Consider the following 56908-nt stretch of genomic DNA (forward strand, 5'->3'; position numbering starts at 1 on the left):
ACGCGCTCGGCCGCATCCGCGCACAGCACGCCGACCGCGCCGCTGTGGCTCATCACGACCGTGCGGCCTTCGCGCACCGGAAAGCCGCGCACGAACAACGAGGCCGCGTTCACGAGTTCGTGGACGTCGCGGGCGCGCACGATGCCGTGTCTGTCGAGAAACGCATCGAGCGCGGCGTCGAGACCCGCGAGCGCGCCCGTATGCGACGCCGCAGCAGCCGCGCCCAGCGTGCTGCTGCCGCCCTTGAGCAGCACGACGTGCGCGCCCCGCTGCCGTGCGATGCGCGCGGCTTCGGCGAGCATCGCGGGCTGCGACAACGATTCGACGTACACGAGAATCAGCCGGATCGATTCATCCGATGCCACGCTCATCGCCAGATCGGATACGCCGAGATCAGCGTCGTTGCCCGTGGCCGCGAGATAGCGCACGCCGAGGCCGCGCTCGCGCAACAGCACATAAGGCATCACGCTTGCCGCGCCGCTCTGGCTCACGATGGCGATCGGCCCGTCCTGCGGCTCGACTTCCATGAACATCGTGCTGAAGTTGAGCACCGCGCCGCTCGCGAAATTCGCGATGCCCTGCGCGTTCGGCCCGACGATGCGCATGCCGGCCGCGCGGGCGTAGCGCACGAGTTCGTCTTGCAACGCCCGGCCGTCCTCGCCGGTTTCCGCGAATCCCGACGCCATGACGATCGCGACGCGCACGCCCATGTCCGCGCACGCACGGATCGCGGCGCTGGCGGCATCGCCCGACACCGCGACGATCGCCGCCTCGGGCACTTCCGGCAGATCGGCGAGGCTCGCGAAGCACGGCAGACCCTGCACCTCGGCGCGCTGCGGATTGACCGGCAGGATGCGCCCGCCGAACCCGTAGCGGCGCATGTAATGGATCGGGCGCCCGCCGACCTTGTTCGGATTGTCCGACGCACCGATGACCGCCACCGATGCCGGATTCCACAACGCCGCCGCCGGCGCGTGAAGGATGTCGTTTCGTCTCGTAAGCATGTCGTTTTCGTCGATCAGGATTGCATGATCGACAGGCTACGTGCGCCGGACGCCATCAGGAAGTGTTAGATTGGCTATATCAGATATCGACTTTTGTGAAACCATGAATCTCAAGCAGCTCGAGACTTTCCTGGTCGTGGCCGAACTCGGCTCGATCTCGCGGGCGGCGCAGGCGCTGGGCGTCGCGCAGTCGCTCGTCAGCCGCAATCTCACGCAACTGGAGGAAGAATGGGGCGACCGGCTGTTCGAGCGCACGGGCCGCGGCGTGATGCTCACGGAGTTCGGCCGGCGCGTGCAGCCGGAAGTCGCGCTGCTGCTGAATCAGGCGGAGCGTCTGGAAGTGGCGGTCAAGGAATCGGCGGGCGCGCTGTCGGGCACGGTGCATATCGGCCTGCTGCCGTCGCTCGCGCCGCAATTGCTGCCGCTCCTGTTCGCAGACATCAGCGAGAAAGCGCCCGCCGTGAAACTGCATGTCGCGGAAGGATTCAGCGGCACGCTCGACGAGCAGCTCGGCAATGGCCGGTTCGACATGATCGTCGTCAACCGGTATGGCCCGGCGCAAGGGCGGCACGAGGACGTGCTCGGCATCGTCGATACGTTTCTCGTCGGCGATCCGCGGCACGACCTTTTTCGAAATCAGACGATCGCCTTCAGGAAGCTCGCCGGCTTGCGGCTCGTGCTTCCTGCCGCGCCGAACGGTTTGCGCGCGATGCTCGACCACGTCGCGCGCGAGAGCGGCACGTCGCTGAACATCGTGATGGAAGTCGATACGCTCATCGCAATGAAAGAGGTCGCGGCCAGCGGCGGCGCATTCACCATTCTTCCCGAACTGGCGGTGCGTGAAGAGCAGAGAACCGGCCGTCTCGCTGCGGCGCGCATCGAGCGCCCGGCCATCAAGCGGACGATCGCGCTCGGCTTCACCCGGCAGCGCCCGCTTTCGAAAGCAGCGCGCTTCGTCGGCGCGCGCCTGCGCGAACTGGCAACCGGGCTACTGGCGGGGTAATGCGCTCAAGTCGGGAAGGTCCCGGCTCCTGCGCCGCTGCGCCGTTCAGGCATCGAACGCATCGACCGGGCCGATGAAGTCCATCTTCACGAGATCGACGCCATTCGCACGCAGAATCGCGTAAGCCATTGAAACGTGGAAGTAGATGTTCGGAATCACGATTTGCAGCAGATAGTTTTCTCCGGTCAGCTTGCCGGGCACCCACGATACCTTCACGACCTGATTCGCCGCGTCCGCGTAACGCCCGATCGCCACGCTTTCGACGAAGGCGATCGTCTTGCGGATTCGCGCACGCGCTTCTTCGAGCGTTCGTTCGTCATCTTCATGTCGCGGAGGCTGTTGTCCCGACAGCCACGCTGCTCCACCCTTGAGATAATCGCAGGCGCTTTGTATCTGATAGAGCAACGGGGCCATGTCGGGGGCGAGCCGCGTCGACAGCAGAATGGCGGCATCGAACTTCTTCGCGCTCGCGAAGCGTTCGGCCTTGTCGAGATACGTTTCCATCGTTCTGACTGCTTCCACGCATTGCGCGATAGCCTGTGCGTACATTGTCGATCTCCAGAGAAACATGCGTTCGGCTTCAAGCCTTCGCAAGCCACTTCCCCTACAATACTGCGACCTTATTCCACGTGAGCGAATGCGGTGGACCGACTAGAAGCCATGGAAATGCTGGTGACCGCGGTGGACGGGGGAAGCCTGTCGGCGGCGGCTCGCGAACTGAAGATTCCTGTCAGCACGCTCACCCGCAAGGTCGCCGATCTCGAAGAGATGCTCGGAAGCCGGTTGCTCATCCGCACCACGCGCAAGCTCACGTTGACCGATGCGGGCATGGCATATGTCGCGGCGGCGCGGCGCATCCTCGAACTCGTGCGCGAACAGGAACACGAAGCCACGGGCGAATTTGCGACCGCAAGAGGCGAACTGGTCGTCACGGCGCCCGTGCAGCTCGGCCGCCTGCATGTGCTACCGGTCATCAACCAGTTCCTCGCGCAGTACCCGGACATCACCGTTCGACTCCTTCTCTCCGACCGGAACATCGACCTCATCGATTCTCACGCCGATCTCGCCGTGCGTATCGGCGAATTGCCGGACAGCAATATGATCGCCACGCGCGTCGGCGCATTGCGGCCGATCGTGTGCGCGAGTCCCGCCTTTCTCGCAACACACACGCCGCCGCGCGAGCCCGACGAACTCGTGAAGTATTCGTGCATCGTCTTCAATAGCCCGTACCTGTCGCCGTGGCGCTTCCGGCTGCCCGCAACGCATAAGGTCTACGTGCTGGAAGTGAAGCCCCGCCTCGAAGTCACGTCACCCGATGCCGCCGTCAGCGCCGCAGCGGCCGACACGGGCATCACCTACGTGTTCGAACACGACGCCGATGAAGCGCTCCGCAGCGGACAGATCGAAGTACTGCTATCGCAGTTCGAAATCGATCCCGTGCCCGTCCATCTGGTTCACGTGTCCAGGAACCTCATGGCCATCAAACTGCGGCATTTCATCGACTTTGCCGTGCCCCGGCTCAGGGAATCCCTGTCGCGATTCGGCAAGCAGAAGCGGCGCTGAGTTTCAGGCGCGAACCGTCACGATTCCTCGCCCCGCTCGCCAAGCACCCGATCATTGCGATTCTCGATGACATCCCGCGTCTTCTTCGTCGCGCCGGGACCGGCGGCGAAGCGAACGTCCCGATAGCTCAGCGCCTCTCTGCCCGGTCCGCGAACCTCCACGGTCTCGACGCGCTTTCCGCTCGAATGTTCCACCAGTTCGATAGGCGGCTTGCCGTTCGGCCTGAGCCATTTATCGCCCCATTGCATGAGCGCGACCAGCACCGGATATAAGTCCGATCCTTTCGACGTCAGCCGGTAGCCGAACGTATTCGCGCGTTCCGCGATCGGGAAGCGTTCGAGAATCCCCAGCTCGATCAAGCGTTCGAGCCGCGCCGTCAGAACATTGCGCGCGATGCCGAGCCCGCTCTGGAACTCGTCGAAGCGGCTGCTGCCCTGCGTGCACTCGCGCACGATCAGCAGCGTCCACCACTCGCCGACCTCGTCGAGGGCGCGGGCGATCGAGCAATCCATTTCGTCGAAGCGTTTTCTATACATGATGGCGCCCATCCTAACCCAAGTTTCATGACGCAACTTAACCATTCCGCGGGGAACAGCTTCCCGGTTTCGGCCAGTACCGTGCCGCAACGGTCTTGCCTATAGTTGCGTCACGAAACTTATCCGGCAGTCATCGACGGGAAGTTGCCCGATGCCGCTGCCTCCTTCAGATCGCTATCGCTGTCGCTCTGGATACGCCTCGACATCCCCTAGCCATCAAACACACTTAGGATTGCCATGGATAATCAAATTGATCAGGCCGAGATGGGAGTCGATGCTCCGGACGTCGCGGCGAACTCCGGTCCGGTTCGATGGATCGGTAAAGGCGTGGCCGGCCTGATGATCGTCGCCGTGGCTGCGACGGCGTTCCATCTGCACGGGTCCGGCGCCGCGCCGGCTGCCGCGCCACCGCCGCCGTCGGTGACGATAAGCGCGCCGTTGCAGCGCGATATCGAAGGCCGGCTCGGGTTTCTCGGCCAGTTTTCAGCCGTGAATCGCGTCGAACTGCGTGCGCAGGTGGGCGGCACGCTGACGCAGATCTACTTCAAGGACGGCGACATCGTTCATCAGGGCGATCCGCTCTTCGAGATCGACCCGGAACCGTATCGGATCAAGCTGAGCGGAGCGACGGCCGAACTCGAATCCGCCAATGCGCGGCTCGCGCTCGCGACGCGCCAGCTCGCCCGCGCGCAGGAACTGCAACGCGCGGAAGCGGGAACCGTCGAGAACGTCGATCAGCGCGTGGCCGAACAGCGCGCGGCGCAGGCGGCGGTGGACAACGCGAACGCGCTGGTGCGCGACGCACGCTTCGATCTGGATCGGTGCAGGATCGCGGCGCCGTTCACCGGGCGTATCGGCACGCATCTCGTGTCGAAGGGCAATCTGGTGTCCGGCAGCCGCGCCGGCAGCGGGCCGACGACACTGCTCGCCACCATCGTTTCACTCGATCCGATCTACCTGGATTTCGACATCAGCGAAAACGACTACGCCGCGTTCCAGCGTTCGCGCGGCAGCCGGCAAGGACCGCTGGCCGATGCCGTGAACATTTCGCCCACCGGCGACAGCGGCTTCGCGCGCGTCGGCACGCTCGATTTCATCGACAACACGCTCGACCGTTCGAGCGGGACGATCCATGCGCGCGCGACGATCTCGAATCGCGATCTGTCGTTGACGCCCGGTGGCTTCGCTCGCGTTCGCCTCGCCACGACCGCGCCGCAACCGGCGCTGCTCGTGCCCGATGCCGCCGTGCTCGACGATCAGACGGACCACATCGTGTATGTCGTCGATGCGGACGACGTTGCCAAGCCGAGAAAAGTACAGATCGGCGATCTTCGCGGCGGGCTACGGGTGATCCGCTCCGGGCTTGCGCCGACCGACCGCGTCGTGATCGACGGCATTCCGTCCGTTCATCCCGGTTCGAAGATTTCGCCACGCGCGGGAAACATCGAGTTCTCGGCGGAGCAAGTGGCCGAAGGAGCCAAATCATGAAGCTGACTCACTTCTTCATCGAGCATCCGCGCTTTGCCGCGGTGCTCAACATATTCGTCCTGCTCATCGGTCTCGCGACCATGATCAAGCTGCCGGTGGCTCAGTATCCGAACATCGTCCCGACGACGATTCAAATCACGACTTCGTATCCCGGCGCATCGGCGGATACGATCGCGCGCACGGTCGCCACGCCGCTCGAGCAGTCCATCAACGGCGTCGAGAACATGGATTACATCTCGAGCCAGTCGACGAGCAATGGTCAATTGACGATCACGGTGATCTTCAAGGTCGGCACGAATCCGGACACTGCCCTTCTGCTCACGCGCAGCCGTGTTGAAGACACGCTCTCGCGCCTGCCCGCCGACGTGCAATTGCAGGGCGTGCAGGTGAAGAAAACGATTCAGGCGCTGCTGCTCGGCGTTCATGTCTATTCGCCGGACGGTTCGCGAAGTCCCGAGTATCTGTCGAACTATATGCTCAAGGTTCGCGACCAGATTGCGCGCTTGCCCGGCGTGTCGGACTTCCAGTTGTTCGGCGAGCGGCAGTACGCGATGCGCATCTGGATCGATCCCGACAAGGCCGCTTCATATCGCATCAGCGCGGGCGAGATCCTCGCCGCGCTTCGCGCGCAGAACGCGGCCGTATCGGCGGGCGTGCTCAATCAGCCGCCGGTATCGAACAGCGGCACGGGCGCCTATCAGATCAACATCGAGGCGCTGGGCCGTCTCAGCACCGCCGAGCAGTTCGGCGACGTAATCGTGAAGTCGGATGCGCAAGGACGCGTCACGCGGATTCGCGATATCGGCCGCGTCGAACTCGGCTCGGTGGACTACGGCTCGAAGGCGTATGCCGACCGCTATGCGGCCACGCCGTGGTTCGTGATCGCGACGCCGGACGCGAACGTCGTGCAGGTCGAGCATGACGTCTGGGCCAAGATGGCCGAGCTGAAAAAGAGCTTTCCTCCCGGCGTCGACTACATCAGGATCTACGATCCGACCACGTTCGTCTCCCAATCGATCCACGAAGTCGCCAAGACGATCGGCATCGCGATTCTGCTGGTGGTCGGCGTCGTCTATCTGTTCCTGCAGAACTGGCGCGCGACGATCATTCCCGTGGTCACGATCCCGGTGTCGCTGGTCGGGACGTTCGCCATCCTGTCGATGTTCGGCGCGTCGATCAACAATCTCTCCTTGTTCGGACTGGTGCTGGCCGTCGGGATCGTCGTGGACGATGCGATCGTGGTGGTCGAGAACGTGGAGCGCAACATGGCGCTCGGCATGACGCCACGCGAAGCCGCGCATCGGACGATGAACGAAGTCTCGACCGCCATCATCGCCATCGCGCTGACCTTGTGCGCGGTGTTCGGGCCGACCGCGTTGATGTCCGGCATTTCCGGCCTGTTCTTCAAGCAGTTCGCGATCACCATCGCGGCGTCCACCGTCATTTCGTGCTTCGTGTCGCTTACGCTGAGCCCGGCTCTCTGTGCCGTGCTGCTCAAGCCGCACGAGATGGAGAAGTCGCACGGCGGTTCGACCGCGCTGGGCCGCCTGCATCATGCCGTATTCGGCCGCTTCAACGCGTCGTTCGAATGGCTGTCGTCCCGATACGGAAAGATCACGGGCCGCGCGGTGCGCGCGACGACCGTGATGCTGATCGTCTATGCCGGCCTCATCGCGGCGACCGGCCTGCAAATGTCGAGAATGCCTACGGGGTTCATTCCGGAACAGGACATCGGCTATCAGGCGGTGATCGCGTTCCTTCCGCCCGGCTCCAGTCTGGAGCGCACCGACAAGGTGATTCGCGAGATCAACGATATCGTGCTCGACGCACCCGGACTCAAGGGCGTCACACACACGTCGCCCGTGTCCGGCTTCGACGTTACGACCGGCACCATCGCGCCGAATGTGGGAACGCTCTTCTACGGCTTGCCTTCGCTGTACGGCAAGCATGTGCCCGGAGTCAGCGCGGCCTCGATGCTGGTCGAACTCCGCAAGCGCGTCGCCGGGGTCAAGGACGCGGTCGTCGTGGTGGTGAATCCGCCGCCGGTGCAAGGGCTCGGCGCGGCGGGCGGCTTCAAGCTGATGCTCGAAGATCGCGGCGGACTCGGCCCGCAGGCGCTCGCCGACGCGGCGCACGCGCTCGTGGCTGCGGCCAACAAGGACAAGACCTTCGGCGGCGTGTTCACGCTCTATAACGCCGGCGCGCCGTCGGTCTATGCGGACGTCGACCGCCTCAAGGCGGAAAAGATCGGACTCACGCCAACGGACGTGTTTTCGACGATGGAGCTGTACCTCGGCTCGCAGTACGTGAACGACTTCAACTTCATGGGACGCACGTATCAGGTGCGCGTTCAGGGCGATGAAGCCTTCCGCCGCACGCCGGAAGACATCGGACGGCTCAAGGTGCGCAACGCGTCGGGCGACATGGTGCCGATCAGCAGCGTGGCGACGTTCCGCAACGACACGCAGCCGTATCGCGTGCCGCGCTACAACCTGTATCCCGCGGCGGAAATCATGGGCGCGGCAGGCCCGGGCTCCTCGTCGGGCGATGCGATCGAACGCATGGAACAGCTCGCCCAGCAGGTGTTGCCGAACGGCATCACATACGAATGGACCGACCTGGCTCATCAGCAGAAAGAGCAGACCATGTCGCCGCTCGTGATCTTCGCCGCTTCCGCGCTGTTCGTGTTCCTCGTGCTGGCTGCGCAGTACGAAAGCTGGAAGACGCCGCTCGCGATCGTACTGATCGTGCCGATGTGTCTGCTCGCGGCATCGATCGGGCTGAATGTGCGCGGCATGCCGATCGACATTCTTGCGCAGATCGGTTTCGTGGTGCTCGTGGGACTGGCGGCCAAGAACGCGATTCTGATCGTGGAGTTCGCCAAGCAGCGTCAGGAAGAAGACGGCGTCGGCGCGGAGGACGCCGCCACGCACGCGGCTCACGTCCGGTTGCGGCCGATCCTGATGACGTCGTTCGCCTTTATCGCCGGCGTGGCGCCGCTTGCCATCGCCGACGGCGCGGGCTCGGAGATGCGGCAGTCGCTCGGAACGACGGTCTTCTTCGGCATGCTCGGCGTGACGCTCTTCGGCCTCGCCTTCACACCGGCGTTTTATGCGTTCGTGCGCAAGCTCGGCATTCGCGGCACGCGTGCCTTGCCGCGCAAACTCAATAGCGGAGAAGTGAAATGAACTCGCTCCTGGCCAGGACTTCGAAAGCGATCGCGGGCAGTCTGTTCGTCAGCGCGTTTCTCGCGGCGTGCGCAGTCGGACCGAACTACGTCGAACCCGAAACGCACATGACGCCGTTTCATAACGCGCAGGTCGTCGCCGAGCGGCCAACTACGCTGCCCGCGCCGAGTCTCGACAACTGGTGGACCGGCTTCAACGATCCGGAACTGGTCGAAGTCGTGCAACGCGCGCTCGCTCAGAACCTGAGCATTCAGGCCGCGATAGCGCGCGTCGCCCAGTCGCGAGCGGCGGCGCAGGCGGCCGGTGCGCAGTTGCTTCCGACCGTCGATGCCAACGCGTCGTTCTCGGCGCAGCACCAGAGCGTGCAGAGTCCGCTCGGCACGCTTGCGAGTGCGTTTCCGAACTACAGCCGCGATCAGAAGGAGTATGTCGCGGGCGCGACGGCAAGCTGGGAAATCGATCTGGCGGGCGGCCTGCGACGCGCGCACGCGGCAGCCACGGACGAAGAACAGGCCGCCGAAGCCGCTCAACTCGGCACGCGCGTCTCGGTCGCGGCCGACGCCGCCGACGCCTATCTGCAAATCCGGGGTCTGCAGGCGCGGCTCGCCGTCACGCAGGATCAGGTGGACACGGACGCCCGTCTGCTGGCGCTCGTGAAAGCGCGCAAGCAGGCCGGCGCGTCCGATGAACGCGAGGTGGCTCAGGCCGAAGCGTTGTTGCGTCAGGCGCGCGCGACCGTGCCGAGCCTGCGGATATCGCTCGAAGCGCAGTTGAATCGGCTCGATGTGCTGTTGGGCGCGCAGCCCGGCACCTATGCGGCGGAACTCGGCGCGCACGCCAGCGCCATTCCCGACGCGCCGGCGATCGGCAGCGCCGATACCCCGCTCGATGTCCTGCGGCGCCGCCCCGACATCATCGCGGCAGAGCGGCATCTGGCGGCATCGAACGAAGGGATCGGCGTGGCGCTTGCCGAGTATTACCCGAAGATTTCGCTCGCCGGCGCGCTGGGATTCGACAGCACTTCAGCCAGTCATCTTCTGAGCGCGAAGGCGTTCCAGCCGATCGGCACGGGCGCGCTGCGCTGGCGTCTGTTCGATTTCGGCAAGGTGGACGCCGAAGTGAAAAGCGCGCGCGGCGCATACGCGGAGGCGCTGGCGCAGTATCGCGAGGCGGCGCTCAAGGCGACCGAAGACGTCGAGGACGCGTTCATGACGCTCTCGCAAACGGAGCTTCGCGCACAGGAGATTCAGCAGGAAGTCGATGCCTTGACGCGAACGCGAGACTTATCGGAGAAAGCGTATCGCGCGGGTTCGATCACGCTCACCGATGTGCTCGACGCCGACCGGCAACTGCTCGCATCGCGCGACGATCTCGACGCAACGAAGGCGGACGTTGCACGCGCCGCGGTGAGAACCTTCCGCGCGCTCGGCGGCGGATGGGAAGCGCCGCAGCAACAGATGGCCGCGAAGAACTAGCCCGGCTTTTCGCCCCTTCGCACGGCGTCGGAAAAGACCCAGGCACTTCGCCAATTTACGGTGAACAGCTTCCCATTTCCGATCGGTAGTGCGATCCCGCTGGCTTCCCTATAGTTTCGTCACGCAACGCAATTCGCAATCCTTCAGGAGAGGTTGACATGGATCGTCGCCTATTGACACTTTCGCTCGGCATGTTCGCGCTGGGCACCGACAGCTTCGTTTTCGCGGGCATCCTGCCCGAAATCGCCAAGTCGTTCGATGTGAGCATCGGTGCGGCGGGGCAGTTGATCAGCGTCTATGCAATCAGCTACGCGCTGCTGGGTCCGACCATCGCAGCGCTTGCCGCGAACGTCGGACGCAAGCGTCTGCTGCTCACCGGCATCGGCCTTTTCGTGCTGGCCAATCTCGGCACCATCGTGGCGCCGAACCTCGGCATCGCACTGGCTACGCGCGCCTTTGCGGGCCTCGGCGCGGCGATGTTCTCGCCGGCCGCCAGCGGAACCGGCGCGGCGCTCGTGCCGCCTGAGCGCCGCGGATATGCACTGTCGATCATCGTGGCGGGGCTGACCACCGCCACCGCGCTCGGCTCGCCTATCGGCGCGGTCATCGGCGGCTTCGCGGGCTGGCACTGGACGCTGGTTCTCGTCGCCGCGCTCGGTGCGGCGGCCTTCGCCGGCATCCTCGCGTTTTTGCCCGACGTGCCGCTGCCGCCAGCCGTCTCGCTTCGCGCACGTCTGTCTCCGCTGACCGATTCGCGCGTAGGACTGACGCTCGCGACGACCGTGCTGGCCCAGATCGGCACCTTCATCATCTTCAGCTACTTCTCCGTCGTGTTCGACCGTGCGACCGGCCACAACGTCACGGTGCTCGGCGCACTGCTGGTGCTGTGGGGACTGGCCGGGACGTTCTCGAACCTGCTGACGGGACGCATCCTCGACCGGATCGGTTCGCACAAGGTCGTACGGATCAAGCTGGCCATCGTCGCACTCGTCATCTTCACCATGCCGATCACGAGCGCGCACCTCTGGAGTGCGGCCATCGCGGTGACGATCTGGGGTGCATGTGCATGGGGCGTGCTGGTGCCGCAACAGTTCCGCCTCGCGAGCCTGAACCCGCGGATGACCGCGGTGCTGGTCGGCCTCAACACGTCGGCGACGTATGTGGGCGTGTCCATCGCGGGCACGCTGGGCGCTGCCGCGATTCCGATCGTCGGCGGTCACAACCTGGGCTACCTGTCCGCCATTCCCGTCGTGATCGCGATTTTCGTCTCCGAGCTTGCGACGCGTCGCATCGCATCGTTCGCGGGAGCCAAAGCCGCGGTAGCGGCCTGAGCCTGGCGAACGCCATACTTCCCATTCATTTGAGACTCAAGGAAACAGTCATGTCCAACACAAACACATTCCGGCAGTTACACGAGCAGTCGATACCGCTCCTTCTGCCGAACGCGTGGGATGCCGGCAGCGCCCGCCTCATCGAAGCACAGGGTGCTTCGGCCATCGCCACGACGAGCGCGGGCTTTGCGTGGGCGCTGGGTTATCCCGATGGACGCATGCTTCCGTTCGATGAAGTCGTCGCCTCGGTGCGGCGCATCGTCCGCGTTCTGAAGGTGCCCTTGTCGGTCGATGTCGAAAACGGCTACGCGGACACGCCCCAAGCCGTCGCGGATCATGTCATGCAACTAGCCGATCTCGGCATTGCCGGCATCAACATCGAAGACGGCCCGGACGCTGCGCCGCTTCTGGCCGCGAAGATCGAGGCGATCAAGCGTGCCGTCGCGAAGGCGGGCGTGGACCTCTTCGTCAACGCGCGCAGCGACGTCTTTCTTGCCAGTCTCGTCGAGCAAGCGAAACAGCCGCAAGAGGCGATTGCTCGCGGCAATCTCTATGCATCGGCCGGCGCGGATGGTCTCTTCCTTCCGGCGCTCGTGCGGCCGTCGGACATCGAGACGATCGTCGGCGCGATCCGCTTGCCTCTGAACGTGATGGCGCTTCCCGGCCTGCCCGATGCGGCCACGCTCGGACAACTCGGCGTGCGTCGGCTCAGCGCGGGCAGCGGCATCGCGCAAGTCGTGCTCGGCAGAACGAAGGCGATGGCAGCCGACTTTCTGGCGCACGGCCGTTCCGAAGCCCTCGACGATAAACCCTTGCCGTACGCCGAAATTCAGCAGCTTTTCGCCTGACTCACCAAACCGTTTGAACTCTCTATCCATCGACACGTAATGGAGGTTGTCATGACGCTTCAAGGAAAACGCGCTCTGGTCACCGGAGCAAGCCGCGGTATCGGCGCTTCGATCGCGAAGGCTCTGGCGCTTGCCGGCGCGGATGTCGCGATCACGTATGAAAAGTCGTCGGAGCAGGCGGCGCATGTCGTGAAGGCGATCGAAGCGGAGGGCCGTCGCGGTATCGCGATCCAGGCCGATAGCGCGGACGCATCCGCGATTGAGGCGTCCGTGCAGAAGACGGTCGAAGCGCTCGGTGGCCTCGATATTCTCATCAACAACGCCGGCATACTTCGGATGGGCGATGTCAAAGACATTTCCATCGAAGACATCGACGCAACGCTCGACGTGAATGTGCGCGGACCGATCCTCGCCGCTAAAGCCGCGATTCCTCATCTCGGGGCCGGTGGACGCATCATCTCGATCGGCAGCTATTTTGCCGATCGTGTGCCCGCGTCGATGCTCGGCGTCTACTCCGCGTCCAAGTCCGCGCTCGTTGCGTTCACGCAGGGCCTCGCGAGAGAACTCGGCCCGCAAGGGATCACGGCGAACCTGGTGCAGCCCGGCTCGATCAATACGGACATGAATCCCGTCGATGGTCCTTTCGGGCCGACGTTGAAATCGCTGACGGCCACCGGTGAGTACGGAAAAGGCGAGGACATCGCGCAAGCCGTGGTTTTCCTTGCGAGCGCCAATGCGAGCTACATCACCGGCGCAACTTTGACCGTCGATGGCGGCGCCAACGCGTAGGCTCGATGTCCGGGCGTTCGAACACGCCCCACCGTGCTATTTCATCCGAATCCGTCCCGCCGGGGAATAACCGGCGCATGCGCACGATCTTGTAGATGAAGCCACACGGAAAGGGGAATCGAAATGGACATCATCGACATGGCGCGCGCATCGGGGCTGACGATCATTCTCGATGGCAGAATCGGCCACGAGGAATATCGGAGCGTATGCGGGTCGGTATCGGCGCTGGAGCGATTCGCCGAAACGCTGCAACAGTGCGCGGCGCATCAGTATTGCGGCGCTGCGCATCGAAGCTCCGCCGATACGTCATTCAGACGCGCGCGTTGATGCTTCAGATGCAAGCTGTTCTGCGTCGCCTGCAGTTCGGAACGGGCATGGTGCTGCTGACTTATCTCTCGATGCACCTCGTCAATCACGCGCTCGGGCTCTGGTCAATGGAGCTCGCCGGACGGGGGCTCGAAGTCGCGCTGCGGCTCTGGCGCAGCGCACCCGGAACGATCGCACTGTACGGTGCCGCCTTCGCGCATTTCGCGTTGGCATTGCACACGATATACGGCCGCCGCAACTGGACGCTGCCCGCTGCGGAATGGATCCGACTTCTGGCGGGCCTCAGCTTGCCGCTGTTGCTTATCCGTCATGCGGTTACCACGCGGCTCGCGTCGGCGCTCTATGGCTTCGAGCCGAACTACGAGCGGGTGGTCGTCATGCTGCTCACGAGCGGCACGCAAGGTCTGCAACTCGCGCTGCTCGCCCCCGGCTGGTTGCACGGATGCCTCGGATTATGGTTCCGGTTGCGCCATCATCCTCTGGCATCACGCATGAAGCTCGCGCTGTTTGCGTTCGCGGCGCTGTTGCCGTTGCTATCGGCGGGAGGCTTTATCCGGATGACGCTCATCGCGGAAACGAAGAACGCGCTTCGCCCGGCCCCCGACCCGACGTTGCTCGTCCATCAACTTGCGCTGGACGCGTGGCGTCACGATCTCGTCGTCCTGTACCTGACGTTGACCACCAGCGCGTTCGTCGCGGGTCAGTTGCGCAACCGAATCGAGCGTCGGGGATTACAGAAGCAGCATTGAAGCGTCAACGCGGCATCGCGAACAGATCGCTCAGATCGATGCCGTTTTTGGCTTCGTTCAACTGTTCATCCGGCACCGGTCCTTGTCTGTCGAGATCGACGAGCGCCTGATTCAGCTTCACGTAGGGCCGCATGCGTTCTTCGTACGCGGCGAACGCCCGAGCAGAATCCGCGCGATTGCGCTTCAATTCATGCGCGAGCACGAATGCGCCGACGAGCGCGAGGCTCGTGCCCTGCCCCGAAAACGGCGATGCGCAATGCGCCGCATCGCCGATCAGCACGACGCGCCCCTTCGACCACGACGGCATGTGGATTTGCGCGAGATCGTTGAAATAGAAATCGTCGGTGCCCCGCATCGCTTCGATGAAGCGCGGGAAATCGCCGCCGAGATGTGCGCATCGATCGGCGACGAGCTGCTTTTGCGCGCTTACGTCGTTGCGCGCGACCGGCGCTTCCGGCGCGCCGAATCCAACGCCGATGCGCAGTTGCGTCTGATCGAGGCTCGGGTAGATCACGTAGCCGAATTCATCCACGCGATGCCCGATCTGCCAGTCGCGCAGATCGATGAGATTCGGGGTCGAGAAAAGCGCGAGAATCACGCCGAGCGGAAACACGACCGCTTCTTCGCAATCGAAATGCAGCTTGCGTATGTTCGAGTAGATGCCGTCGGCGCCGACCAGCAGATCGAAGCGGCGCCGCTCGCCATCGGCAAACGACACATCGACGCCGCCGCTCGTTTCGTCGATGGTCCGTACGCTGTCGCCGTACCGGAACTCGACGCGTTCGTTCAGCGAGCCCATGATCAGCTCGCACAAATCGTCCCGAAAAATTTCGATGTCGTCGCTGTCGAGCCGTCCCGCGCTGTAGGTGCGTTCTTCGGTGCGGTCGATTTCGTTGCCATCGGCGTCGAGCATCGACATGCCCTTCAGACGCGTTCGCAACGCCTGGGCACGATCGAGCAGATGCATCGCGCGGGTCACGTCAAGCGCGACGCCGCGGATGTCGACCGCCTGACCACCGCGCCGGAACGCGGACGAGCGTTCGACGAGCGTGACGTCGAATCCGGCGGCATCGAGCCAGTGAGCAAGCGCAAGACCGGCCACGCCGGCGCCCGAAATCAGGACCTTTTCGTTCATTGAATGCCTCGATGGGTTGCTATCCGATCAATGCGGTCGGCGATCTCGTCACACTTCGTTTCCACCGCAGGGACTATGAGTGCTTTTTCCGGGTGCTGTCAACATGGACGGACGGCCGCGAAGGCGTAGGTATCCTGACGTTCGAGCGGGTGGAAGATTGGCGGCTGCAATGATCATTTCCTCATTGCCTGATCATGCCGTTCGATCCGACGACACTTCGCCGCGTCTACGTTGCAGGAACCGGCGCACGGCCGGATCGCGCTCGAGTCCGATCGCGAGATCGTACGCGGCGAGCGCTTCGGCCGACGCGCCGGCACGCGCGAGCAGATCGGCGCGTGCGGCCCAGTACGGCTGATAGTCGGCGAGTCGCGGATCGTCCGCATAGGGCGCGAGCGCATCGAGCGCCGCCTGCGGACCGTCGCGTTCCGCCACCGCGAGCGCGCGGTTCACCGCGACCACCGGCGACGCCGCGATCGCGAACAGCGCATCGTAGAGTTGCACGATCTCGTCCCAGTTCGGGCGATGCGTCCGGCAGCGATGCACGTGCGCCGATTGCAGCGCGGCTTCGAGCTGAAAACGTCCGATTGCGTCGAATGTGTTCGCGCGCCGCAGCAGCGCGTCGGCGGCATCGATCATCGGCGCGTTCCATGTCGACGGGTCCTGCGCCGATAGCGGCACATAGTCGCCGGCCGCATCGCGTCGCGCGTCGCAACGCGACTGCGCATACAGCATCAGCGCAAGCAGACCGAGCGTCTCCGGTTCATCGGGCAACAGTTCGACGAGCAGATGCGCAAGAAAAAGCGCCTCGCCGGTGAGATCGCGCCGCCCGCTGTCGCAGCCGGCCGGGTCGGTCCAGCCTTCCGCATACGCCGCGTAGACGGCCTCCAGCACCGCGGCGAGCCGATCGGGCAACTCCTCGCGCTCGGGCACGCTGAACGGAATGCCCGCCTCGCGGATCTTGTGCTTCGCGCGCACGAGGCGCTTGCTCATCGCGGCGGGCGACATCAGGAACGCCGAGGCGATCGTCTTCGCTTCGAGCCCCAGCACCACCTGCAACATCAGCGGCGTGCGAATCGCGGCTTCGAGCGCCGGATGCGTGCACGCGAACAGCAGCGCAAGCCGCCGGTCGGGGAGCGCGCCTCTTTCACGCTCGTCGATCTCGTCGGCGAGGATGGTGAGCTGGTTCGTCACTTCGTCGCCGACACGGCGATGACGCGCCCCGTCGATCGCCCGCCGGCGCGCGACCGTCATCAGCCATGCTTCGGGATTCGCGGGGCAACCGCGCTCGGGCCAGTCGGCGAGCGCGGCCGCGAACGCATCGGCGAGCGCGTCCTCGGCTGCGGCGACATCGCGTGTGCGCATCGCCAGCAGCGCGACGAGCTTGCCGTAACTGCGGCGCGCGACGGCCTCGGCAATCGCGCGCGTGGAGGCGCCAGCGTCAGCGTCAGCGTCAGCGCCGCCCAACGGCTGGCTCATGCCGCGGATGGCGCATCGTAAGGGGCCGTCCACACCGGGCGCACTTCCATCAGGCCGTGCGCCGCGCCGGGACAGCGCGACGCCCACGCAATCGCCGCATCGAGATTGGGCACGTCGATCAGGTAGTAGCCGGCGAGCTGCTCCTTGGAATCTGAATACGGTCCGTCGAGCACCTGCGGCTTGCCGTCGATGAGCCGTACCGTCGTGGCCGTGCTCGTGTGCTGCAAACGGTTGGCGCCCGCCAGCACTTCCGCCTTCTTCAACGATTCGGTGTACGCCTGATACGCGGCGACGCCCTGCTGCCGCTCATCGTCGGTCATCTGATTCCAGCGGTCTTCTTGCGAGTAGATCATCAACAGGTATTGCATTTGAGCCTCCGTCACGGGGTTGAGGCGGGCGCATCGAATCTGCGCTGCCATCACGATGACGCGCGAACCGCGTATCGATGGACACGCGGCCGCAAAAAAGAGGAACTATTTCTCGCCCGCTTCCGTACCGGCCGTCGACGTCCGCGCGAACACCCGGAGCGCGTGCCGCGCGCTGAGCGCGAGCAATATGCACGACAGCGCGTTGAACAGGAACAGCCCTCTCGGCCCGATGAGCGTCATCAGCGCGGAAGCCAGCGTGGGCCCCGTCATGCCTCCGAGTGAAAAAAGCACCAGCAACATCGCGGACACGCCGACACGCAAGTGCGACTCCGTGCGGTCCTGCACGTGCGACACGATAAGCCCGTACTGCGTGAACGTCACAGCGACATAAGCCAGTGTCGCGCACCATGTGACGATGCGAAAATCGAAGCAGAACAGGACGACGCTGAGTATCGCCGAGACCGACGCAGTCCATAGCACGAGACGCCGCCGGTCGATGCGGTCCGAGAGCCGCCCCATCGGATACTGAGGCAGCAGTGCGCCGATCAGCGCGACGCCCATGAATGTCGCGAGCTCTTCCGTCGTGAAGCCGGAGCGCTGAAGATAGACGGGCATCAGCGCATAGAAGTTGCTGTAGATGAACCCGGCGAGAATGCAGCCCGGAACGCCGAGCGGTGCGAGCGCCATCATTTCGCGAAGGCTTTCGCCCCAGGTTCGGGCAGGCACACGGTCGAGATTCGCGTCGTCGACCTTTGCGGGCCAGCCTTCCATCAGCGTGACCGGCAGTACCGCCGCGGCAAAAAGCGCCGCGCTGATCGAGAACTGCTGCGCGCCCGTCCCCGCTCCGACATTCAGCAGAAACTGGCCGCTGCCTACCGCGAGGTAGTTGATGCCCGCGTACAAACCGAATACCTGACCGCGCTTCTCGTTCTCAACCGTGCCGTTGAGCCAGCTTTCGACGGAGGTATAAAGCCCCATGAACGCGACGCCCGTAAGCAGGCGCACGCCGCCCAGCATCCAGGGCGACTGCGCCGCGCCGAAAGCGAGCGCGAGAATGGACGCTGCCGCCGAGAACGCAACGAATGTCCGATGCTGACCAATGCGGTCGATAAGACGCCGATTGACCATTGCGCCCAGAATGAAGCCCGCGTAATAGCTCGACTGGATCAGACCGGTGACGAACGTCGAATAGCCCGACTGGAGAATGCGCAAGGGAATCAGCGTCTGGAACAGGCCATTGCCCGCGACGAGCAGCGCGAGGCCGAACAACAAACCGGCCAGCGCGCGCACCGTGCCTTGCGCGCCGACGCGCGCGTGATGGCCGGGGTTGGCCGCCGCCGAATCCGGCCACGGCGGTGTTTTGCGCCCGAGGAGCGCCGCTTCGTTCAGCGGCCCGGTGCGACCGACCGCCGATGCGTCGTACTCCTCGCCCGCCTCGCTTCCGTGCGGCCCGTCCGCGCCGGTTTCGCCCCCGCGCGCAAGATGGTTCGCACTGGCGTTCGCTTTCTCTTGTTCGAGATGTGACATGACACCCTTGGGTTCGCTGAAGCCCCTACATGATGACAGAAGCGCCCGGTCCGACTGTCTTCGCGCTAAGGCGTCGTGACTTTGCGGGAGCCGTCGGCTTCGGCGAAACAATACGCGGCAGCGGCCCCTGTCAGCGCGATGCCGCGCAATTCCTCCGGCGATGCCAGATGCGCGGCGACGATCTCGCGGTTATCGAGCCGCAACTCGGGCAAGGCGTCGAGTCTCAGTTCGAAGAAATGCACGGTATCTCTTCGCCCGTCCCAGATACCGGTGGCGCTGCCCGCAGGGACCAGAGCATGGGACGCGAGCCCGATCTCCTCGTCGATTTCGCGCAGCGCCGCCGCATAGGGCGTCTCACCGGGATCGACACTGCCGCCCGGCAAATTCCACTCCGGGCGATACGACGGCTTCACGAGCAGGAGCGCCCGCCCGACGTAGATTGCGACGAGCGCGCCTTCGTGATGAGGCCGTCGAAGGCTCCACCACGCGCGCGCGAGGGGGAATGCGACCCGCAGCATCACGCGCCAGACAGAATCGACTAGCGTGGCCGGTCGTGCTTGCTCGGCGCTAGGCATGAGCGCTCTCCTTCACTTTCATCGTGTTTCCGTGTGGATATCCAGATCACGAATCATACCGATGCAAAGTTCAGACAGGACTTCATGCCTCAGTTGCTCTTCGAGTCGTCGTGCAGCGAATGCAGGTTCCAGACCTTTCCGACGAGCCACTGGAATAACGAGTGGCCTTTCTCCTGCTCGGCGGGCATCGGCGTCGTGAGCTTGCCGAGCTTGTCCTGCCGATACGCCAGCAGCTCGCACATCTGCTTCGCAACCTCGCCGTGGTCCTTGAGAAAGGACGTCATGTCGTCCTTGCCTAGCTGGAAAAGAACCGACGGCGTAAGCGTCGTGATGGCGACCTGCATCGCAAGCCCGGCGAGCAGGCCTGCTTCGCCGAACGCCTCTCCCGGCCCGATGCGAGAAATTTCGCGACTGCTCGTCCCGTCCATGATGGAGACCGACAGTACGCCCGAGTGCACGATCGAGAGGCTGTCGGGCACCGTATCGGGCGCCAGGACCTGATGATTCGCCTGATATTCGTGGCGGGAGAGGCGTTTGGCCAACCGCGAAACATCGTCGCCGGACAAGCTGTCGAACAGACTCACGCGCTTCAGCAGCGCCTCTCTTTCGTCGTAAGAAGCGGTGGTCGCCGCCGGCACGCCGAGAACGCGCAACACGACGCACGCGGCCGCAAGGTGCCGATAGCAGAGGTCGAAGAGTTCGTTGGATACCGCAAGCTTCTTGTTCATGTCGTCGACGAAGGCCACCACCTCGTACTGCACGGAGTTCGTGGTGGTGCGCTTCATCCGGGCGAACGGAGCCGGCGACGCGAGGATGACGTTGCAGCCGGTGAGTGCGCGTTCCAGGGCATCGAGGACGGTCTTCGGGCGCGCCTCGGGTTCGATCTCGAGGATGAGCGATAGCCCGTGGACGTCTCCCGGTTTGCTGTTATTGGTGATTTTCGCCTTTGCCGCGACCGCGTTGGGCACGATGAGCGTGTTTCCCTGACCGGTCAGCAGATGCGTCGCGCGCCAGTTCATCTCGACGACCTTGCCCTCGACATCGTCGATCACCACCCAGTCGCCTACCGCGTACGGCTCCGTCGTGTTGATGACGATGCCCGCGAAGACATCGCTCAGCGTGCTCTGAATCGCGAGGCCCAGCACGATGGCGAGCGCCCCCGAGGTCGCGACGAGTCCGCGCACCGGCAGTTCCAGCACGAAGCCGAGGGCGGCGACGGCCGCGGCGAGGAAGACCACTGCGCCGAACACGTCCGAGAACAGGCGCTGCTTGCGCCATGCCCTGGGCAGCAGCAGCGTATCGAGTGAAAGAGAGAGCAGACGCGCGCCCATCAGCCACCAGATGATTTCCAGAATCTGTCCCAGCCAGTGAAGCTCGACCGCGCCGTAGTCTGGAGCCTGAGTGAAAGGACTCAGGCCCGAGGTGAAAAGAATCCAGCTCAGCGCGAAGAAAAGCGCGAGCCTGATGAACAGCCGCGCGAGATCATGCGCAGGCAGGCGGCCGCGCCAGACGACGAGGTCCACCGCGACGATAGCGAAGCCCAGAATCAGCGGGTATTTCACAGGCACCACCCCCAAATCCATGACCTCGAAAGAATACACATCCGCGGGCGGACTTGTGTAGTTGCGGCAGAGCGGCGAGTGCCGTCGCACGTTGTCGCAATTGTGCGACGCACCATGACGATTCGATGACGGCTCGCGCAGCGTGGAGCATGCGTTAGATCAAGGAGCGGCGATGCGTTGAAGCGTAGGATGTTCCGGTAGCGACGTCGCGCAGCCCGTATCTTTCGAACGCAGTACGGATCACTAACGATGTGCCGAAACTACCTGAACGGAAGGAGGAATTCATGACCGCCGTGATGAAAGCCGCTGTCTTCATCGAGCCGGGCCGTATCGAACTCGCCGAAAAGCCCATCCCCGACGTGGGCGCCAACGACGCGCTCGTGCGCATCACCACCACCACGATCTGCGGCACCGACGTGCACATCCTGAAAGGGGAATACCCGGTCGCCAGAGGCTTGACCGTCGGCCACGAGCCCGTCGGCGTGATCGAAAAGCTCGGCAGCGCGGTCGTGGGCTACGAGGAAGGCCAGCGCGTCATCGCCGGCGCGATCTGCCCCAACTTCAACTCCTACGCCGCGCAGGACGGCGTCGCCTCGCAGGACGGCAGCTACCTGATCGCTCGCGGCCAGTGCGGCTGTCACGGCTACAAGGCAACGGCCGGCTGGCGTTTCGGCAACATGATCGACGGCACGCAGGCCGAATACGTGCTCGTGCCCGACGCGCAGGCGAACCTCGCGCCGATCCCCGACGGCCTGACCGACGAGCAGGTGCTCATGTGCCCCGACATCATGTCCACGGGCTTCAAGGGCGCGGAGAACGCCAACATCCGGATAGGCGACACGGTGGCCGTGTTCGCGCAAGGTCCGATCGGACTGTGCGCGACGGCGGGGGCCCGCCTGCTCGGCGCCACGACGATCATCGCGGTGGACGGCAACGATCATCGCCTCGACATGGCGCGCAAAATGGGCGCGGATGTCACGCTCAACTTCAAGAATTGCGATGTCGTGGACGAGATCCTCAAACTCACCGGCGGACGCGGCGTGGATTCGTCGATCGAGGCGCTTGGCACGCAGGGCACGTTCGAATCGGCGCTGCGCATTCTCAAGCCAGGCGGCACGCTGTCGAGTCTCGGCGTGTACTCGTCCGATCTGACGATTCCGCTCGGCGCTTTCGCGGCCGGACTCGGGGACCACAAGATCAACACGGCGCTGTGCCCCGGCGGCAAGGAACGAATGAGGCGTCTGATGAACGTGATCCAGTCCGGGCGCGTCGAGCTTGGCGCGCTGGTGACGCATCATTACAAGCTGGACGATATCGTCGCCGCGTACGACCTGTTTGCGCATCAGCGGGACGGTGTGCTCAAGGTGGCGATCAAGCCGTTCTGAGCGACGGCTCGCTATGCAACGCACGCCTGCCGGCGTGCGCGCGTTATCCCTCCATCGACAGCAACGGCGGAATCTCCTGCACGAGAAAATCCAGCAACGCGCGCACTGAAGGCAACTGATTCTGCCCATACGGCACGAGCGCGGTGAGTTGCGCATCGCCGCAGGTCCATTCGGGCAGCACACGCATGAGGCGTCCCTGGGCGAGCTCCTCCCTGCACACATAGCCGGGCAACGCGACGATGCCCAGTCCCGCCACGGCTGCGTCCTTGAGCGTGAGCATGCAGCTCGTCATCAATACGGGCGACACGCGCACGGTGCGCATCGTCTCGCCGCGGCGCATGGTCCATTCGTGGGGCACGCCGTCGCGCATCATGAAGAGCGAGCGTCGCTCCGCGATGTCCGCGGGTTCTTCGGGCAAGGTCGCACCGTCGAAGAAGTCCGGGCTGCTGAAGAGCATCCACGGCGTCGGCGCGAGCGGACGCTGAATCAGCGTCGAATCCTGCAAGGGCTGGCTGTGCGCGCGAATCGCGATGTCGAAGCCTTCCGCGACGACATCGACTTCGACATCGGACAGACGCTGCATCAGACGCACCTTCGGAAAGCGATCGCAGAAGCGCGGCAACACGTGGCGCAATGCGAACTGCGCGGTCGCGACGGCCGTCGATATCCGCACCAGTCCGCTCGGCGACAACATGCGCTGACGCACGACCGACTCCGCCGCGAGCGCTTCCTGAAGCATCGAGCGCGCGTGAGCATAGAACTCCGCGCCGATCTCCGTCACCGCGAACTGGCGTGAAGTGCGATTGATGAGCCGCACGCCGAGTTGCGCTTCGAGCTGATTCACGCGATAGCTGATCGTCGATTTCGGCAGCGCAAGCGAGCGCGCCGCGGCCGTGATGCTTTTGTGATCGACCACCTGCACGAAGTAGTACATGTCGTTGAGATCCAGCATGTGCGCGTTCCCGAATACGTGTGAGGTGATTGGCGTGGCAAGCGTCAGGCATGTTACACGGGGCGTCATCCAGTGCCTCGGACGCTGCGTTCAAGTCTTGGACATTGGTCGGCTATCCGTCGTCCAATGCGTTGCACGCAGCGTCCACGCGCGACGTCTTGTCTCGGCCAGCCAGACGTCTAAGCTCCGTTCTGACCCAACCACGGAGACGATGATGAAGACCCAGACGAGAACCCGCATGACCCGCGACAACACCGCCGTGCTCCTGATCGATCACCAGGTCGGACTCTTCACCGGCGTGCGCGATATCGGGGTCGGTGAACTGAAGCACAACGTGGTCGGCCTGGCGAAGGCCGCGAAGGCGCTTGGCCTGCCCGTCATCGCGGTGACGACGGCGCGCGACAGCATGTGGGGGCCGACGATCCCCGAACTGCGCGCCGCCCTCGGCGATGCGCAGATTCTCGACCGCTCGACCGTCAACGCATGGGACGAGCCGCGTTTCGTCGACAAGGTGAAGGCGGCGCAACGCGACCATCTGATCATCGCGGGGCTGAGCTTCGAAGTCTGCGCGTCGCTGCCGGCGATCTCGGCGCGCGAGGAAGGCTATCAACCGGTCGTCGCGCTCGATGCCTGCGGCACCTTCAGCGCGTACAAGCACGAAGCGGGACTCGCGCGTCTGACGGCGCTCGGCATCGAAGTCTCGGACTATGCGACGCTGATGGTCGAAATCATGGCCGACAACGCCGATCCGAAAGCGCTGGAAGTCTACGCCGCGCTCGACATGCCGTTCGCCACGCTGATGGGCCAGGTCGCCGAGGGGTTCGCGCGATGAGCGGCGAATACGACATCGTCATCGTCGGCGGCGGTTCGGCGGGCGCGGTGCTCGCGAACCGGCTCAGCAGCGAACCGTCGCGCCGCGTGCTGCTGCTCGAAGCGGGCAATGCGTATCGGCCCAACGCGTTTCCCGCCGTGCTATGGAACGCCGATCATGCCGCCGGCGATGCGCCGCACGACTGGGGCTATCGCGCCGACACGTTCGAAGGCGGCCAGAACATTCCCGCGTGGCGCGCGAAGGCGCTCGGCGGCTGCTCGTCCATCAACGCGGCCGTCGCGATGCGCGCGCGCCCCGAGGACTTCGCCAAGTGGACGGCGCGCGGTCTCGAAGGCTGGCGCTTCGACGACGTGCTCGACTGCTTCAAGGCGATCGAGAACACGCCCGACGGCGACGATCGTTATCGGGGACGTCACGGCCCGCTGCCCGTGCGCCAGCGGCGCCGTCACGAGCTGACGCCGGCCGTCAACGGTTTCGTCGATGGCGCGCTCGAATGCGGCTTCGCGTATGTCGAGGATTTCAACGGCGAGGAACAGGCGGGCGTGTCGCCGTATCCGCTGAACGTGATTTCCGGCCGTCGCATCAATACGGGCATCGCGTTCCTGGATGACGGCGTGCGCGCGCGCCCCAATCTCACGATCGAGGGCGGCGTCGAGATCGATCGCGTATCGATGGAGGGCGGGCGCGCGACCGGTCTCATCGACGTGAACGGCAAGCGCTATCACGCGCGCACCGTGGTCCTCTGCGCGGGGGCGTTCGGCAGCCCCGCCATCCTGATGCGTTCGGGCATCGGACCGGCGGCGCATCTGAACGCGCTCGGCATTCCGCTCGTCGCGGATTTGCCCGTTGGCGAGCGCCTTCAGGAGCATCCGTTCTACTACAACATCTATGCGCTGAAGCCCGGCGCGAACGGCATGTTTCCCGCGGCGGGCGCGATTCTGTGGGCGGCTTCGTCCGAGGCGACGCCCGGCGATCTCGATCTGCATGTCTCCGCGACGCATCTGTTCGATCCGGCGCAATCGCCCACGGGCGGCGCGCTCGTGCTCGCGGCATCGGTGACGCAGCCCGAATCCGTCGGCTATGTGCGCCTGAAGGATCGCGATCCGCGCAGCGCGCCGAAGATCGTCTATAACTTTCTGACGACCGGACGCGACCGCCGCCGCATGATCGAGTGCGTGAAGATCGCGCGCAGTATCGGCCGCTCGAAGGCGTTTTCGGCGATGGTCGCGCAAGAGATGACGCCCGGCGCTTCCGTGTCCGACGCGGATCTCGAATCCGTGATCCTCGGCAATCTCGACGCGTACGCGCATCCGACATCCACCGCGCCGATGGGCGACGATGGCGTGGTCGATAGCAACGGCCGCGTTCACGGCATCGAAGGCCTGATGGTCGTCGATGCGTCCATCATGCCCGGCATCCCAAGCGCGCCGACCAATCTGACGACGATGATGATCGCCGAGCACATCGCGGTACGCGCGTTCGCCGCCGCGTGAGGAACGATGAGGACAGCGCCGGATCGGTACAATTCGCGGATGAATTCCTCTTCGACGGCATCGACGCGAGACATGCTGACTTCTTTCTTCTGGAGCGGCGACGCCATCCGCAGCCGGCGCGTAAGCGACATCGTTTTATCAGACGTGCTCGACGTGCCCGTGCCCTCTGCAAGCCTGCTTGCGGATTGGCAAAGGGAGACATCGTCGCGACTCGTTCTGGAAACCGGGGATGTCGAGGAAATGCCGCTGGCGCGCGCTCGCGCGCGCTGGCCGGACTACAGGCAGTGCGTGAAGGCAGTGTCCGACTGGACAACCGCGCTTGGAATGCCGGGCGTGCTTGCCTCGAGTGACGTGGCGCTGATGGCCTGTCGCGGGGCGAGATATCACCATGACGGTGCGCAATACGGCGGTGCGGCCTTTTGCAATCTCTTCCTGAGCGAGGACAAAGGTCTGGACGTGCATTTTCCTTCTACTGGCCGCCGCATTCCACTCGTCCGCGGAACCGCTGTCATATTCGATACGGCCCAGCCTCATGGTGTCATTCAGCGCCACAGCGACAGTTTCAGTGCGTCCGACTTTGCGCCGGAGCGGGATTTTGTTCAAATATTTCTGACCTGGGAACTCCCCATCGAAGACCCCAGCGTTGCGCGGGCGCTTGAGATGGCCTTCGACGTCGCCTGTTCGACCGAACCGCAACCGGATGAAGAGCAAGTCTGGTTAAACGGCGCACCAGCCGCCGTGTCGCCGGAAACGGGCCGCTGGTACGCGGTCGACGCCGGCTGACATCGACGATAAACCCGTCACTTCGTTGCGGGCGTCACAGTCCACGTATCCGCGACACCGAGCGGTTTCTCGAAGCAAACGGTTTCGCCCGGTTGAAGACTGTCCGGATCGGCCGGTACGCGACGATACCCGCTCGCTTCGCAGGCCCGCGACGCACTCCGTTCAGCCGGCATCGCGGAAAGCCGCAGCATGTGATAGCCAAGCAAGCGCGCCTGCTCTTCGAGATAGCACAGCAAGCTCGCTTCGAGGCCGCGATACCGCGGACGAACATAGAAAAGCCGCACCTCGGCGACGTGGTAGCTATGGCGTCGTATGGCGCCGCATCCCATTGCTTCGCCCATCGCGTTTCTCGCCACCACGAAGCGGGCGCGCATGCCGCGCAGATCGCCTGAAGCGATGCCGTGCTGCGCGTTCTGGCCCGTCATGGCCGCAAGGTAAATCTGCCGTTCGTCGCATAGCATGCGAGCGTCGAGCGCATCCGGGTCTTCGCTGCCGATATAGATGGTCTCGAAGTCGTCCATGCGTGCCTCTGTTTTTAAGGAACAGGAAGATGATTCTTCCTCGACTTGCATAGCAAAGCGCATTCCGCCCGGCGGGGATGTGGACCCATCGTACCGCTATCGATACCCGCCGAGTGGGCACGACGGATTTAGACCGAGCGTGCTCGAGATTTTCATCGCGACATGGGAACCGCCGCGCACTCGCCTCGTCTCAGACGTGAGATACGTCATGGTCCGACGTCGCGTGCGTGTTTTTCGTCGCGCGTGCACGCGGCTGTCATATCGCGATGAGGTAATCGGACTCCACACGAAGACTAAAGAGCGATCGGCAGGCGGCTTCCGTCTGCGCATCGTTTTTACCGAAATTCATTCGACTCTTTAAAGGAGTGGTCAATGTTCCAGTATCCCGGTCAATTCGCTTATCAGATTCCGTCGATCGCGCGTGCGAACCTGCAAGTGCTTCTCAACGTCACCGGGCGCTTCGCGAGCGGTCTGCAGGCGCTCACGGAATTGAATGTGCAGACGGTTCGGAAAGTAGTCGAGGAAAGCAACGCGCTCTTGCGCGCGGGCGATGAAGCAGGCGCCGGCGACGTGCTCGGCTGGCAGTCGGTCATGTTCGCGCAGCTTCCCCAGAAGGCCGCTTCATACAGCCAGCATGCGCTGTCGATCATCACGTCGACGCAAGACGACATGATCGGCGAGGTGCGCAATCAATACGAGCGCAACGGCATCAAGCTCGGCGACATGGCGAACGCCGCAACCGACGACGTCAGAACGGTCGCGCAATCGTCGGGCGAACTCATCACGAATCTGGCCGACACCGCTAGCGACGCCGCGCGCGACACGAGCGCAACCGTTCTGGATGCGAGCGGCGAAATCGCGAAGACCACGCGCGCGTCCGCCAAACGTTCGGTCTGATACGAATTGACGCCTGGGGCCGCACGCGCGGCCTCGGGCCGTCAATGCCTGGGCGCGACCGCCTTGGCGATCTCCATCAAGAGCTGACTCTGCTGATACGGCTTGCGCAGTCTCGGCAGATTCGCTTCCGCGCCTTCCGGCAGTTCGGCATACCCCGTCGCCAGAATGACGGGCAGCATGGGCCTGAGCGTGCGCGCCGCGGTCGCCAGTTCGACGCCGGTCATTCTCGGCATCGAAAAATCAGTGAGCAGGACATCGACTTCGCGGCCGCTTCGCAAAATCTCGAGCGCGGCTTCGCCGGAGTTCGCTTCGATGACCTCTTGTCCGAGATCCTGCAAAAGATACGAAGTGCTGGATGCGATGAGCGGGTCGTCATCGACAACCAGAATGGTCGCGCGTACCGGCGGCGTTTCGGTGGAAATGTTGTCCGCTGGTCTGATCGGCATCTCCGCTTCGACCACGCCGCTCTCGGAAACCGGAAGCCAAAGCGATGCACACGTGCCTTGTCCCACCATGCTTTCGAGACGCAGCGCCCCTTGCAACTGACGCGCGAGACCGTGGATCATCGAGAGGCCCAGCCCCGTGCCCTTGCCCACTTCCTTGGTCGTGAAGAACGGTTCCGTGGCTTTCGCGAGCGTCGCGGCGTCCATGCCCGTACCCGTGTCGCTCACCGTGACCCGGACATAATCGCCCTCGGTCAGTTCACCATCGCCCGATGAATGGGCGAGCGCCACGCTGATGACAATCACGCCGCCGTCGGGCATCGCGTCGCGCGCGTTGACGACGAGGTTCAGAATTGCAAGTTCGACCTGATTGACATCGACCAGCGTGAACGGAATTTCGTCCGCGGTATTGATCGTCAATTCGATCATCGAACTGATCGAGCGTTCAAGCAGATCCGACATGCCGTGCACCAGCGCCGGCATCCTGACGGGTTCGACTTTGAGAACCTGCTGTCGTGCGAACGCGAGCAATCGCTGGGTGAGCGCCGCGCCGCGTTGCGCGCCCTTGAGCGCACCTTCCACCAGACGTCCCGCCTTCTCGCCTGGCGGCACCTCCTTTCGCACGAGCTCCAGGTTCGCCATGATCGCCATCAGGAGATTGTTGAAGTCGTGAGCGATGCCGCCCGTCAACTGGCCGATCATTTCGAGCTTCTGAATTTGCCGAAGCAGATCTTCCGTGTGCTCGCGTTGCCGGATTTCATCGAGGACGGCCTGATGCGCGTGTTCCAGTTGCGCCGTGCGCTCCAGCACCTTTCCTTCGAGTGACTCGTTCAAGCGCCGCAACTGATCCTCGGCGGACTTTCGCGGCGTGATATCCGACGACACACCGACGAGCTGCGTGATCCGGCCGAGGTCGTCGCGCACGACACGCGCCCGGATGTCTACCCAGTGCACGGTGCCGTTCGGCCAGACATTGCGATATTCGATGGCATAGTCGCAGCCCGTTTCGATGCTGCGCATGACCGCCGCCTGCATGCGCTCCCGATCTTCCGGATGAACGCTCGCGCGCAGTTCGTCGTACGTGAAACTGTCGTTCTCTCCGCGCCCGAAGATCGCCTTGCAGGTCGCGGATGCCGTGAGTGTCGGCGTAGCGAGGTCCAGGGTCCAGGAACCGAGTTGCCCGGCGGTCAGCGCGGTACGCAAGCGTGCTTCGCCTTCGTGCAGTTCGCGAATCCGCGCCCGTGCGTCGAACTGGCGATGCCGCCCGCGCACCGCTGTCTCGACCACGCTCACGAAGGTCGTCGGATGAAAAGGCCGTTCGATGAACGTGACATTGCCGAGCGCTTGCGTGAGCCGTTCGGCCATCGGCCTGCGGTCGGCGCCGCCGCTGCGCCGCGTCAGGACGACGAACGGAAAGTCCGACCAGGGCGGCTGGGACGATACCCATCTGGAGAGCGCGACAAGATCGACGCCATTCAGGGCTTCGTCCGCGACGATCGCGCAACAGACATCGTCCGCCAGCTTCGAACCCAGTTGCGGCACGTCCGCGCACGCCGCCGAGTCGATTCCGGCCGCCGCCAGGAGTGTCTGCGCGACGGCGAAGTCGCGCCCCGAAGGCGTGAGCAGGAGCACCGGACATCGATCGAATTCGAACATGCGGCCTTAGCCTTCCTTCGGAGTAAGCAATGGCGCCGAGTTCCCGACGAACGTGGGCACACCGCGTAGCACCCCCTGAAAGTCCTCCAGAGGCGCTCCCAGGACCAGCCCTTTCTTGCCGATGCGAAACTCGCGTATCGATTCTTCGTGCGCGCCCGTGCGCTTCTTGATGACCGAAACGGCGCGCCGTACCCGACCGAGCGCCTCGAAGTAGCGCAGCAGGATGACCGTATCGGCGAGATAGGTCACGTCGACCGGCGCTTTCATGTCCCCAACGAGGCCGTGCTGCGCGACCGTCAGAAACGTGTTCGCGCCCTGCCGGTTCAGATACTGCAGCAGTTCGTGCACATGGAGCACGAGCGCGTTCTCTTCGGGCATCGCGGCCTGATAGCCGTTGAGGCTATCGACGACGACCGTCTTCGCCCGCGCGGTATCGACGCTCGCGCGCACGCGATGCGCGAACTCGCCCGGCGACAGCTCCGCGGCATCGACCTGTTCGATATGGAGACTGCCGGCGTCTCTCATCGCTTCGAGGTCGATGCCCATGACCCGAACCCGGTCGAACAGCAGTCCGAGTTCTTCGTCGAACACGAAGAGCGCGGCCTTCTCGCCTCGCCTCACGGCTGCGGCGATGAACTGAAGCGCGAAGAGGCTCTTGCCGGTGCCTGCCGGTCCGAGAATCAGGGTGCTCGATCCTTGCTCGACACCGCCGCCGAGCAATGCATCCAGTTCGGTCACATCGCTCGTCATCTGGGTACGCGCGAAGCTCGTGCGATGTTCGCCGGCGACGAGCCGCGGAAACACCGACACGCCGCCCTTCCTGATTGCGAAGTCGTGGTAACCGCCGCGAAACTGCTGACCGCGATATTTGAGCACCCTCAGACGACGCCGCTCCGCGCCGTACTGCGGCGACAGTTCCTCCAGCTTGATGACGCCATGCGCCACGCTATGAACCGTCTTGTCCGCTGCTTCGGAAGTCAGATCGTCGAGCAGCAGCACGGTAGCGTCGCGCCCCGCGAAGTAATGTTTGAACGCGAGAATCTGCCGGCGGTAGCGCAAGGAGCTTTGCGCAAGCAAGCGGATTTCGGAGAGGCTGTCGATCACGACGCGCTTCGGCCTGACGCGCTCGAATTCCCCGAGTATCAGCCGCGTCGTCTCACCCAGTTCGAGATCCGAGGAATAGAGCAGCGTTTGCTGCTGATCCGGATCGAGCAGGTTTTCAGAGGGACTCACTTCGAAGATGCTGATCTCGTCGCCGAGGCTCCAGCCGTGCGACAAAGCGCCATTGCGCAACTCCGATGCCGTTTCCGAGAGCGTGATGTATAGGCATGGCTCGCCCGCTTCCGCGCCGGCCATCAGAAAGCTGAGTGCGATGGTTGTCTTGCCGGTGCCGGGACTGCCCTCCAACAAGAACACGTTCCCTTTGCTCAGACCGCCGACAAGAATGTCGTCGAGTCCTGAGACGCCCGTTCGGGCATATTGTGGCATTGCGATATTAGCGTCCATCGGTTGCTCCGAGCTGCTTCATCGCCGTGCGAGAAAGCCGATATCTTGGAATTTGCGGCAGTGCATCCGCCAACGATGCGCGAGCGTCGCGCAGATCATGGGTGCATTGCAGTTGAAGCCAGAACAGGGCCGAGATTCCGCAGAGCGCTTCCAGCCGCACCGCCATCTCGGGGGTGAGACTCGCGCTGGCGTCGAAGATTCGGTGCAGCGTCTGACGAGACACGCCCAGATCCCGCGCCGCCTGGCTCACGGAGAGACCGAGGCGCGGCAGCACGAAGTCCTTGAGAAGAACGCCCGGGTGGCGAACCTCACGGGGTTGATCAGCAATATGGGAAATGGCCGCAACGGTCATGTCGGGTGTAACCTCCTGCGTGACACCCTGCGGAGCATATCACGAGGCTCGGGGCCGATAGCGCGAGCGTGCTTTTCCGTGCGGTTCCGGCCTGGACCTTCCGTGATTCGATGCAGCCGCTCCCCAAAGAACTGCCCGGTGTCGAGGGCACGCATTTTGCCTCAGGGACAGGATCACTGAAAATGCGGAGACACTGCCATGACGACGGACGATACCCACCGCGCCGTGGAGCGCGAATCAGTAGCCGAAGCGAACTTCGCAACGTACGCCGAGCCGCTGGTGCACGAGGCCATCGAGGAAGCGTCAGCCCTCAAAGACATCGCCGACGCCGAGAAACTGCACAAGTTGCGCGTCGCGTTGCGCCGGCTGCGCACGCTGCTGTGGGCTTACCGCCCCATCCTCGACGAGCAGTTCGACAACGAGCAGCGCGCCGTTTTGAAATTTCTCGCGAGCGCAGCGGGGAACACGCGCGACTGGGACATCCTGATCAGTCTCGTCGGAAAAAAGAGTGACGAAGAACTGCTGGGCGCGTTCAGGCAAAACAGAGCGCAAACCGCGGACCAAAGTCGCGAGACGCTCCTGAACTCGGATCTGACGAAACTGCTGCGCGCAGCAATCAGCGAAGCGAACCGTGAGTTGAACACCTCCCCGGCGCGTACGCCCTTGACCAAATTCGCGCGTAAGCGCGTATCCACGGCGCAGAAGCAGCTCAAGAAACGTATGCGACACGCGTCGAAAGCGGGCCGCTCGGACTACGACTCGTATCACGACGTCCGCAAGGCCGGGAAAAAGGTCCGTTACCTCATCGAATTCTTCGAACCGCTCTTGCAGAAAAATCAGCGCAAGGGACTGAAGGAGTTGAAACGGATACAAAAGCGCTTCGGTGGCTTGAACGACGTCGTCGCCAGCCGCGCGCTACTGACGGCGCATCGAGGATCATTGCCTGAAGGGACAAGCGCCGACGCAGCGCTCCGGTTGCTCAAGAAGGAACAGAAGCGCCGTCTGAAGGCGGCGTCAAGGCTGCTGTAGGACGAGTATCGCCCCGACAAGATCGACGAAAGGGTTTCGATGACGCTTTTATGTCACACAGTCAAATTCAAATTCGTCGCTGGTTAATTTATCGTTGGCGAATTTGCCTGCTTTTGTAATAGCATTGGCGCACGCTGCGCGTGTCAAGGTTCAGGCGTCGGTTATCTCGATCGACGCCGGGGTGCGCGCAGCCGGAGACTTCCAGCAATCGACACCAGAATAAAACGCGGAGTTCAAGTCTTGAAGAAACGCGCCACCGTCATCTGTCGAAAAGGCAAACGAATTTTGCTCGTCGCGAGAGAGTCCAAATGGGCTCTGCCGGGTGGCATGCTCAAACGTGGCGAGCATCTGCCCGACGCGGCGCTTCGGGAACTCAAGGAAGAAACGCAGCTCTCCGGCAAATCGGCGAAATACCTTTTCGACTTCAAGAGCAAGCAGAAACATCATCACGTCTTCTATTGCGATATCCCGAGCCGGGCGAAGCCGCGTCCGAACAATGAAATCTCCAAATGCCGCTGGGTGGAGCTCGAAGAACTTCGACGGCTCATGACCAGCGCGCCAACGGGCGATATTGTGAAGCTGGCCAGTCAAAAGAGAAAGAAGTAACCCTCCCTCCGCGAGAGGTGCGCGCCGGAACATCCCCGTTCTAAGATCAGCCCAGCGCACTTCCCAACACATCAGGCATCGACCAGCGATCGCTCGCGGCGCTCACGCCGATCTCGAGTCGTTTCCGCGCATCCGCCTCGGCTCATTCTGACGACGAGGCCTTGCCGCAGCCGTCGAATCGATGCCACCGGAGAAACACATTGAGCTATACCGCCCCATTGAAGGACATGTTGTTCGTGATCGAGGAGCTCGCCGACGTGGCGAGCGTTTCCGCGCTGCCGGGCTTCGAAGACGCCACGCTCGAAATCGCGCAGGCCGTGCTCGACGAAGCCGCGAAGTTCAACGGCGAGGTGCTTGCGCCGCTCAACGCCGAAGGCGACAAACATCCGAGCGAGTGGCATGACGGCAAGGTCACGACGACGCCCGGCTTCAAGGAAGCATTTCGGCAGTACGGGGAAGGCGGCTGGCAGGGCGTCGTGCATCCGGCGGACTTCGGCGGACAGGGGCTGCCGAAGCTCATCGCGACGCCGTGCATCGAAATGCTGAACGCCGCGAACATGTCGTTTGCGCTCTGCCCGCTCCTGACCGACGGCGCGATCGAAGCGCTGCTCACCGCAGGCTCCGACGAACTTAAGCAGCGTTACCTGCCGAAGCTCATCTCGGGCGAATGGACCGGCACGATGAACCTCACGGAGCCGCAGGCGGGCTCCGACCTCGCGCTGGTGCGCACACGCGCCGAGCCGCAAGGCGACGGCACGTACAAGGTCTTCGGCACCAAGATCTTCATCACGTATGGCGAGCACGACATGGCGGAGAACATCGTCCACCTCGTGCTTGCACGCACGCCGGGCGCGCCTGAAGGCGTCAAGGGCATCTCGCTCTTTCTCGTGCCGAAGTTTCTCGTCGACGAAGACGGCTCGCTAGGCGAGCGCAACGACGTGCATTGCGTGTCGATCGAACACAAGCTGGGTATCAAGGCGAGCCCGACGGCCGTGCTGCAATACGGCGATCATGGCGGCGCGACCGGCTATCTGATCGGCGAGGAAAATCGCGGCGTCGAATACATGTTCATCATGATGAACGCGGCGCGCTTCGCAGTGGGCGTGCAGGGCATCGCGGTGTCCGATCGCGCCTACCAGCAGGCCGCCGCGTATGCGAAGGATCGCGTGCAAAGCCGTCCCGTCGATGGTTCCGCGAAGCAGTCCGTCGCCATCATCCGGCACCCCGACGTGCGCCGCATGCTCTCGACGATGCGCGCGCTGACCGAAGGCGCCCGCGCGCTGGCCTATGTCGCGGCTGCGCACTCGGACTTCGCGCATCACGCCCCCGACGCCGACACGCGCGCGTTTCATTCCGCGATCTACGAATACCTCGTGCCGATCGTGAAGGGCTGGAGCACGGAGATGTCGATCGACGTCACGAGCCTCGGCGTGCAGGTGCATGGCGGCATGGGTTTCATCGAGGAGACCGGCGCGGCGCAGCATCTTCGCGACGCGCGCATCCTGACGATCTACGAAGGCACCACCGCGATTCAGGCCAACGACCTGATCGGCCGCAAGACGGTCCGCGACGGCGGCGCGGCGGCCCGCGCGATCCTCGCGCAGATCGACGAGACGCTCGCCGCGCTCGAACAGCACGACGGCGCTGCGTTCGACGCGATGCATCGGCGGCTCACGGCCGGACGCGCCGCGCTTGCGAGCACCGTCGACTTCGTGCTGCGCAAAGCGAAAGACGATCCCAATGCGGTGTTCGCGGGCGGCGTGGCTTATCTGAAGCTCGCGGGCATCGTGCTGTCGGGCTGGCAGATGGCGCGCGCGCTGATCGTGGCGAATGCCCGGCGCGCCGACGATCCCGCGTTTTACGGCGCAAAGATCGCGACGGCGCATTTCTTCGCGGACCATGTGCTGCCGCAGGTCGTCGCGCTGGAAGCGTCGATCGTGAGCGCCAAGGGCGATCAGGGCATGTTCGCGCTCGCCGAAGACCAGTTCTGAGCGAGCGGCGGAGATCGGGCGACGCGCCTGGCCGCCCGATCTCCGCCCTTGATAGCTACCCCGCCAGCAGAAAGTTGCGCACCAACGGACCCACCACACTCGTCTGCGTGATGAGAAAGAGGTGGCCGTCCTCGATGACGTGCAGCGTCGCCTGACGAATGCGGCTGGCAATGATCTTCGCGTTGACAAGCGGGACGATCGGATCGTCGTCGCCATGCATGACGAGGGTCGGCTGGCGCAGAGAACCGAGCCAGAGCAGGCTGCTCCATCCACATGTGGCGAGTAGCTGATACACGTACCCGCGTCCGCCCGGCGCCTGAATGTGGCGGCCGTGCTCCTCCAGAAGTTCGGGATCGCGCCGGTATGCACCGCCATAGATCTCGGCGCCGACTTCGCGCAGATAATCCGGGTCGCGATAACGCCGCGAGCCGATCAGACGGGAGAGCACGGACAACCGTCCGGGCACCATGATGACACCCGGCGACGTGGCGGCCAGCACCAGCCGCCGGCAGCGGTACGGATATAGATACGCGAACTGCTGCGCGAGCGCGCCGCCCCACGATACCCCGAGCACATCCACTTGCCCGTCATAGCCGAGATGCGAGAGCAGCTTGTCGGTGAGCACAGCCAAGGTGGAAAAGCGATACGGAACGAGCGGCGCAGGCGAACCGCCCACGCCCGGAATATCGAAGATCACGACTTCCACGTCGCCGAGTGCATCGACGAACGGCTGTACCAGTTCGAGATTGGCGCCGATGCCATTGAAGATGACGAGCGGCGGCGAAGCATCGCTGCCTCGCCAGATGCCGACGCGAAGCAGTTGACCGTCCATCGTGACGGTCTGAATGTCCATCGTGCGCACAGTTTTCATCGTTCTTTTCCATGTGGATATAAACGGAACGCCGCGCGGGTGCGCGGCGTTTTTTTTCGATGCGCTTGTCGGCTGTCGACTGCGGGCCTGAAACCGCTAATCAAGCCTCCAGAACATAGGTTCCGGGTGCGTCGGCGAGCCGCTTGTGCCGTCTGTTGCCGAGCGCCTTCGGTGCCGCGCGTCGTTCGCCGGAACGTGCGGCGAGCCACTCGCGCCAGTCGCTCCACCAGGATCCCGCTTCGGGCTTCGCGCCGGCGAGCCATGTGTCGGCGTCTTCGGGCAATTCGTCGTTGCGGAAGAACTTTGCCTTCGGATTGCCCGGCGGATTGATCAGGCTCTGGATATGGCCGCTGGAACTCAGCACGTAGCGCGTTTTTCCGCCGAATGCGCGCGCCGTGTTGTAGACGCCTTTCCACGGCGTGATGTGATCGGTCATGCCCGCCATGACGTAGGTGTCGCACGTGACCGCGGACAGATCGACCGGCGTGCCGAGGACCTTCAGCGCCCGCGGCGTGCTCAGCAGATTGCCCATGAAGATGTCGAGCAGCTGGCCGTGCATCTTCGCGGACAGACGCGTCGCGTCGTTGTTCCAGTAAAGGACATCGAAGGCGGGCGGCGCTTCGCCGAGCAGATAGTTGTTGATCCAGAAGTTCCACACCAGATCGTTGGGACGCATCCAGGCGAACACGCGGCCCATTTCCTCGCCGGCCAAAACGCCCTTCTTCTTGCTGTTGCGCTTGGCGATCTCGACGGTCTCGGGCGTGGTGAAAAGCCCGAGTTGCGACGGCGAGGTGCTGTCCAGCACCGCTACCATCAGCGTGGCCGCGTTGACCGACTTGTCGCCGCGGCTGGCCAGATGGCCGAGCAGCGCCGAGATCGTCATCGCGCCGGAGCACGCGCCGTGCAGGTTCACGTCCGGGTTGCCGGTGATGTCGCGCACCGCCTGAATCGCTTCGATGAGCGCGGCGACATACGTGTCGATGTCCCAGTCGCGATGTTCCTCGCTGGGATTGCGCCAGCTCACCGCGAATACCTGAAACTCGCTCTTCACCAGATACTCGACGATGCTCTTGTTCGCCGACAGATCGAAGACGTAGAACTTGTTGATCTGCGGCGGCACGATCAGTTGCGCACGCGCGTACACGTTCGGCGTCGCCGGCGTGTATTGAATGAGTTCGAGCACTTCGTTGCGAAATACGACCGCGCCTGCGGATGTGGCGAGATTCCCGCCGACGCGAAACGCGCGCTTGTCGACCTGGGACGGCATGCCCTTGTTGCCGAGCGTATCGGCGAGCATGTTTCTCATGCCGGCGACGACGCTCGCGCCGCCCGATTCCACGGCCTTGCGAAGCGCCACGGGATTGCCCGCCAGCGTGTTGGTCGGTGCGAGCGCGTCCGTCACGAGCGACATCACGAACTGCGCGCGTTCCTTGTTCCGGTCGTCCAGCGCCGAACGCTCGACGAATCCGGCGAGCGCATCGCGCCAGGCGAGATAGCCCTGCAATGTCGTGCGATACAGCGGCTGATCGCGCCATGCCGGATCGGCGAAACGTTTGTCGCCCCGTTCCGGAGACGACGTTTCCTTGCCGCTTACCGCCGACGTCAGATCGCGCGCGAGCGCCGCGGTCTGGTCCAGCAGCAGCGCGGGATGCAGCATCGCCTGCGTGCCGATCTGCCGGGCGGCGGCGAGCATATCGATGGCGCGCAGCCCGACGAACGGGTTGGGCCCGAGCATGCCGTCGGTTGCGCCAGCCGTGATGTCGTCGTTGCCGCTGTTCATGTTTGCTGCCATCTCGATCTCCGAACTTTCATCCTTGCTCACCCATCACGCCAGAATCATCACGAGCGTCTGGGCGATCAGCGCGGGTTTGTCCTCGCCTTCCACCTGCAACGCGTTGTCCGCCCTGACGATGATCCGCCCGCCGCTCTTCCTGTCGACATCCGTCAGCATCACGCGGCTTCTGACCCGGGAGCCGGATCGGACCGGCGCCATGAAACGCACCTTGTCGAGCCCGTAGTTCAGGGCCGCCGACGCATCCGCCGGGATGATGCCCACTTCGATCGCGAGCGTCGCCAGCAGCGAAAGCGTCAGGTAGCCGTGCGCGATCGTGCCGCCGAACGGCCCCTCGCGCTTCGCGCGCTCCTCGTTCATGTGTATCCACTGCGTGTCGCCGGTGCAATGCGCGAATGCGTCGATGCGTGCCTGGTCGACGACGACCCATTCCGACACACCCAGTTCACGGCCGACGAACTCATCGATCGTCGCCATGCTGTATCCAGTCATGCTCATGCTTTAACTTTCCTTCGAGCGATCAGGCGAACTGCTCGCGCAACCGCTTCTTGTTCAATTTGCCGACGCTCGTCTTTTCGAGCTGATCGACGATCCTCACGACCTGCGGCACGGCGTACTTCGAAATCCGTCCGGATTCGCTGAACCCGAGCACGTGATTCCTGATGTCGTCTTCCGATACGGCCGGCGTGAACTGCGGCTTGCGCACGATCAGCGCCGCGGGCCGTTCGCCCCACTTCTCATCCTTCACGCCGATCACGGCCACTTCGGAGACGCCCGGATGCAGCGAGATCAGGTTCTCGATCTCCAGCGACGAAACCCACTCGCCGCCGGACTTGATCACGTCCTTGATGCGGTCGGTGATCTGCAAATACCCGTTCGTATCGATGTTCGCGATGTCCTGCGTATGCAGATAGCCGCCTTCCCAGAGCTTTTCCGACGCGTCGGCATCCTTCAGATAGCCTTGCGTGAGCCACGGCGCGCGCACGACGACCTCGCCGCTCGCACGGCCGTCGTGTGCGACGTCGGCGCCTTCCTCGTTCACGATGCGCAGATCGACGAGCGGCAACGGCAGACCCGTCTTGCAGCGCAGGGGCACCTGCTCGTCGAGGCCGAGCGTCTCGCTGCCGGGCTTTAGCTGCGCGAGACTCATCAGGGGGCAGCTCTCGGACATGCCATAGCCCGCGAAGATATCGATGCCGCGATCGAGCGCCGCGCGCGCGAGGCCCTGAGGCAGCGCGCCCCCGCCGATGACCACTTTCCATCCGCTGAGATCGACGCTCTTCGCTTCGCCGCAATTGAGCAGCATGTGCATGATGGTGCCGACGCAATGCGAGAACGTGACGCCTTCATCGCGCACCAGAGCGACGAGCCGCTCGGGCACGTAGCGGCCGGGATAGACCTGCTTCACGCCCAGGACGGTCGCGATGTACGGCATGCCCCACGCGTGGACGTGGAACATCGGCGTGATCGGCATGTACACGTCGCCGCGATGAAAGCGCTGTCCCGATACCGGGCTCGCGAGCGCGGCCATTCCCGTGATGGTGTGCAGCACGAGCTGGCGATGCGAGAAGTAGACGCCCTTGGGCAAACCGGTCGTGCCCGTCGTATAGAACGTGGTGGCGCGCGTGTTCTCGTCGAAGTCCGGGAAGTCGTAGGCGGACTCGCTCGCGGCGAGCATGCTCTCGTATTCGTCCGCGAACGGGATCGCGTGCGCGGCGGCGGCGCTGCCTTCGTCTTCGATCAGAATGAAGGTGCGCACCGATTCGAGCTGATCGCGGATCGATTCGATGACCGGCAGGAAGTCCGCGTGGACGAGCAGGATCTGCGCGCCCGCGTGGTTGATCGTGTAGGCGATCTCCGCCGGCGAGAGCCGCACGTTGACCGTCTGCAGCACGGCGCCCATCATCGGAATGGCGAAGTAGCACTCGAGGTAGCGATGGCTGTCCCAGTCCATCACCGCGACGGTGCTGCCCATGATCGCGCCGTGCCGTTCGAGACCGTTGGCGAGGCGCCCTATGCGCTCCCGCATCGCGCGGTAGGTGAGGCGCGTCTCGCCGCGATACACGATCTCCTGATCGGGCGCGTGCGCGAGCGGTGTGTGCAAAAGATGCTTGATGAGCAGCGGGTACGCATACGCCGACTGGGTGGGTTCGAACATGTCGTGATTCACTTGATTTTCCTTGATGCAGGGCCGCGCGCCGCGTGGACTACTGCGCGAAATTGCGCCTGATAGCCAGTTTGTTCGTCACCGACACGACGCCGGGGACGCCTTTCGCCAGGGCGCCGACCTTCTCGATCTGCGCGGCGTCGATCACCGTGCCGGTCAGCGTCACCGCGCCGCTCTTAACGCCGACGCCGATATCCCCGGCGTCGATGCTCTTGTCTTTCGCGAACTCGGCGTAGACGAGCTTGCGCAGCGCGCGATTTTCCTTGCGAGTGGCGACCGGCGCGCTCGCGCTCGACGCAACCGAAGGCGCGCTCGCGGCCGCGATGGTGTCGCCGGCATAAGAAGCGGCTCCGATCGACGCCAGGACGATCAACGCCGCAAAACCTGATCCGAATGGCTTGATGCTCTTCATGGACTGTTCCATTTATTGTTCACGGGATTTTCGTGTCGCGCGGCCGCGCGTCAGAAGTTGTGGCGGACGCCGAGCATCGCAGCCGTCGTCGACGTTCCGGGCGCCACAGGCTGCCCGTACACGATCGTCTGGTTCATCGTTCCGTGGTTATCGACATGGCCGACCTGCGCATAGGCAAGCGTGCGCTTGGACAGGCTGTATTCCGCGCCCACCGCGAACTCGCTCGAATGATTCGCCGAGTTGTTGTTGTCCTTCAGGTAATAGAAACCCGATGTCACCTTCAGAGCGGGGGTGAATCGATAGCCGAGACCAGCTGAATACATATCGATATCGGCACGATTGCTGTTTGCCGGGTTCTTGCCATGGCCGTATGAACCGGACACCGAGAAACCGTAAAACGTGTACTGGGCGCCAGCGTAGAAAAATCGGTTGTTCGCTTGCCCCGTCGCCGGAATCGCCGGGGTGGCGGGATAGGTCGCGGGAAACGGATTGGCGTCATGTCCGTTGTAGTACGCCGCGGCGAGGTTCAGGCCGTAGTTCGAATACTTGAGCACGGCCGACTCGCGCGTGCCGCCCTGAAAATGTCCGGGGACGCCGCCGGGCGCGTACTCCAGCGCGAACGACGCGCCATAGAACTTCGGCGACTCGTAGACGAGCGCGTTGCTGTCGTACAGCGCGCCGATCGCGCCGTTCGTGTTCGTGCCCGGCCAGCCCGCGGCCTGATTCATGCCGAGCCACGCGGTCAGGATGCTGCCGAAGTACTGCGCGCCGCGCACGTCGGTGTCGTACATCGCCCAGATCATCGGGACGATCTGGCGGCCCGCGTCGAGCTTGCCGAACGGCCCCGAAACGCCGAGCGTCGCATACTGGTTGAACTGGGCGGTGACGCCCGGCGTGTCGCTCAGGCCGAATCTGCCCGTGCCGCTGTCGAACGAGCTTTGCAGCTTGAAGTTGATGTGATAGCCGCCACCGATGTCCTCGGTGCCCTTGAGACCCCAGCCGCTCGAATAGATGCCGCCGTCCTTGAAGCGATAGACCTTGCCGAGATTGGGCGCGTTCGGGGCGAACGACGCCGCCGCGGTGCTTTGGTAGAACAGCCCGGAATCGACTACGCCGTACAGCGTTATCGAGCTTTGCGCGTGTGCGGCTCCGGAAAAGGCCAGCAGTACCGCCGCGCTGGTTAGGCTTCGCTTCATAAGGTCTCCGTATCTTGTTGGCTTGCACGCATCCCGATGCACAACAATGTGGTCAGGGCCGGGCAATCGGTGGGTGGGCGCTTCACAGGCCCGTCGTTCGAATGGCCGCCGAGGCAGCGAACCGGGCGCAACCCGGCGGCATCGCGACGGCGTGTGAAGGCTTGTAGCAAGAATACGAAAGGAACGCGATTCCAGCCCCTCTCCCGGTGGGAGGGGCGACGGGGTGAGACCGGGCGCGCGTGAAAACCGCTTGTAAAAGTCCCCGCAGCGCGCCGGGAGGGGGGCGACGGGCGGGAGGTGGACCCCTCCCTACGCGAGAGGGTCGCGCAAGCCCATCCGGGACTACGATGCGTATGAGTTCACACACCAGCCGATCCGGCGTAATAACGCCAGGCATCAGCATCTGCCAGCCCGCATCGAAGCGGCCGGCGCTGCGACCGGGTTCCGGGCTGCGAAAACCACTGTACACGCTGCGAGCCTGACCGCTCGGGCGCATGAATGGAGAAACAAATGGCACATGCGATTCGCTTTCACGAGACGGGCGGCCCCGAAGTCCTGCGCTGGGAAGAGGTTCCGGTCGGCATGCCCGGCCCCGGGCAGGTCAGGCTGCGTCACGAGGCCGTCGGCCTGAATTTCGCCGATACCTACTTCCGCAGCGGCCTGTATCCGGTCCCCCTGCCTGCCGGCATGGGCGTGGAGGCAGCGGGCGTGGTGGAGGCCGTCGGAGCGGGCGTCGATCAGGTGCGCGAGGGCGACCGGGTGACCTACACCGGTTTCATCAACACGCTCGGCGCCTACAGCACCGAGCGCCTCGCGCCTGCGGCAGCGCTTATCCGCCTGCCGGAGGGAATCGAATGCGCGACCGCCGCCGCGATGACCATGCGCGGCCTGACCGCCTCGTACCTGATGCGCCGCATCCATGCGTTCAAGCCGGGCGATTCCATCCTGCTGCACGCCGCGGCTGGCGGTGTCGGGCTGATCGTGTCGCAGTGGGCGCGCCTTCTCGGCGTCACGGTCATCGGCACGGTGTCGAGCGACGAAAAGGCGGAAATCGCCCGTGCGCACGGCTGCACGCACGTCATCAACTACAGCCACGAGGATGTCGCGAAGCGCGTGCGGGAACTGACGGACGGCGTGGGCGTGAATGTCGTGTTCGATAGCGTCGGAAAAGACACGTTCGAATCGTCGCTCGACTCGCTGCGCCGCCGTGGCCTGATGGTCTGCGTCGGCACCGCATCCGGTCCGATTCCGCCGTTCAATCCGCAGTTGCTCGCGATGAAAGGCTCGCTCTATCTGACGCGCCCCGCGCTCGCCGACTACATCGCCGATCCGGCCGAAAAGAGCGAGCTCGCAAGCGAACTCTTCGGGCACGTCGCGAGCGGGCGCATTCGCATCGAGATCAACCAGCGCTATGCGCTGCAGGATGCGGCACAAGCGCATCGCGATCTCGAATCGCGCAAGACCACCGGTTCATCCATTTTCTTCGTGTGAGGAGACACATAATGCGCGTCGAACAAATTACCTGCGCGATCGGAGCGGAACTGACCGGCGTCAGCATCGCCGATGCGGTGCACGATGACGGCCTGTTCGCGGAAATCCGCGCAACGCTGCTCAAGCATCGCGTGGTGTTCCTGCGCGATCAGGACATCACCCGCGCCGAGCACGTCGCGTTCGCCCGCCGCTTCGGCGAACTGGAAGATCATCCGGTCGCCGGCAGCGATCCGGAGCATCCGGGTCTGGTGCGAATCTACAAGAATCCCGACCAGCCCAACGATCGCTACGAGAACGCCTGGCACACGGACGCCACCTGGCGCGCCGCGCCGCCGTTCGGTTGCGTGCTGCGCTGCGTCGAAACGCCGCCCGTCGGCGGCGACACGATCTGGGCCAATATGGTCCTCGCCTACGAGAACCTGCCCGAGCATGTCAAGGCGCAAATCGCCGACCTGCGGGCCCGCCACAGCATCGAAGCCAGCTTCGGGGCCGCGATGCCGATCGAAAAGCGGCTCGCCCTGAAAGCCCAGTTTCCGGACGCGGAACACCCCGTCGTGCGCACGCATCCGGAGACGAAGGAAGCGACCCTCTTCGTCAACGCCTTCACTACGCACTTCACGAACTATCACACGCCCGCACGCGTGCGCTTCGGCCAGGACGCCAATCCGGGCGCGGGTCAGTTGCTGAGCTATCTGATCAGCCAGGCGTATATCCCCGAATACCAGGTCCGCTGGCGCTGGAAAAAGAACAGCATCGCGATCTGGGACAACCGCAGCACGCAGCACTACGCGGTCATGGACTATCCGCCTTGCCATCGAAAGATGGAGCGTGCCGGAATCATCGGCGACGTGCCTTATTGATATCCGCGCGGCGCGGCGCAGTACATCTCACATCGAATTCATTTTCAGCAGGAGCCAGACATGCAATTTCTCGACGATTCGCTTCACCCCGAAAACCAGGACAAGGTTGTCATCACGGTCGCGCCGTACGGTCCGGAATGGGCCCCGGCCGATTTCCCGGAAGATATTCCGGTGACGATGGACGAACAGGTCCAGAAGGCGGTCGACTGCTATAACGCCGGCGCCACCGTTCTGCATCTGCACGTGCGCGAGCTGGACGGCAAGGGCTCCAAGCGCCTGTCGAAGTTCAACGAGCTGATCGCGGGCGTGCGCGCGGCCGTTCCCGACATGATCATCCAGGTCGGCGGCTCCATCTCGTTCGCGCCGGAAGACGACGGCCAGGCGGCCAAGTGGCTCTCCGACGACACGCGCCACATGCTCGCCGAACTCGATCCGAAGCCCGATCAGGTGACCGTCGCGATCAACACGACGCAGATGAACATCATGGAGCTGCTGTATCCGGAGTATCTGGAAGGCACGTCGCTGTCGAATCCCGCGTTCATGGCCGCCTATAGCGAAATGACCGTGCCCGCCGGCCCCGTATGGGTCGAGGAGCATCTGCGCCGTCTGCAGGCTTCGGGCATCCAGCCGCACTTCCAGCTCACCGGCATCCATGCGCTGGAAACGCTCGAACGCCTCGTGCGCAAGGGCGTCTACAAGGGGCCGCTGAACCTGACGTGGATCGGCATCGGCGGCGGCTTCGACGGCCCGAACCCGTTCAACTTCTTCAACTTCGTTCACCGCGCGCCGGACGGCTGCACGCTCACGGCCGAGTCGCTGCTGAAAAACGTGCTGCCGTTCAACATGATGGCGATGTCGATGGGCCTGCATCCGCGCTGCGGCATCGAAGATACGATCATCGATCAGCACGGCAACCGCTTCACGTCGGTGCAGCAGATCGAGCAGTGCGTACGCGTGGCCCGCGAACTGGGACGCGAGATCGCGAGCGGCAAGGAAGCGCGCGAGATCTACCGTATCGGCGTGCAGTACGAGACCGCCGACGAGACGCTTGCAGCGAACGGCATGGCGCCGAACCGCAAGCCGGGCCAGGTCAACATTCCGCTGCGCGCGGCCTGAAGCACGGCATGAAGGCGCGGCGATGGTCGCCGCGCCCATACTTCTAACCTGAAACTCCACGGCGCAGACCGGGAAGCCCGACTTCCCGGTCAGAAAAATCGACGGCACGCTGCGCGAACACGCGCACGACGAGGCCCACGCCGTACATCGGAGGAGACAATCTTGGACATCGACTGCATCGAGCCGGCCGCGCGCGGCATCAACGCCGGCAAGGCCGTATCGCGCAAATACGCGTGGATCGTATTCGCGCTCACATTCGGACTACTGTTGTCGGACTACATGTCCCGACAGGTCCTCAACGCGGTATTCCCTCTGCTGAAGCAGACCTGGGGCCTCTCCGACACGCAATTGGGCTCGCTCAGCGGCGTCGTCGCGCTGATGGTGGGTCTTCTGACCTTCCCGCTCTCCGTTCTCGCGGACCGCTGGGGCCGCGTGCGCAGCCTCGTGCTGATGGCGGCGCTCTGGAGCGTCGCGACGCTCGGCTGCGCCATCGCCACGAACTACGGCGAAATGCTGATCGCCCGCGCCTTCGTCGGTCTCGGCGAAGCGGCGTATGGCAGCGTGGGGATTGCGCTCATCCTCAGTATTTTCCCGTCGCACCTGCGCTCCACGCTCACCGGCGCCTTCATGGCCGGCGGCGCGTTCGGCTCGGTGCTCGGCATGGCGCTGGGCGGATTCGTCGCCGTGCACTTCGGCTGGCGGGCGTCTTTCGGCGCGATGGCCGGCTTCGGCCTGCTGCTCGTGATCGCCTACCGGCTGGTCGTATCGGACAAGCGCATCGCCGCGCGGTATCCCGATGTCCCGGCTGCGAAACGGCAGAAAGACGGTGTGCGCACGAGCCTGCGCACGCTGCTGGCCGGTCTTTTCTCGACGGTTTCGGTGGTCTGCGCGTATATCGGCAGCGGCTTGCAGCTCTTCATCATGGGCGCCGTGATCGCGTGGATGCCCAGCTTCCTGAATCGCTACTATGCGCTGCCCGCCGACAAGGCAGCAGCGGGCGCAGCGGTATTCGTGCTGCTGGGCGGCGTTGGCATGGTCACGTGCGGCGTCGTCACGGACCGAATCTGCAGGAATGCGCCCTCGCGCAAGTGGATCACCGCGGTCGTCTATTGCCTGCTCTCGCTCGTGTGCCTGTCCATCGGCTTCAGGCTCGATGCCGGCCCGCTGCAACTCGTCCTGCTCGGCGTGGGGATTCTCGTCGTGGCGGGCACGTCCGGCCCGGCGGGCGCGATGGTGGCGAACCTGACTCCGGCGTCGATCCATGCTTCGGCATTCGCGACGCTGACGCTCGCGAACAATCTGATCGGTCTCGCGCCGGGTCCGCTCGTCACCGGCGCGATCGCCGACCGCATCGGTCTTCTGGGCGCGCTGCAGTTGATTCCGCTCGTGAGCGTCGCGGCGATGATCGCGTTCGCCATCGGCCGGTCGAGATATGCGCGTGACCTGAACCGCATCGATGCTCTGCGTGAGCAGGCGTCGCCCAACGAACCTGCGCAGAAGCCGCTTGCATAGCCTCTGCTCACTGTCGCGGTCTTGATCGTTCAAGACCGCGCGATCGAACCTTTGTCCGCATTCGGGCATTACTTTGAAGGAGATTCAAGCATGTCCGTCGATGTACAAAACGCTTCGCCGATGAATGGCCCCGCTTCCGTCGAATCGAAATCGGATCTGGATGCGAAGCCCGCGCGACGCCAGGCTTGCGCGCACAACTGGTCGTGGGGACGACAGCACGAACCCTACGACTGGATGGATGCGCACACGCCCTGCGACGATCTGAGCGCGTGGCGTTGAGCACGACTGAGCACGACACACATGACGCACAACATATCGATTGCCGGCGGCACCGACCTCGCGCCCGGCTCGCGCATGCTCGCATTCGTCGAAGGACGTAGCGTCGTGCTCTTCAACGTCGAAGGCGTGGTTCACGCAATCGACAATTCATGTCCGCACAGCGGCGCTTCGCTCGCGAACGGCCGTCTCGACGGTCATGTCCTGCAATGCCCCGCGCACGGCCTGCGCTTCGATATCAGGTCGGGCTGCATGGTCGGCGCGAAGGGTCTGTGTCTGACGAAGCTCCCCGTCGAAACGATCGACGGAGAACTGATGATGCGAACCGGCGATTGATCGCGTGATGCCGTCGATCGCTACGGCTTGACGAATCTGAGCGTCATGCGATCCGACTCTCCGATGGCGGCATAGCGCGAACGGTCGACGTCGCCACCCCTGTAGGTGGGCGGCAGCGACCACACGCCGTGCGGATAGTCCTTCGTATCCTTCGGGTTCGCATTGATCTCGCTGCGCGCGACCAGCACGAAACCGGCCGCCTGTGCGTGTTCTATGACGAACGCCTCGGTCACGTATCCGGAATCGATCATTTGCTGCACGGTCGTGCCGGGTCGCGCGCGATGCTCTTCGACACCGAGCACACCGCCCTGCTTCAGCGCGTCATGGAATGCGCGCAGGTTGGCATCGATTTGTCCGTCCTTGATCCAGTTATGGATGTTGCGGAACGTGAGCACGCGGTCGAACCGCTCATGCGCGTCGAAGCCGATGAACCGGCCCGCGTGCAAGGTGCCGACGACGACGTTGCCATACACCGCCGGAGCGGCCGCGAGCTTGCGCCGATAGGCGGCATCAGTATCGCTGTCCTCGGCGGCGAGATCGGCGGACGTGCTGAGATACTGCGCCTCATAAAGCTGGCCTGCGTCGTGCAGATAGGGCGCGAGAATGTCCGTATACCATCCGCCGCCGGGAGCGATCTCCAGCACCGCCTGGTTCGGACCGAGGTCGAAGAACTGCAACGTCTCTTTCGGGTGACGATAGATGTCGCGCGCGCGGGCCTTGTCGGTGCGTTGCGATCCAGCGATGGCGGCGTCGAGCGAACTGGAACTCGCTCCTTGCGATTGCGAGCTCAGCGACGAGGACGCGCACCCGGTCAGCGCGAGTGTAAAAACGGTGGCGGCGATCATGATCGCGCGCAACGGGTCGAGGCGGATAGGGTTCATGGAACGAATGAAGTCGTGGATACGCGACACGATACGCGTTTCTTCCATTTTCTGCGGAGTGAGCCGAGGCCAGGCGGCGCTGATTTCCTGTTGAATGATTCGGCACGTTGCCTACACTGTGTTGAATTCGCCGGGGCGATATCGCGCGAACTACACCGTAAGGAGCTCGAACCATGAAATATGATCCGGCCGACACGGCCGTCGTGTTTATCGATCCGCAAATCGACGTGCTCAGCCCGCTCGGTAAAAACTGGGGCGCAGTTGGAGCCAGCGTGACGGAGAACCGAACCGTCGAGAATATGCTGCAAATCTTCAAGGCCGCGAAAGCGGCGAAGTTCGCCGTTTTCATTTCGCCGCATTATTTTTATCCGACCGATCGTGCATGGAAGTTCAATGGCCCGCTCGAAGCGGACGAGTTCGCAAGCGGCACGTTCGCTCGCGCGGGAGCGCTGAATCTGAGCGGCTTCGAGAAATCCGGCGCTGACTGGCTCGACGAATTCAAGCCGTATATCGAGGACGGCGATACCGTCGTCGTAAGTCCGCACAAGGTATTCGGTCCTCAGACGAATGACCTGACGCTGCAACTCCGAAAGCGTAATGTGCGCAAGATCGTGCTGGGCGGAATGCTCGCCAACATGTGTGTCGAGTCGCACTTGCGCGACCTGATAGAGCAGGGCTTCGAAGTGTACGTTGTCGCCGATGCCACGGCGGGGCCGCGTCATCCGACCTGGGGCGACGGCTACAAGGCCGCGATGGTCAACTACGCGTTTCTCGCGCATGCCGTCGTCAAGACCCAGGACGTAGTCGGGGCGATGACGCAACGATAGCCGCGACAGCGGAGGCTTGCTTCGCCGTCACGCCTGGATGCGCGCCTGCGCCCAGTCCGCCTCGCGCGCCAGCGCGATGAACGCCGCAAGGTAATCGATCGACCGATCGGCCTCGCGCACGCCGAGGTAAATCTTCTTCGCGATGCCCTTCTTGCCGAGCTTGACCGGCGTGATGGGTATACGGTCCGCGTATTCTTCCGCGAGCCAGCGCGGCAACGCTGCCACGCCGCGCCCGCTCGCGACCATCTGCATCATGATGTCCGTGGTTTCGATCACCTTGTGACGTCTCGGCACCACGTTCGCCGGCGTCAGAAACCGCGTGTAGATGTCCAGCCGGTCCGTCTCGACCGGATAGGTGATGAGCACTTCGGACGCAAGCTGCTCGGGCGTGACATAGGCCGCGGAAGCCAGCGCATGGTTTTCGGCGACGACCAGCACCTGCTCGTAATCGAACACGGGTTCGAATCGCAGTCCGTCCTTCCTGAGCGGATCGGGCGTGACGAGCACGTCGATGTCGAAGCCGAAAAGCGCGCCGATGCCGCCGAACTGGAACCGCTGCTTCACGTCCACATCGACGTCCGGCCAGCGTGCGAGATAAGGCGACACGACCTTCAGCAGCCACTGGTAACACGGATGGCACTCCATACCGATGCGCAAGGTGCCGCGCTCGCCCTGCGCATACTGCTTCATGCGCACTTCCGCCTGCTCGAACTGCGGCAACATGCGGTTCGCGAAGCCAAGCAGATAATGCCCGGCCTGCGTGAGCCGCATGCTGCGTCCCTCGCGCGTCCAGACCGGCGTCCCCAGTTGCTGCTCCAGCTTCCTGACCGTATGACTCAGGGCGGACTGCGTGAGATTCAGCACGTCGGCGGCGGCGGTCAGCGAGCCCTGCTTTTCGACTTCCCGCACGACCATCAGATGACTGCGTTCCAGCATCGCCCGCTCCATGAAAAAAGTTAATCGATGCATGAAAACAATCCATTTTTATTCATGCATCAAAAATTCTATCATCGTCCATGATTTATTCTCTACGGACGACACCGCACGATGGCTACGGCACACAACCTCGGATTCCCGCGCATCGGCGCGAAGCGTGAACTGAAATTCGCACTCGAAAAATACTGGAAAGGCGAATCGTCGCGCGACGCGCTGAAGGCGACCGGCGCCGGGCTTCGCGCGCGCCACTGGCAAGAGCAGGCGCATCTGGACTATGTGCCCGTCGGCGACTTCGCGTTCTATGACCAGGTGCTCGACATGAGCTTCACGCTCGGCAACCTGCCCGAGCGCGTGCGCGGTTTTCACGGCGATGCGCTGGACAACTATTTCCGCGTCGCGCGTGGCCGTTCGGCGCAGGGCGCGGAAGATCACGCCGCGTGCTGCGGCGGCGTCGCAGCGGGCGAAATGACGAAGTGGTTCGATACGAACTACCACTACATCGTGCCGGAGTTCGAAGCGGACACGCAGTTCAGGCTCGATGCGTCGCGACTCGTCGAACAACTCGGCGAAGCGCGCGCTCAGGGCGTGAACGCGAAGCCCGTCATCATCGGCCCGGTGACGTATCTGTGGCTCGGCAAGGCGAAGGACGACTCCGACAAGCTCGCGCTGCTGCCGCGCCTTCTGCCGGTGTATGCGGCGCTTCTCGACCATTTCGCGGCGCTGGGCGTGGACTGGGTGCAGATAGACGAACCTGCGCTCGTCACCGAACTCGATCCGGCATGGCGCGATGCATTCGTCACCGCCTACGATGCGCTGTCGGCGCGCCGCGTGCGCCTGCTGCTCGCAACCTACTTCGGGCCGTTGCAGGACAACCTCGCGCTCGCATGCGGGCTGCCGGTCGACGGCCTGCATATCGATGTGATCAACGCGCGTGACGAAATCGGGGATGCCGTCGCGCAATTGCCGGAAACCGCGGTCGTGTCCGTGGGTGCGATCAACGGGCGCAACATCTGGAAGAGCGATCTCGGCGCGACGCTCGAATGGCTGGAACCGCTGCATCGGCGACTCGGGGATCGTCTCTGGATCGCGCCGTCCTGCTCCCTGCTGCATGTTCCGGTCGATCTGAACAGCGAAGCCGAGCTCGATGCCGAAATCAAGTCGTGGCTCGCGTTCGCGCTGCAAAAGCTCGACGAACTTAACGTGCTGGCGGGCGCGTTGAACAAAGGTCGCGCCGTGGTCGCCGATGCGCTCGCCGCGAACGCCGCCGCGATCGAAAGCCGCCGCCAGTCGCCGCGCGTGAACAATCCCAGGGTCAAGGCCGCCATCGCGAAGATCGACGCGGCGCTCGGCAAGCGTCAGAGCGCCTACGCGCAACGCGCGACGAAGCAGGCCGCGATGCTCGGTCTGCCGGCCTTCCCGACGACGACCATCGGTTCGTTCCCGCAGACGGGCGAAATCCGTCACGCACGCAGCCAGTTCAAGGCCGGCGCGCTCGATCACGCCGCCTACAAGGCCGCGATGGAGCGTGAGATCACGCGCGCCGTGAAGGAGCAGGAAGCGCTCGGTCTCGACGTGCTCGTGCATGGCGAAGCCGAGCGCAACGACATGGTCGAATATTTCGGCGAGCAACTCGACGGTTATGCGTTCAGCCGGTTCGGCTGGGTGCAGTCCTACGGTTCGCGCTGCGTAAAACCGCCGATTCTTTTCGGCGACATCAGCCGCCCCGAGGCGATGACGGTCGAGTGGATCAGGTATGCCGCATCGCAAACGGACAAGCCCATGAAGGGCATGCTCACCGGTCCGGTGACGATCCTGAACTGGTCGTTCGTGCGCGACGATCAACCGCGTTCGGTGTCATGCCATCAGCTCGCGCTCGCGATCCGCGAGGAAGTGCTCGATCTGGAAAAAGCCGGCGTGCGCGTGATTCAGATCGACGAAGCGGCGCTGCGCGAAGGCCTGCCGCTGCGCCGCTCGCAGTGGAAGGCGTATCTGCGCTGGGCGGTCGAATCGTTCCGCATCACGGCCAACGGCGTGCGCGACGAAACGCAGATCCACACGCACATGTGCTATTCGGAGTTCAACGACATCATCGCGTCGATCGCGGATATGGATGCCGATGTCATCACCATCGAAACGTCGCGCTCCGACATGGAACTGCTCGACGCGTTCGATGACTTCGACTATCCGAACCAGATCGGGCCGGGCGTGTACGACATTCACTCGCCGAACATCCCGAGCCAGGAGCACATCGTCAATCTGATGAGGAAAGCGGCGGAGCGCATTCCCGCCGAGCGACTCTGGGTGAATCCGGATTGCGGCCTGAAGACGCGTCAATGGGATGAGGTCATCCCGGCGCTGAAGAACATGGTCGCGGCGGCACGGACGCTCCGGCAACTGGCCTGATCGCCGGACGCGGATCGAGCTTCACTGCCATCTTCGGGTGGCAGTTTTGTTTCTCAGTCCTTCGGCTGCGTGCGACGCTTCAGAAGATACGTGTCCATGATCCAGCCGTTGCGCTCGCGTGCTTCGGCGCGTACCCGCTCGATATCGTCCATCACTTCACGCAGCTTGCCGGCCATAAGGATTTCGTCGTCGGTGCCCACATAGGCGCCCCAGAATATATCGACATCCTCATCCGCGACCTGCCGAAACGCATTCTGCGCGTCGAGCATCACGACCACGCTGTCCACGTTCTTCGGAAAACCTTCCGCGATGCCTCTGCCGTTCGTGATCTCGACCGCGCGCCCGATCGTGTTGAGCGCGACCCGATGCTTCGCCGCGAGCGCCTGAACGCTGCTGATGCCCGGAATCACTTCATACTCGAAGTCGTGCCGTCCGCTCCGATCGATGGCTTCGATGATGCGCATCGTGCTGTCGTACAGCGACGGATCGCCCCATACGAGAAATGCGCCGCATTCGCCATCACGCAGTTCTTCCTCGATCAGACGCTCGAACACGGCCTGCTTCTCGTGATTCAACGTTTCGACGGCATCGAGATAGCTCGCGACGTCTCGCCGACGCTCCGGGCTCGTCGCCTCGACGATCCGATAGTCGCGGTCCTTCACGTATCGCTCGACGATCTCCTTGCGCACCTCGACGAGCTTCGCTTTCGATGCGCCCTTGTCCATCACGAAGAAAACGTCGACCTGGTTCATCGCGTTGATCGCCTGAACGGTGACGTATTCCGGATTGCCCGCGCCGATCCCGATGATGAGGATTTTCTTCACTGATTGCTCCAGATTGCCGTGTATCCGCAAGATACTATCCTCACGTCATCGTGAGATGAAAAAAAACAGGGGAGCCGTTCGGAACGGTTCCCCTGTAGCGTCATCTCATGAACGCGTTCAGAACTGCAACGTCGCGCTCGCCACCGCGGTTCGTGTCGCCGACGGACTCACGTAGTAGCCCCACGCCGTCGTCCAGTAGCGGCGATTGAACAGGTTGTTCACGCCAGCGCGGAACGTCACCGCCTTGCCGGCGATGCGCGTCTCATACTTGCCGCTCAAATCGTAGATGGCATATGCCGGAACGAATTGCGTGTTGGCGGCGTTCACGGCCATGTCGCTGACATAGCGGCCGCCGAACGCGAGCGTGAGCCGGCGCATGAACGACGGGTTGTATTCGACGCGCCCCGTCACCGTCCATCGCGGCGCACCGTAGATGCGCTTGCCGTCGATGGCGGGATCGTCGATATCGACGGCCTTCGTGTCGAGCCACATCACGCCGCCCATCACGCGCCAGTCCTGAGCGAGCTGGAGCCAGCCGCTCGCATCGACGCCGGTATAGCGCTTGGTGCCATCCTGCACGAAGACGTTCGCCGTGTTCGTGTAGAAATAGCCCTGATCGACGCGGAACAACGCGAGATTGGCGCCCCATTTCGTGTGGTCCGTCTTGAAGCCGACTTCATACTGCTTGCTGCGCAGCGGACCGAACGTCGCCGGGAAATTGACATTGGTATTCGCCGCCGAGCCGCCCTGCTCCAGTGACTGGACATAGCTCGCATAGAGCGTCGAATACGGGTCGGTCTTGTACATCAACGCCACGGTCGGCGTGACCGGCGATGCGCTGTAGCTCGCGGTCGTCAGGCCGGTCGGATCGTAGGTGAACTGGTGAAACTGCGTGTAGCGCACGCCGAGCAGCGCGGAGAAGCGCGACGTGAACTGCACCGTGTCGCTCGCGTAAATGGCCACCTGCGTGGTCCGCGATTGCTGATACAGATTCTCCCCGATGTGTACATCGGCGTTCGTCAGCAACGTGCTGCTATAGATGTTGCCGGTGCCGAGCGGATAGCCCACGTTCCAGCCTTCGCTGTTGTCGTACTCGGTGGTCTGCGACTGGAATCCCGCGCCGATCACGACATCGTGCTTCACGCTGCCCGTATTGAACTTGCCCTCCACCATCGCATCGACGTTCTGATAGAAGTAACGCGTCATCGCGGCGTACAGCGTGTTCGAATAATCGCCGGCGTCGTTGAAGACGTAGATCAGGCTATCGGAGTTGGTGCGGTTTTCCTTCGCGAATCGATACTTCACGCTTGCGTGCCAGTTCTCGGACAGCCGATAGTCGAGACCCGTGCCGAACGACGCCATCTCGACCTGATAGTAGTTCTGCGGTTGCGACAGATCACGCGTGACGGTGCTCGCATCCGGAATGCCGTTCGTGCCGAACATGAGGCCGAAGATCGTGCCTTCCTGCTTGCGCTTCTGGTAGAACGCGTCGAGTGACCAGGTCAGATCGGGCGTGATGCGGAAATCGAGCGCCGCCGACGCCACCTGGCGACGAATATGGCCATTCGCCTCGGCTGTATTGCCGTCTTCGTTGACGAGATTGAAGCGATAGCCGAAGCGATCATCCTTGCCGAAGCGCCCGCCGACATCGAGCTTTTCGCTGAACACGCCCGCCGACTGATAGCCCACCGAGACACTGCGATAAGGCGTGTCGGTCGGGCGTTTGAGCACGTAGTTGACGATGCCGCCCGGCGCGCCGAAGCCATACATGAAGCCGGACAGGCCCTTCAGCAGTTCGACCTGCTCGAATGGTTCGAGCGAGAGATCGGTGTCCCAGGACGGAAAGCTTTGACCGTCGACCTTGATGCTGTTCAGTGTGTCGATCGGCATGCCGCGCACGCTGAACATTGAGTTCTCGGACACCGCGTTCGAACTCGTGATCGACACGGCCGGGTCATACTGGAAGAGATCGTTGGCGGTGTTCGCAAACAGGTCCTGACCTTCCTCGCTGGTCACGACGTGAGTCGAAAAAGGTGTGTCGACTTGCTTGTGCGTGCCGAGTGCGCCGGCGTTGATCTTGTCGGCTTGTGCCGTTGCGCTGTCGGCCGATGCCTTGACGGTGATGGCCGGCAATGAGGTGACGTCCGGGTTCGCGTCCTGCGCCCACGCATGCGACGGCATGGCCGATAACACAAGGCCGGCGCTTGCGAGAAGCGCGGCGCCGAGGCTGGATGGGTGACGACGGGAACGACAAGCAAACGATGCAGTACTAATGGTCTTGGAAATCTTCATTCGTTGTTATTGAAATGGCTCGGGCGCGTGCTTCTGCGACAAACGCTTTGCGTGACAGGTGTGGAAATCGCCCGGCATCTTATTGCAAATGATTCGCAATTACAAGGACGATGGCGCGGTTCGTCGCTGCCGCGCGACACTTGCTGGCGCGACGACTTCGGGCGATGCCCTCCCCGACCACGCGGAGACGAATGCATGTCATTGCTAGTCGCATTCGCGGCGTATTCGCAGCCGTCGTCTATCCTTCATCTAACCGTGCAACAAGGAAGGAGGCATCATGCAATCCGACCCAAAGGTTATTCAATATCTGAATGCCGAATTGAAGAACGAATTGACCGCGATCAATCAATACTTCCTGCATGCGCGGCTTTACAAGCACTGGGGTTTCGAAGGACTCGGTAAGCACGAATACGACGAGTCGATCGAGGAGATGAAGCACGCGGACAAGCTGATCGAGCGAATTTTCATGCTCGACGGATTGCCGAATCTGCAGGATCTCGACAAGCTGCTCATTGGCGAAGATGTACTGGAAGTGCTTCAGTGCGACCTGAAACTGGAGCAATCGGCGCAGGCGAAGTGCCGGGAGGCGATCGTCTATTGCGAATCGGTAAAGGACTTCGTGTCGCGAGAGATTTTTGTCGATATTCTGGACGACACTGAAGAGCATATCGACTGGCTCGAGATTCAGATCGGCCTCGTCGATAAGGTCGGAATCGCAAATTACCAGCAATCGGCGACGTAACCACAACAAAAAAAGGCGCCGCAGGCTGAATGCCCGCGGCGCCCCTGCCCTTCACTACGACGATAACAACACGCCGTAGCTCAATAGCGCTTACATCTTCACTGTGTCGGCCACTTCCCTGAAGTCTTCGATCTGATCGAAGTTCATGTACTTGTAGATCTTGTCGCCGTCAGCTTCCAGCACGCCCATGTCGGCCATGTACTCCGCCTTGCTCGGAATCTTGCCCAGACGCGAGCAGATAGCGGCCAATTCCGCCGAGCCGAGGTACACGTTCGTATTCTTGCCGAGACGATTCGGGAAGTTGCGAGTCGAGGTCGACATGACGGTCGCGCCTTCGCGCACCTGTGCCTGATTGCCCATGCACAGCGAGCAGCCCGGCATTTCGGTACGGGCGCCGGCTGTACCGAACACGCCGTAATGGCCTTCCTCGGTCAACTGCTTCTGGTCCATCTTGGTCGGCGGGGCCACCCACAGCTTCACCGGGATGTCGCGCTTGCCTTCCAGCAGCTTCGACGCGGCACGGAAGTGGCCGATGTTCGTCATGCACGAGCCGATGAACACTTCGTCGATCTTGGCGCCGGCCA

At 63.4% G+C, this 56908-nt stretch carries 53 protein-coding genes (2 of these 53 running past the window's edge); 28 read left to right on the forward strand and 25 right to left on the reverse strand.

What is annotated here, in order from left to right; translation table 11 throughout:
• On the reverse strand, positions 1 to 1004 hold the start of the coding sequence (locus IAG25_RS03900; protein WP_187603599.1) for an acetate--CoA ligase family protein. It extends 1099 nt beyond the left edge of the window; only the first 1004 of its 2103 coding nucleotides appear in the window; it begins with the start codon at positions 1002 to 1004; the stop codon falls past the left edge of the window.
• A 103-nt stretch (positions 1005 to 1107) separates the two neighbouring features.
• Between IAG25_RS03900 and IAG25_RS03905 the strand changes: the two genes are divergently transcribed.
• The gene (locus tag IAG25_RS03905) at positions 1108 to 2007 is read left to right on the forward strand and encodes a LysR family transcriptional regulator (RefSeq protein ID WP_187603600.1); all 900 of its coding nucleotides are present in this window, start codon (positions 1108 to 1110) and stop codon (positions 2005 to 2007) included.
• A 45-nt stretch (positions 2008 to 2052) separates the two neighbouring features.
• Here IAG25_RS03905 and IAG25_RS03910 read toward each other — a convergent pair whose 3' ends face one another.
• On the reverse strand, positions 2053 to 2556 hold the full coding sequence (locus tag IAG25_RS03910; RefSeq protein WP_187603601.1) for a DUF1993 domain-containing protein: 504 nt from the start codon (positions 2554 to 2556) through the stop codon (positions 2053 to 2055).
• Positions 2557 to 2667: 111 nt separating this feature from the next.
• Between IAG25_RS03910 and IAG25_RS03915 the strand changes: the two genes are divergently transcribed.
• Positions 2668 to 3570, forward strand: a complete 903-nt coding sequence (locus IAG25_RS03915; protein WP_255503496.1) for a LysR family transcriptional regulator — start codon at positions 2668 to 2670, stop codon at positions 3568 to 3570.
• Positions 3571 to 3587: 17 nt separating this feature from the next.
• Here IAG25_RS03915 and IAG25_RS03920 read toward each other — a convergent pair whose 3' ends face one another.
• Positions 3588 to 4106: a winged helix-turn-helix transcriptional regulator gene (locus IAG25_RS03920; protein WP_187603603.1), complete on the reverse strand. Its 519-nt coding sequence runs from the start codon at positions 4104 to 4106 to the stop codon at positions 3588 to 3590.
• Positions 4107 to 4343: 237 nt separating this feature from the next.
• Here IAG25_RS03920 and IAG25_RS03925 point away from each other — a divergent pair, with 237 nt between their 5' ends.
• The 8 genes from IAG25_RS03925 to IAG25_RS03960 all read left to right on the forward strand — a co-directional run bounded on the left by IAG25_RS03925 (position 4344) and on the right by IAG25_RS03960 (position 14301).
• Positions 4344 to 5594 carry an efflux RND transporter periplasmic adaptor subunit gene (locus IAG25_RS03925; RefSeq protein ID WP_187603604.1) on the forward strand — a complete coding sequence of 417 codons (1251 nt, stop codon included), beginning with the start codon at positions 4344 to 4346 and terminating at the stop codon, positions 5592 to 5594.
• Positions 5591 to 8782 (forward strand): efflux RND transporter permease subunit, encoded by a 3192-nt coding sequence (locus IAG25_RS03930; RefSeq protein ID WP_187603605.1) that lies wholly within the window; start codon positions 5591 to 5593, stop codon positions 8780 to 8782. Before IAG25_RS03925 ends, IAG25_RS03930 begins: the two co-directional genes overlap by 4 nt.
• Positions 8779 to 10257 (forward strand): efflux transporter outer membrane subunit, encoded by a 1479-nt coding sequence (locus IAG25_RS03935; RefSeq protein ID WP_187603606.1) that lies wholly within the window; start codon positions 8779 to 8781, stop codon positions 10255 to 10257. The genes IAG25_RS03930 and IAG25_RS03935 overlap by 4 nt, the downstream gene beginning before the upstream one ends.
• Positions 10258 to 10415: 158 nt before the next feature.
• Positions 10416 to 11588: an MFS transporter gene (locus tag IAG25_RS03940; RefSeq protein ID WP_187603607.1), complete on the forward strand. Its 1173-nt coding sequence runs from the start codon at positions 10416 to 10418 to the stop codon at positions 11586 to 11588.
• Positions 11589 to 11638: 50 nt separating this feature from the next.
• Positions 11639 to 12436, forward strand: coding sequence for an isocitrate lyase/PEP mutase family protein (locus IAG25_RS03945; RefSeq protein ID WP_187603608.1), 798 nt, complete (start codon positions 11639 to 11641; stop codon positions 12434 to 12436).
• Between the two features lie 51 nt (positions 12437 to 12487).
• Positions 12488 to 13225: an SDR family oxidoreductase gene (locus IAG25_RS03950; protein ID WP_187603609.1), complete on the forward strand. Its 738-nt coding sequence runs from the start codon at positions 12488 to 12490 to the stop codon at positions 13223 to 13225.
• Between the two features lie 123 nt (positions 13226 to 13348).
• Positions 13349 to 13552 carry a hypothetical protein gene (locus IAG25_RS03955; protein WP_187603742.1) on the forward strand — a complete coding sequence of 68 codons (204 nt, stop codon included), beginning with the start codon at positions 13349 to 13351 and terminating at the stop codon, positions 13550 to 13552.
• A gap of 8 nt (positions 13553 to 13560) precedes the next feature.
• On the forward strand, positions 13561 to 14301 hold the full coding sequence (locus IAG25_RS03960; protein ID WP_187603610.1) for a hypothetical protein: 741 nt from the start codon (positions 13561 to 13563) through the stop codon (positions 14299 to 14301).
• A gap of 4 nt (positions 14302 to 14305) precedes the next feature.
• On the opposite strand, the gene IAG25_RS03965 is transcribed toward IAG25_RS03960, so the two are convergent.
• The gene (locus IAG25_RS03965; protein ID WP_187603611.1) at positions 14306 to 15436 is read right to left on the reverse strand and encodes an FAD-dependent monooxygenase; all 1131 of its coding nucleotides are present in this window, start codon (positions 15434 to 15436) and stop codon (positions 14306 to 14308) included.
• Here IAG25_RS03965 and IAG25_RS03970 point away from each other — a divergent pair.
• On the forward strand, positions 15436 to 15609 hold the full coding sequence (locus tag IAG25_RS03970; protein ID WP_187603612.1) for a hypothetical protein: 174 nt from the start codon (positions 15436 to 15438) through the stop codon (positions 15607 to 15609). The two genes, IAG25_RS03965 and IAG25_RS03970, sit on opposite strands and share 1 nt — an antisense overlap.
• Before the next feature lie 19 nt (positions 15610 to 15628).
• Here IAG25_RS03970 and IAG25_RS03975 read toward each other — a convergent pair whose 3' ends face one another.
• From IAG25_RS03975 to IAG25_RS03995, 5 genes are all read right to left on the reverse strand, one after another.
• Positions 15629 to 16912 carry an RNA polymerase sigma factor gene (locus IAG25_RS03975; protein ID WP_187603613.1) on the reverse strand — a complete coding sequence of 428 codons (1284 nt, stop codon included), beginning with the start codon at positions 16910 to 16912 and terminating at the stop codon, positions 15629 to 15631.
• On the reverse strand, positions 16909 to 17280 hold the full coding sequence (locus IAG25_RS03980; protein WP_187603614.1) for a YciI family protein: 372 nt from the start codon (positions 17278 to 17280) through the stop codon (positions 16909 to 16911). Before IAG25_RS03980 ends, IAG25_RS03975 begins: the two co-directional genes overlap by 4 nt.
• 105 nt (positions 17281 to 17385) lie before the next feature.
• On the reverse strand, positions 17386 to 18807 hold the full coding sequence (locus IAG25_RS03985; protein WP_187603615.1) for an MFS transporter: 1422 nt from the start codon (positions 18805 to 18807) through the stop codon (positions 17386 to 17388).
• 65 nt (positions 18808 to 18872) lie between these two features.
• On the reverse strand, positions 18873 to 19382 hold the full coding sequence (locus IAG25_RS03990; RefSeq protein WP_187603616.1) for an NUDIX domain-containing protein: 510 nt from the start codon (positions 19380 to 19382) through the stop codon (positions 18873 to 18875).
• Positions 19383 to 19471: 89 nt separating this feature from the next.
• The gene (locus IAG25_RS03995; protein ID WP_187603736.1) at positions 19472 to 20944 is read right to left on the reverse strand and encodes a mechanosensitive ion channel family protein; all 1473 of its coding nucleotides are present in this window, start codon (positions 20942 to 20944) and stop codon (positions 19472 to 19474) included.
• A gap of 284 nt (positions 20945 to 21228) precedes the next feature.
• On the opposite strand from IAG25_RS03995, the gene IAG25_RS04000 reads away from it, so the two are divergent.
• The gene (locus IAG25_RS04000) at positions 21229 to 22329 is read left to right on the forward strand and encodes an NAD(P)-dependent alcohol dehydrogenase (RefSeq protein ID WP_187603617.1); all 1101 of its coding nucleotides are present in this window, start codon (positions 21229 to 21231) and stop codon (positions 22327 to 22329) included.
• A gap of 43 nt (positions 22330 to 22372) precedes the next feature.
• Here the strand turns inward: IAG25_RS04000 and IAG25_RS04005 are convergent, their stop codons facing one another.
• Positions 22373 to 23281 (reverse strand): LysR substrate-binding domain-containing protein, encoded by a 909-nt coding sequence (locus IAG25_RS04005; protein ID WP_187603618.1) that lies wholly within the window; start codon positions 23279 to 23281, stop codon positions 22373 to 22375.
• A 238-nt stretch (positions 23282 to 23519) separates the two neighbouring features.
• Between IAG25_RS04005 and IAG25_RS04010 the strand changes: the two genes are divergently transcribed.
• The 3 genes from IAG25_RS04010 to IAG25_RS04020 all read left to right on the forward strand — a co-directional run bounded on the left by IAG25_RS04010 (position 23520) and on the right by IAG25_RS04020 (position 26389).
• Positions 23520 to 24113, forward strand: coding sequence for an isochorismatase family protein (locus IAG25_RS04010; protein ID WP_187603619.1), 594 nt, complete (start codon positions 23520 to 23522; stop codon positions 24111 to 24113).
• A complete protein-coding gene (locus tag IAG25_RS04015; protein WP_187603620.1) occupies positions 24110 to 25606 on the forward strand; it encodes a GMC family oxidoreductase in 1497 nt (498 codons plus the stop codon). The genes IAG25_RS04010 and IAG25_RS04015 overlap by 4 nt, the downstream gene beginning before the upstream one ends.
• A gap of 72 nt (positions 25607 to 25678) precedes the next feature.
• Complete coding sequence (locus IAG25_RS04020; RefSeq protein ID WP_187603621.1) at positions 25679 to 26389, forward strand: hypothetical protein; 711 nt, start codon at positions 25679 to 25681, stop codon at positions 26387 to 26389.
• A 17-nt stretch (positions 26390 to 26406) separates the two neighbouring features.
• Here the strand turns inward: IAG25_RS04020 and IAG25_RS04025 are convergent, their stop codons facing one another.
• A complete protein-coding gene (locus IAG25_RS04025) occupies positions 26407 to 26910 on the reverse strand; it encodes a GNAT family N-acetyltransferase (protein ID WP_187603622.1) in 504 nt (167 codons plus the stop codon).
• 372 nt (positions 26911 to 27282) lie between these two features.
• Between IAG25_RS04025 and IAG25_RS04030 the strand changes: the two genes are divergently transcribed.
• The gene (locus IAG25_RS04030; protein WP_187603623.1) at positions 27283 to 27807 is read left to right on the forward strand and encodes a phasin family protein; all 525 of its coding nucleotides are present in this window, start codon (positions 27283 to 27285) and stop codon (positions 27805 to 27807) included.
• A gap of 41 nt (positions 27808 to 27848) precedes the next feature.
• Here the strand turns inward: IAG25_RS04030 and IAG25_RS04035 are convergent, their stop codons facing one another.
• From IAG25_RS04035 to IAG25_RS04045, 3 genes are read right to left on the reverse strand one after another with little or no spacing between them, the layout of a single operon-like run.
• Complete coding sequence (locus IAG25_RS04035; protein WP_187603624.1) at positions 27849 to 29906, reverse strand: ATP-binding protein; 2058 nt, start codon at positions 29904 to 29906, stop codon at positions 27849 to 27851.
• A gap of 6 nt (positions 29907 to 29912) precedes the next feature.
• Complete coding sequence (locus tag IAG25_RS04040) at positions 29913 to 31412, reverse strand: ATPase domain-containing protein (protein WP_255503498.1); 1500 nt, start codon at positions 31410 to 31412, stop codon at positions 29913 to 29915.
• Positions 31402 to 31764: a HigA family addiction module antitoxin gene (locus tag IAG25_RS04045; protein ID WP_187603625.1), complete on the reverse strand. Its 363-nt coding sequence runs from the start codon at positions 31762 to 31764 to the stop codon at positions 31402 to 31404. The genes IAG25_RS04040 and IAG25_RS04045 overlap by 11 nt, the downstream gene beginning before the upstream one ends.
• 198 nt (positions 31765 to 31962) lie before the next feature.
• On the opposite strand from IAG25_RS04045, the gene IAG25_RS04050 reads away from it, so the two are divergent.
• The 3 genes from IAG25_RS04050 to IAG25_RS04060 all read left to right on the forward strand — a co-directional run bounded on the left by IAG25_RS04050 (position 31963) and on the right by IAG25_RS04060 (position 35390).
• Positions 31963 to 32793: a CHAD domain-containing protein gene (locus IAG25_RS04050; protein WP_187603626.1), complete on the forward strand. Its 831-nt coding sequence runs from the start codon at positions 31963 to 31965 to the stop codon at positions 32791 to 32793.
• A gap of 240 nt (positions 32794 to 33033) precedes the next feature.
• Positions 33034 to 33399, forward strand: coding sequence for an NUDIX hydrolase (locus IAG25_RS04055; protein WP_187603627.1), 366 nt, complete (start codon positions 33034 to 33036; stop codon positions 33397 to 33399).
• 200 nt (positions 33400 to 33599) lie between these two features.
• Positions 33600 to 35390: an acyl-CoA dehydrogenase gene (locus IAG25_RS04060; protein ID WP_187603628.1), complete on the forward strand. Its 1791-nt coding sequence runs from the start codon at positions 33600 to 33602 to the stop codon at positions 35388 to 35390.
• A 55-nt stretch (positions 35391 to 35445) separates the two neighbouring features.
• Here IAG25_RS04060 and phaZ read toward each other — a convergent pair whose 3' ends face one another.
• From phaZ to IAG25_RS04090, 6 genes are all read right to left on the reverse strand, one after another.
• Positions 35446 to 36261 (reverse strand): poly(3-hydroxyalkanoate) depolymerase, encoded by an 816-nt coding sequence (gene phaZ / locus IAG25_RS04065; RefSeq protein ID WP_187603629.1) that lies wholly within the window; start codon positions 36259 to 36261, stop codon positions 35446 to 35448.
• Between the two features lie 100 nt (positions 36262 to 36361).
• On the reverse strand, positions 36362 to 38053 hold the full coding sequence (locus IAG25_RS04070; protein WP_255503499.1) for an alpha/beta fold hydrolase: 1692 nt from the start codon (positions 38051 to 38053) through the stop codon (positions 36362 to 36364).
• Positions 38054 to 38086: 33 nt separating this feature from the next.
• Positions 38087 to 38551: a MaoC family dehydratase gene (locus tag IAG25_RS04075; RefSeq protein WP_187603630.1), complete on the reverse strand. Its 465-nt coding sequence runs from the start codon at positions 38549 to 38551 to the stop codon at positions 38087 to 38089.
• A 22-nt stretch (positions 38552 to 38573) separates the two neighbouring features.
• Positions 38574 to 40211, reverse strand: a complete 1638-nt coding sequence (locus IAG25_RS04080; RefSeq protein WP_187603631.1) for a fatty acid--CoA ligase — start codon at positions 40209 to 40211, stop codon at positions 38574 to 38576.
• Positions 40212 to 40260: 49 nt separating this feature from the next.
• A complete protein-coding gene (locus IAG25_RS04085; RefSeq protein ID WP_187603632.1) occupies positions 40261 to 40632 on the reverse strand; it encodes a BON domain-containing protein in 372 nt (123 codons plus the stop codon).
• A gap of 50 nt (positions 40633 to 40682) precedes the next feature.
• Positions 40683 to 41828, reverse strand: coding sequence for a porin (locus IAG25_RS04090; protein ID WP_187603633.1), 1146 nt, complete (start codon positions 41826 to 41828; stop codon positions 40683 to 40685).
• A 510-nt stretch (positions 41829 to 42338) separates the two neighbouring features.
• Between IAG25_RS04090 and IAG25_RS04095 the strand changes: the two genes are divergently transcribed.
• From IAG25_RS04095 to IAG25_RS04120, 6 genes are all read left to right on the forward strand, one after another.
• On the forward strand, positions 42339 to 43319 hold the full coding sequence (locus IAG25_RS04095) for a quinone oxidoreductase family protein (protein ID WP_187603634.1): 981 nt from the start codon (positions 42339 to 42341) through the stop codon (positions 43317 to 43319).
• An 11-nt stretch (positions 43320 to 43330) separates the two neighbouring features.
• Entirely contained in the window at positions 43331 to 44179 is an 849-nt protein-coding gene (locus IAG25_RS04100; protein ID WP_035499033.1) for a TauD/TfdA dioxygenase family protein, read from the forward strand.
• 60 nt (positions 44180 to 44239) lie between these two features.
• On the forward strand, positions 44240 to 45295 hold the full coding sequence (locus tag IAG25_RS04105; RefSeq protein ID WP_187603635.1) for a 3-keto-5-aminohexanoate cleavage protein: 1056 nt from the start codon (positions 44240 to 44242) through the stop codon (positions 45293 to 45295).
• Between the two features lie 162 nt (positions 45296 to 45457).
• A complete protein-coding gene (locus tag IAG25_RS04110) occupies positions 45458 to 46807 on the forward strand; it encodes an MFS transporter (protein WP_187603636.1) in 1350 nt (449 codons plus the stop codon).
• Positions 46808 to 46897: 90 nt separating this feature from the next.
• Complete coding sequence (locus IAG25_RS04115) at positions 46898 to 47086, forward strand: hypothetical protein (RefSeq protein ID WP_035499036.1); 189 nt, start codon at positions 46898 to 46900, stop codon at positions 47084 to 47086.
• A gap of 21 nt (positions 47087 to 47107) precedes the next feature.
• Positions 47108 to 47419, forward strand: a complete 312-nt coding sequence (locus IAG25_RS04120; protein ID WP_187603637.1) for a Rieske (2Fe-2S) protein — start codon at positions 47108 to 47110, stop codon at positions 47417 to 47419.
• Between the two features lie 20 nt (positions 47420 to 47439).
• Here the strand turns inward: IAG25_RS04120 and IAG25_RS04125 are convergent, their stop codons facing one another.
• Complete coding sequence (locus IAG25_RS04125; protein WP_187603638.1) at positions 47440 to 48300, reverse strand: class I SAM-dependent methyltransferase; 861 nt, start codon at positions 48298 to 48300, stop codon at positions 47440 to 47442.
• 173 nt (positions 48301 to 48473) lie between these two features.
• Between IAG25_RS04125 and IAG25_RS04130 the strand changes: the two genes are divergently transcribed.
• Positions 48474 to 49127 (forward strand): isochorismatase family protein, encoded by a 654-nt coding sequence (locus IAG25_RS04130; protein WP_187603639.1) that lies wholly within the window; start codon positions 48474 to 48476, stop codon positions 49125 to 49127.
• A 27-nt stretch (positions 49128 to 49154) separates the two neighbouring features.
• Here the strand turns inward: IAG25_RS04130 and IAG25_RS04135 are convergent, their stop codons facing one another.
• A complete protein-coding gene (locus IAG25_RS04135) occupies positions 49155 to 50063 on the reverse strand; it encodes a LysR family transcriptional regulator (RefSeq protein WP_187603739.1) in 909 nt (302 codons plus the stop codon).
• Positions 50064 to 50174: 111 nt separating this feature from the next.
• On the opposite strand from IAG25_RS04135, the gene metE reads away from it, so the two are divergent.
• The gene (gene metE / locus IAG25_RS04140) at positions 50175 to 52466 is read left to right on the forward strand and encodes a 5-methyltetrahydropteroyltriglutamate--homocysteine S-methyltransferase (RefSeq protein ID WP_187603640.1); all 2292 of its coding nucleotides are present in this window, start codon (positions 50175 to 50177) and stop codon (positions 52464 to 52466) included.
• A gap of 53 nt (positions 52467 to 52519) precedes the next feature.
• Here metE and cobF read toward each other — a convergent pair whose 3' ends face one another.
• Both cobF and IAG25_RS04150 read right to left on the reverse strand, forming a co-directional pair.
• A complete protein-coding gene (gene cobF, locus IAG25_RS04145) occupies positions 52520 to 53290 on the reverse strand; it encodes a precorrin-6A synthase (deacetylating) (protein ID WP_187603641.1) in 771 nt (256 codons plus the stop codon).
• Between the two features lie 117 nt (positions 53291 to 53407).
• Positions 53408 to 55582 carry a TonB-dependent siderophore receptor gene (locus IAG25_RS04150; RefSeq protein WP_187603642.1) on the reverse strand — a complete coding sequence of 725 codons (2175 nt, stop codon included), beginning with the start codon at positions 55580 to 55582 and terminating at the stop codon, positions 53408 to 53410.
• Positions 55583 to 55859: 277 nt separating this feature from the next.
• Between IAG25_RS04150 and bfr the strand changes: the two genes are divergently transcribed.
• Entirely contained in the window at positions 55860 to 56324 is a 465-nt protein-coding gene (gene bfr, locus IAG25_RS04155; protein ID WP_187603643.1) for a bacterioferritin, read from the forward strand.
• A gap of 90 nt (positions 56325 to 56414) precedes the next feature.
• Here the strand turns inward: bfr and acnB are convergent, their stop codons facing one another.
• Positions 56415 to 56908 carry the 3' end of a bifunctional aconitate hydratase 2/2-methylisocitrate dehydratase gene (gene acnB / locus IAG25_RS04160; RefSeq protein ID WP_187603644.1) on the reverse strand. Its footprint extends 2092 nt past the window's final position, so only the last 494 of its 2586 coding nucleotides appear in the window; its start codon lies beyond the right edge, outside the window; its stop codon occupies positions 56415 to 56417.

The sequence above is a fragment of the Caballeronia sp. EK genome (assembly GCF_014384845.1).
Lineage (GTDB): Bacteria > Pseudomonadota > Gammaproteobacteria > Burkholderiales > Burkholderiaceae > Caballeronia > Caballeronia jiangsuensis.

What these genes read in the sequence shown, in the direction of transcription:
- IAG25_RS03905 (WP_187603600.1), top strand. Translation starts at nt 1,108, where the DNA reads ATGAATCTCAAGCAGCTCGAGACTTTCCTGGTCGTGGCCGAACTCGGC.
- IAG25_RS03910 (WP_187603601.1), bottom strand. Translation starts at nt 2,556, where the DNA reads ATGTACGCACAGGCTATCGCGCAATGCGTGGAAGCAGTCAGAACGATG.
- IAG25_RS03915 (WP_255503496.1), top strand. Translation starts at nt 2,668, where the DNA reads ATGGAAATGCTGGTGACCGCGGTGGACGGGGGAAGCCTGTCGGCGGCG.
- IAG25_RS03920 (WP_187603603.1), bottom strand. Translation starts at nt 4,106, where the DNA reads ATGTATAGAAAACGCTTCGACGAAATGGATTGCTCGATCGCCCGCGCC.
- IAG25_RS03925 (WP_187603604.1), top strand. Translation starts at nt 4,344, where the DNA reads ATGGATAATCAAATTGATCAGGCCGAGATGGGAGTCGATGCTCCGGAC.
- IAG25_RS03930 (WP_187603605.1), top strand. Translation starts at nt 5,591, where the DNA reads ATGAAGCTGACTCACTTCTTCATCGAGCATCCGCGCTTTGCCGCGGTG.
- IAG25_RS03935 (WP_187603606.1), top strand. Translation starts at nt 8,779, where the DNA reads ATGAACTCGCTCCTGGCCAGGACTTCGAAAGCGATCGCGGGCAGTCTG.
- IAG25_RS03940 (WP_187603607.1), top strand. Translation starts at nt 10,416, where the DNA reads ATGGATCGTCGCCTATTGACACTTTCGCTCGGCATGTTCGCGCTGGGC.
- IAG25_RS03945 (WP_187603608.1), top strand. Translation starts at nt 11,639, where the DNA reads ATGTCCAACACAAACACATTCCGGCAGTTACACGAGCAGTCGATACCG.
- IAG25_RS03950 (WP_187603609.1), top strand. Translation starts at nt 12,488, where the DNA reads ATGACGCTTCAAGGAAAACGCGCTCTGGTCACCGGAGCAAGCCGCGGT.
- IAG25_RS03955 (WP_187603742.1), top strand. Translation starts at nt 13,349, where the DNA reads ATGGACATCATCGACATGGCGCGCGCATCGGGGCTGACGATCATTCTC.
- IAG25_RS03960 (WP_187603610.1), top strand. Translation starts at nt 13,561, where the DNA reads ATGCAAGCTGTTCTGCGTCGCCTGCAGTTCGGAACGGGCATGGTGCTG.
- IAG25_RS03965 (WP_187603611.1), bottom strand. Translation starts at nt 15,436, where the DNA reads ATGAACGAAAAGGTCCTGATTTCGGGCGCCGGCGTGGCCGGTCTTGCG.
- IAG25_RS03975 (WP_187603613.1), bottom strand. Translation starts at nt 16,912, where the DNA reads ATGAGCCAGCCGTTGGGCGGCGCTGACGCTGACGCTGACGCTGGCGCC.
- IAG25_RS03980 (WP_187603614.1), bottom strand. Translation starts at nt 17,280, where the DNA reads ATGCAATACCTGTTGATGATCTACTCGCAAGAAGACCGCTGGAATCAG.
- IAG25_RS03985 (WP_187603615.1), bottom strand. Translation starts at nt 18,807, where the DNA reads ATGTCACATCTCGAACAAGAGAAAGCGAACGCCAGTGCGAACCATCTT.
- IAG25_RS03990 (WP_187603616.1), bottom strand. Translation starts at nt 19,382, where the DNA reads ATGCCTAGCGCCGAGCAAGCACGACCGGCCACGCTAGTCGATTCTGTC.
- IAG25_RS04000 (WP_187603617.1), top strand. Translation starts at nt 21,229, where the DNA reads ATGACCGCCGTGATGAAAGCCGCTGTCTTCATCGAGCCGGGCCGTATC.
- IAG25_RS04005 (WP_187603618.1), bottom strand. Translation starts at nt 23,281, where the DNA reads ATGCTGGATCTCAACGACATGTACTACTTCGTGCAGGTGGTCGATCAC.
- IAG25_RS04010 (WP_187603619.1), top strand. Translation starts at nt 23,520, where the DNA reads ATGACCCGCGACAACACCGCCGTGCTCCTGATCGATCACCAGGTCGGA.
- IAG25_RS04015 (WP_187603620.1), top strand. Translation starts at nt 24,110, where the DNA reads ATGAGCGGCGAATACGACATCGTCATCGTCGGCGGCGGTTCGGCGGGC.
- IAG25_RS04020 (WP_187603621.1), top strand. Translation starts at nt 25,679, where the DNA reads ATGCTGACTTCTTTCTTCTGGAGCGGCGACGCCATCCGCAGCCGGCGC.
- IAG25_RS04025 (WP_187603622.1), bottom strand. Translation starts at nt 26,910, where the DNA reads ATGGACGACTTCGAGACCATCTATATCGGCAGCGAAGACCCGGATGCG.
- IAG25_RS04030 (WP_187603623.1), top strand. Translation starts at nt 27,283, where the DNA reads ATGTTCCAGTATCCCGGTCAATTCGCTTATCAGATTCCGTCGATCGCG.
- IAG25_RS04035 (WP_187603624.1), bottom strand. Translation starts at nt 29,906, where the DNA reads ATGTTCGAATTCGATCGATGTCCGGTGCTCCTGCTCACGCCTTCGGGG.
- IAG25_RS04040 (WP_255503498.1), bottom strand. Translation starts at nt 31,412, where the DNA reads ATGGACGCTAATATCGCAATGCCACAATATGCCCGAACGGGCGTCTCA.
- IAG25_RS04045 (WP_187603625.1), bottom strand. Translation starts at nt 31,764, where the DNA reads ATGACCGTTGCGGCCATTTCCCATATTGCTGATCAACCCCGTGAGGTT.
- IAG25_RS04050 (WP_187603626.1), top strand. Translation starts at nt 31,963, where the DNA reads ATGACGACGGACGATACCCACCGCGCCGTGGAGCGCGAATCAGTAGCC.
- phaZ (WP_187603629.1), bottom strand. Translation starts at nt 36,261, where the DNA reads ATGAAAACTGTGCGCACGATGGACATTCAGACCGTCACGATGGACGGT.
- IAG25_RS04070 (WP_255503499.1), bottom strand. Translation starts at nt 38,053, where the DNA reads ATGGCAGCAAACATGAACAGCGGCAACGACGACATCACGGCTGGCGCA.
- IAG25_RS04075 (WP_187603630.1), bottom strand. Translation starts at nt 38,551, where the DNA reads ATGAGCATGACTGGATACAGCATGGCGACGATCGATGAGTTCGTCGGC.
- IAG25_RS04080 (WP_187603631.1), bottom strand. Translation starts at nt 40,211, where the DNA reads ATGTTCGAACCCACCCAGTCGGCGTATGCGTACCCGCTGCTCATCAAG.
- IAG25_RS04085 (WP_187603632.1), bottom strand. Translation starts at nt 40,632, where the DNA reads ATGAAGAGCATCAAGCCATTCGGATCAGGTTTTGCGGCGTTGATCGTC.
- IAG25_RS04090 (WP_187603633.1), bottom strand. Translation starts at nt 41,828, where the DNA reads ATGAAGCGAAGCCTAACCAGCGCGGCGGTACTGCTGGCCTTTTCCGGA.
- IAG25_RS04095 (WP_187603634.1), top strand. Translation starts at nt 42,339, where the DNA reads ATGGCACATGCGATTCGCTTTCACGAGACGGGCGGCCCCGAAGTCCTG.
- IAG25_RS04100 (WP_035499033.1), top strand. Translation starts at nt 43,331, where the DNA reads ATGCGCGTCGAACAAATTACCTGCGCGATCGGAGCGGAACTGACCGGC.
- IAG25_RS04105 (WP_187603635.1), top strand. Translation starts at nt 44,240, where the DNA reads ATGCAATTTCTCGACGATTCGCTTCACCCCGAAAACCAGGACAAGGTT.
- IAG25_RS04115 (WP_035499036.1), top strand. Translation starts at nt 46,898, where the DNA reads ATGTCCGTCGATGTACAAAACGCTTCGCCGATGAATGGCCCCGCTTCC.
- IAG25_RS04120 (WP_187603637.1), top strand. Translation starts at nt 47,108, where the DNA reads ATGACGCACAACATATCGATTGCCGGCGGCACCGACCTCGCGCCCGGC.
- IAG25_RS04125 (WP_187603638.1), bottom strand. Translation starts at nt 48,300, where the DNA reads ATGAACCCTATCCGCCTCGACCCGTTGCGCGCGATCATGATCGCCGCC.
- IAG25_RS04130 (WP_187603639.1), top strand. Translation starts at nt 48,474, where the DNA reads ATGAAATATGATCCGGCCGACACGGCCGTCGTGTTTATCGATCCGCAA.
- IAG25_RS04135 (WP_187603739.1), bottom strand. Translation starts at nt 50,063, where the DNA reads ATGCTGGAACGCAGTCATCTGATGGTCGTGCGGGAAGTCGAAAAGCAG.
- metE (WP_187603640.1), top strand. Translation starts at nt 50,175, where the DNA reads ATGGCTACGGCACACAACCTCGGATTCCCGCGCATCGGCGCGAAGCGT.
- IAG25_RS04150 (WP_187603642.1), bottom strand. Translation starts at nt 55,582, where the DNA reads ATGAAGATTTCCAAGACCATTAGTACTGCATCGTTTGCTTGTCGTTCC.
- bfr (WP_187603643.1), top strand. Translation starts at nt 55,860, where the DNA reads ATGCAATCCGACCCAAAGGTTATTCAATATCTGAATGCCGAATTGAAG.